The organism is Rhizobium sp. 862_C5_N1_2 (assembly GCF_051811205.1).
Taxonomy (GTDB): domain Bacteria; phylum Pseudomonadota; class Alphaproteobacteria; order Rhizobiales; family Rhizobiaceae; genus Rhizobium; species Rhizobium leguminosarum.
The window spans coordinates 3,585,001-3,642,671 of the sequence record NZ_JBPWPT010000001.1 but is presented as its reverse complement, the minus strand read 5'-3'; the positions used below and the strand labels follow the sequence as shown (position 1 = coordinate 3,642,671).

47 protein-coding genes, 1 tRNA gene and 1 pseudogene (2 of these 49 only partly in view) are annotated in these 57,671 nt (G+C 61.7%); 24 read left to right on the top strand and 25 right to left on the bottom strand.

What is annotated here, in order from left to right:
• The 11 genes from ACD590_RS18175 to serA all read left to right on the top strand — a co-directional run.
• Positions 1-297, top strand: partial view of a hypothetical protein gene (locus tag ACD590_RS18175; RefSeq protein ID WP_247265022.1) — the final stretch only. The gene continues 840 nt to the left of window position 1, outside the view; 297 of the gene's 1,137 nt are visible here — the last part of the coding sequence; the start codon falls outside the window, past its left edge; its stop codon occupies positions 295-297.
• Positions 298-318: 21 nt separating this feature from the next.
• Entirely contained in the window at positions 319-1,629 is a 1,311-nt protein-coding gene (gene tolB, locus ACD590_RS18170; RefSeq protein ID WP_026188517.1) for a Tol-Pal system beta propeller repeat protein TolB, read from the top strand.
• A gap of 153 nt (positions 1,630-1,782) precedes the next feature.
• The gene (gene pal, locus ACD590_RS18165; RefSeq protein WP_018243435.1) at positions 1,783-2,316 is read left to right on the top strand and encodes a peptidoglycan-associated lipoprotein Pal; all 534 of its coding nucleotides are present in this window, start codon (positions 1,783-1,785) and stop codon (positions 2,314-2,316) included.
• A gap of 162 nt (positions 2,317-2,478) precedes the next feature.
• Entirely contained in the window at positions 2,479-3,468 is a 990-nt protein-coding gene (ybgF, locus tag ACD590_RS18160) for a tol-pal system protein YbgF (RefSeq protein ID WP_130717742.1), read from the top strand.
• 11 nt (positions 3,469-3,479) lie between these two features.
• A complete protein-coding gene (gene tilS, locus ACD590_RS18155; RefSeq protein ID WP_439003130.1) occupies positions 3,480-4,883 on the top strand; it encodes a tRNA lysidine(34) synthetase TilS in 1,404 nt (467 codons plus the stop codon).
• A gap of 96 nt (positions 4,884-4,979) precedes the next feature.
• Positions 4,980-6,911: an ATP-dependent zinc metalloprotease FtsH gene (gene ftsH / locus ACD590_RS18150; protein WP_017989342.1), complete on the top strand. Its 1,932-nt coding sequence runs from the start codon at positions 4,980-4,982 to the stop codon at positions 6,909-6,911.
• A 241-nt stretch (positions 6,912-7,152) separates the two neighbouring features.
• Entirely contained in the window at positions 7,153-8,505 is a 1,353-nt protein-coding gene (glmM, locus tag ACD590_RS18145; protein ID WP_018068990.1) for a phosphoglucosamine mutase, read from the top strand.
• Between the two features lie 307 nt (positions 8,506-8,812).
• Positions 8,813-9,052 carry a hypothetical protein gene (locus ACD590_RS18140; protein WP_018243432.1) on the top strand — a complete coding sequence of 80 codons (240 nt, stop codon included), beginning with the start codon at positions 8,813-8,815 and terminating at the stop codon, positions 9,050-9,052.
• Between the two features lie 297 nt (positions 9,053-9,349).
• Positions 9,350-10,186 carry an outer membrane protein gene (locus ACD590_RS18135; RefSeq protein ID WP_032980655.1) on the top strand — a complete coding sequence of 279 codons (837 nt, stop codon included), beginning with the start codon at positions 9,350-9,352 and terminating at the stop codon, positions 10,184-10,186.
• Between the two features lie 190 nt (positions 10,187-10,376).
• Positions 10,377-11,555 (top strand): phosphoserine transaminase, encoded by a 1,179-nt coding sequence (locus ACD590_RS18130; RefSeq protein WP_047622671.1) that lies wholly within the window; start codon positions 10,377-10,379, stop codon positions 11,553-11,555.
• Between the two features lie 83 nt (positions 11,556-11,638).
• Positions 11,639-13,234: a phosphoglycerate dehydrogenase gene (gene serA / locus ACD590_RS18125; RefSeq protein WP_003542699.1), complete on the top strand. Its 1,596-nt coding sequence runs from the start codon at positions 11,639-11,641 to the stop codon at positions 13,232-13,234.
• Positions 13,235-13,391: 157 nt separating this feature from the next.
• On the opposite strand, the gene ACD590_RS18120 is transcribed toward serA, so the two are convergent.
• Entirely contained in the window at positions 13,392-13,655 is a 264-nt protein-coding gene (locus ACD590_RS18120; protein WP_130717738.1) for a hypothetical protein, read from the bottom strand.
• A gap of 163 nt (positions 13,656-13,818) precedes the next feature.
• Here ACD590_RS18120 and ACD590_RS18115 point away from each other — a divergent pair, with 163 nt between their 5' ends.
• The 3 genes from ACD590_RS18115 (at position 13,819) to ACD590_RS18105 (ending at position 17,832) form a co-directional block, all read left to right on the top strand.
• Entirely contained in the window at positions 13,819-15,972 is a 2,154-nt protein-coding gene (locus ACD590_RS18115) for a putative bifunctional diguanylate cyclase/phosphodiesterase (RefSeq protein ID WP_439003129.1), read from the top strand.
• Between the two features lie 448 nt (positions 15,973-16,420).
• On the top strand, positions 16,421-17,620 hold the full coding sequence (gene mnmA / locus ACD590_RS18110; protein ID WP_065278027.1) for a tRNA 2-thiouridine(34) synthase MnmA: 1,200 nt from the start codon (positions 16,421-16,423) through the stop codon (positions 17,618-17,620).
• A 135-nt stretch (positions 17,621-17,755) separates the two neighbouring features.
• Positions 17,756-17,832 (top strand) — tRNA-Met (locus ACD590_RS18105).
• A 445-nt stretch (positions 17,833-18,277) separates the two neighbouring features.
• Here ACD590_RS18105 and ACD590_RS18100 read toward each other — a convergent pair.
• The 7 genes from ACD590_RS18100 to pobA form a co-directional block, all read right to left on the bottom strand.
• Positions 18,278-19,111 carry a VCBS domain-containing protein gene (locus ACD590_RS18100; RefSeq protein ID WP_018243426.1) on the bottom strand — a complete coding sequence of 278 codons (834 nt, stop codon included), beginning with the start codon at positions 19,109-19,111 and terminating at the stop codon, positions 18,278-18,280.
• 405 nt (positions 19,112-19,516) lie between these two features.
• A complete protein-coding gene (locus tag ACD590_RS18095) occupies positions 19,517-20,233 on the bottom strand; it encodes an ABC transporter ATP-binding protein (RefSeq protein WP_439003128.1) in 717 nt (238 codons plus the stop codon).
• Positions 20,214-20,978, bottom strand: a complete 765-nt coding sequence (locus ACD590_RS18090) for an ABC transporter ATP-binding protein (RefSeq protein WP_113544440.1) — start codon at positions 20,976-20,978, stop codon at positions 20,214-20,216. Before ACD590_RS18090 ends, ACD590_RS18095 begins: the two co-directional genes overlap by 20 nt.
• Positions 20,975-21,979, bottom strand: a complete 1,005-nt coding sequence (locus ACD590_RS18085) for a branched-chain amino acid ABC transporter permease (protein ID WP_439003127.1) — start codon at positions 21,977-21,979, stop codon at positions 20,975-20,977. Before ACD590_RS18085 ends, ACD590_RS18090 begins: the two co-directional genes overlap by 4 nt.
• Before the next feature lies 1 nt (position 21,980).
• The gene (locus tag ACD590_RS18080) at positions 21,981-22,844 is read right to left on the bottom strand and encodes a branched-chain amino acid ABC transporter permease (protein WP_026230593.1); all 864 of its coding nucleotides are present in this window, start codon (positions 22,842-22,844) and stop codon (positions 21,981-21,983) included.
• A 111-nt stretch (positions 22,845-22,955) separates the two neighbouring features.
• On the bottom strand, positions 22,956-24,128 hold the full coding sequence (locus ACD590_RS18075) for an ABC transporter substrate-binding protein (protein WP_439003126.1): 1,173 nt from the start codon (positions 24,126-24,128) through the stop codon (positions 22,956-22,958).
• Positions 24,129-24,290: 162 nt separating this feature from the next.
• A complete protein-coding gene (gene pobA, locus ACD590_RS18070; RefSeq protein ID WP_439003125.1) occupies positions 24,291-25,463 on the bottom strand; it encodes a 4-hydroxybenzoate 3-monooxygenase in 1,173 nt (390 codons plus the stop codon).
• 117 nt (positions 25,464-25,580) lie between these two features.
• Here pobA and ACD590_RS18065 point away from each other — a divergent pair, with 117 nt between their 5' ends.
• Positions 25,581-26,471 (top strand): helix-turn-helix domain-containing protein, encoded by an 891-nt coding sequence (locus ACD590_RS18065; RefSeq protein ID WP_439003124.1) that lies wholly within the window; start codon positions 25,581-25,583, stop codon positions 26,469-26,471.
• A 56-nt stretch (positions 26,472-26,527) separates the two neighbouring features.
• Here the strand turns inward: ACD590_RS18065 and ACD590_RS18060 are convergent, their stop codons facing one another.
• The 5 genes and pseudogenes from ACD590_RS18060 to ACD590_RS18040 all read right to left on the bottom strand — a co-directional run bounded on the left by ACD590_RS18060 (position 26,528) and on the right by ACD590_RS18040 (position 31,347).
• Complete coding sequence (locus ACD590_RS18060) at positions 26,528-26,713, bottom strand: hypothetical protein (protein ID WP_182565090.1); 186 nt, start codon at positions 26,711-26,713, stop codon at positions 26,528-26,530.
• Positions 26,714-26,915: 202 nt separating this feature from the next.
• A pseudogene (locus ACD590_RS18055) lies at positions 26,916-27,239 on the bottom strand (phosphoketolase); the annotation flags it as partial.
• Positions 27,240-27,310: 71 nt separating this feature from the next.
• Positions 27,311-28,489: an acetate/propionate family kinase gene (locus ACD590_RS18050; protein ID WP_439003123.1), complete on the bottom strand. Its 1,179-nt coding sequence runs from the start codon at positions 28,487-28,489 to the stop codon at positions 27,311-27,313.
• Positions 28,490-28,773: 284 nt separating this feature from the next.
• The gene (locus ACD590_RS18045) at positions 28,774-30,345 is read right to left on the bottom strand and encodes a putative bifunctional diguanylate cyclase/phosphodiesterase (protein WP_018243414.1); all 1,572 of its coding nucleotides are present in this window, start codon (positions 30,343-30,345) and stop codon (positions 28,774-28,776) included.
• A gap of 447 nt (positions 30,346-30,792) precedes the next feature.
• On the bottom strand, positions 30,793-31,347 hold the full coding sequence (locus ACD590_RS18040; RefSeq protein ID WP_439003122.1) for a histidine phosphatase family protein: 555 nt from the start codon (positions 31,345-31,347) through the stop codon (positions 30,793-30,795).
• A 337-nt stretch (positions 31,348-31,684) separates the two neighbouring features.
• Here ACD590_RS18040 and ACD590_RS18035 point away from each other — a divergent pair, with 337 nt between their 5' ends.
• From ACD590_RS18035 to ACD590_RS18025, 3 genes are all read left to right on the top strand, one after another.
• Positions 31,685-31,894 (top strand): CbtB domain-containing protein, encoded by a 210-nt coding sequence (locus ACD590_RS18035; RefSeq protein ID WP_003542661.1) that lies wholly within the window; start codon positions 31,685-31,687, stop codon positions 31,892-31,894.
• Positions 31,895-32,011: 117 nt separating this feature from the next.
• Entirely contained in the window at positions 32,012-32,758 is a 747-nt protein-coding gene (locus ACD590_RS18030; protein ID WP_028733472.1) for a CbtA family protein, read from the top strand.
• A 69-nt stretch (positions 32,759-32,827) separates the two neighbouring features.
• The gene (locus ACD590_RS18025; protein WP_018243410.1) at positions 32,828-33,460 is read left to right on the top strand and encodes a hypothetical protein; all 633 of its coding nucleotides are present in this window, start codon (positions 32,828-32,830) and stop codon (positions 33,458-33,460) included.
• On the opposite strand, the gene ACD590_RS18020 is transcribed toward ACD590_RS18025, so the two are convergent.
• On the bottom strand, positions 33,445-34,107 hold the full coding sequence (locus ACD590_RS18020) for a sulfite oxidase-like oxidoreductase (RefSeq protein ID WP_112904890.1): 663 nt from the start codon (positions 34,105-34,107) through the stop codon (positions 33,445-33,447). The two genes, ACD590_RS18025 and ACD590_RS18020, sit on opposite strands and share 16 nt — an antisense overlap.
• 291 nt (positions 34,108-34,398) lie before the next feature.
• Here ACD590_RS18020 and ACD590_RS18015 point away from each other — a divergent pair, with 291 nt between their 5' ends.
• From ACD590_RS18015 to ACD590_RS17990, 6 genes are all read left to right on the top strand, one after another.
• A complete protein-coding gene (locus tag ACD590_RS18015) occupies positions 34,399-36,195 on the top strand; it encodes a sensor histidine kinase (RefSeq protein WP_439003557.1) in 1,797 nt (598 codons plus the stop codon).
• The gene (locus ACD590_RS18010; RefSeq protein ID WP_011653327.1) at positions 36,192-37,526 is read left to right on the top strand and encodes a sigma-54-dependent transcriptional regulator; all 1,335 of its coding nucleotides are present in this window, start codon (positions 36,192-36,194) and stop codon (positions 37,524-37,526) included. Before ACD590_RS18015 ends, ACD590_RS18010 begins: the two co-directional genes overlap by 4 nt.
• Before the next feature lie 328 nt (positions 37,527-37,854).
• Positions 37,855-38,838: a tripartite tricarboxylate transporter substrate-binding protein gene (locus ACD590_RS18005; protein ID WP_018243407.1), complete on the top strand. Its 984-nt coding sequence runs from the start codon at positions 37,855-37,857 to the stop codon at positions 38,836-38,838.
• Positions 38,839-38,980: 142 nt separating this feature from the next.
• Positions 38,981-39,442, top strand: coding sequence for a tripartite tricarboxylate transporter TctB family protein (locus ACD590_RS18000; protein WP_439003121.1), 462 nt, complete (start codon positions 38,981-38,983; stop codon positions 39,440-39,442).
• A gap of 9 nt (positions 39,443-39,451) precedes the next feature.
• A complete protein-coding gene (locus ACD590_RS17995) occupies positions 39,452-40,957 on the top strand; it encodes a tripartite tricarboxylate transporter permease (protein WP_018243405.1) in 1,506 nt (501 codons plus the stop codon).
• Between the two features lie 215 nt (positions 40,958-41,172).
• Positions 41,173-42,342: a M20 aminoacylase family protein gene (locus ACD590_RS17990; protein WP_018243404.1), complete on the top strand. Its 1,170-nt coding sequence runs from the start codon at positions 41,173-41,175 to the stop codon at positions 42,340-42,342.
• Positions 42,343-42,399: 57 nt separating this feature from the next.
• Here the strand turns inward: ACD590_RS17990 and ACD590_RS17985 are convergent, their stop codons facing one another.
• From ACD590_RS17985 to ACD590_RS17935, 11 genes are all read right to left on the bottom strand, one after another.
• Positions 42,400-44,187, bottom strand: a complete 1,788-nt coding sequence (locus ACD590_RS17985; RefSeq protein ID WP_439003120.1) for an adenine deaminase — start codon at positions 44,185-44,187, stop codon at positions 42,400-42,402.
• Positions 44,184-45,104 (bottom strand): nucleoside hydrolase, encoded by a 921-nt coding sequence (locus ACD590_RS17980; RefSeq protein WP_047622647.1) that lies wholly within the window; start codon positions 45,102-45,104, stop codon positions 44,184-44,186. Before ACD590_RS17980 ends, ACD590_RS17985 begins: the two co-directional genes overlap by 4 nt.
• Positions 45,105-45,211: 107 nt before the next feature.
• Positions 45,212-46,255 (bottom strand): LacI family DNA-binding transcriptional regulator, encoded by a 1,044-nt coding sequence (locus ACD590_RS17975; protein ID WP_439003119.1) that lies wholly within the window; start codon positions 46,253-46,255, stop codon positions 45,212-45,214.
• 175 nt (positions 46,256-46,430) lie between these two features.
• Positions 46,431-47,864, bottom strand: a complete 1,434-nt coding sequence (locus ACD590_RS17970; protein ID WP_130717694.1) for an efflux transporter outer membrane subunit — start codon at positions 47,862-47,864, stop codon at positions 46,431-46,433.
• A gap of 150 nt (positions 47,865-48,014) precedes the next feature.
• On the bottom strand, positions 48,015-51,125 hold the full coding sequence (locus ACD590_RS17965; protein WP_168278126.1) for an efflux RND transporter permease subunit: 3,111 nt from the start codon (positions 51,123-51,125) through the stop codon (positions 48,015-48,017).
• Positions 51,126-51,172: 47 nt separating this feature from the next.
• Positions 51,173-52,384 carry an efflux RND transporter periplasmic adaptor subunit gene (locus tag ACD590_RS17960; protein ID WP_130717690.1) on the bottom strand — a complete coding sequence of 404 codons (1,212 nt, stop codon included), beginning with the start codon at positions 52,382-52,384 and terminating at the stop codon, positions 51,173-51,175.
• 169 nt (positions 52,385-52,553) lie between these two features.
• Positions 52,554-53,156 (bottom strand): TetR family transcriptional regulator, encoded by a 603-nt coding sequence (locus tag ACD590_RS17955; RefSeq protein ID WP_130717688.1) that lies wholly within the window; start codon positions 53,154-53,156, stop codon positions 52,554-52,556.
• A 211-nt stretch (positions 53,157-53,367) separates the two neighbouring features.
• Positions 53,368-54,312: a phosphoribosylaminoimidazolesuccinocarboxamide synthase gene (locus ACD590_RS17950; protein ID WP_018445869.1), complete on the bottom strand. Its 945-nt coding sequence runs from the start codon at positions 54,310-54,312 to the stop codon at positions 53,368-53,370.
• 84 nt (positions 54,313-54,396) lie between these two features.
• Positions 54,397-56,136 carry an SLC13 family permease gene (locus ACD590_RS17945; protein ID WP_439003118.1) on the bottom strand — a complete coding sequence of 580 codons (1,740 nt, stop codon included), beginning with the start codon at positions 56,134-56,136 and terminating at the stop codon, positions 54,397-54,399.
• Positions 56,137-56,238: 102 nt separating this feature from the next.
• Positions 56,239-56,925 carry a phosphoribosyltransferase gene (locus tag ACD590_RS17940; protein WP_130718920.1) on the bottom strand — a complete coding sequence of 229 codons (687 nt, stop codon included), beginning with the start codon at positions 56,923-56,925 and terminating at the stop codon, positions 56,239-56,241.
• 14 nt (positions 56,926-56,939) lie between these two features.
• Positions 56,940-57,671 carry the 3' portion of a pseudouridine synthase gene (locus ACD590_RS17935; protein WP_018445866.1) on the bottom strand. 75 nt of this gene lie beyond the right edge of the window, so 732 of the gene's 807 nt are visible here — the last part of the coding sequence; its start codon lies off the right edge, out of view; its stop codon occupies positions 56,940-56,942.

The window sequence follows — 57,671 nt, the reverse complement described above, 5'->3', positions numbered from 1 at the left end:
GAGATGGATGCGCTGAAGAGTGCCATCGCCGGCAATTGGTCTGTCATTCCCGGCATGGAAGGCGTGGGCGATGTTCGCATCAAGGTGCATATGAATCTCGATCAGGACGGCAACATCGTCGGCGAACCGGAAGTCGAGGCGGTCGGTGGCGATAACGAATCCACGCGTCGGGCACTCGCCGGCGGCGCTTATCGCGCCATCATGAAATCGGCTCCTTTCTCGTCGCTTCCAAAAGACAAATACGATGCCTGGAGCGAAGTCGTCGTCAACTTCGATCCCAGCGATCTAGGAATCTAAATGCTGAAAGGCTTTTCCTCCATGAACAAGTGTTCCTTCTTCCGCGCCATCATGGTCGCTGCAGGCCTGATGACCGCTGCCGCGTTCGCGACGCCGGCGAACGCTCTCGTCGAGATCAATATCAATAAGGGCAACGTTCAGCCGTTGCCGATTGCGGTGACGGACTTCCTGCAGGGTGACATGGGGGCGCAGGTCTCGCAGGTCATCGCCGCCGACCTGCAGCGTTCCGGCCTGTTTGCTCCGATCAGCAAGACCGCCTTCATCGAGAAGATTGCGAATCCTGACGCTGCGCCACGTTTCGAGGACTGGAAGGTCATCAACGCTCAGGCGCTGGTCACCGGACGGGTTACCCAGGAAGCGGACGGCCGCCTTCGCGCCGAGTTCCGCCTCTGGGATACCTTTGCCGGACAGCAAATGACTGGTCAGCAGTTTTATACGCAGCCTGAGAACTGGCGGCGTGTCGCTCACATCATTGCCGATGCGATCTACAAGCAGATCACCGGCGAAGAAGGCTATTTCGACACTCGTGTCGTCTTTGTCTCCGAATCCGGCACCAAGCAGCAGCGCAAGCGCCAGCTTGCGATCATGGACCAGGACGGCTTCAACATCCGCATGCTGACCGATGGCAGCGATCTCGTTCTGACACCGCGCTTCTCGCCGAGCCGGCAGGAAGTCACCTACATGTCCTTTGCCAACCAGCAGCCGCGCGTCTACCTGCTGCAGCTTGAAACGGGGCAGCGCGAGGTCGTCGGCAACTTCCCCGGCATGACCTTCTCGCCGCGCTTTTCGCCGGACGGGCAGAAGGTGATCATGAGCCTGCAGCAGGAAGGCAATTCCAACATCTATACGATGGACCTGCGCTCGCGCACGACGACGCGGTTGACCTCGACGGCTGCGATCGACACCTCGCCCTCCTATTCGCCGGATGGTGCGCGCGTCAGCTTCGAAAGCGACCGCGGCGGAAAGCCGCAGATCTATGTGATGAATGCCGATGGCTCGGGCCAGACCCGTATTTCCTTCGGCGACGGCTCCTATTCGACGCCGGTCTGGTCGCCGCGCGGCGATCTCATCGCCTTCACCAAACAGGCCGGCGGCAAGTTCTCGATCGGCGTGATGAAGCCGGACGGGTCCGGCGAGCGCATCCTGACGACCGGCTTCCACAATGAGGGCCCAACCTGGGCGCCAAACGGCCGCGTCCTGATGTTCTTCCGCCAGGCGGCAGGGTCGGGCGGTCCGCAGCTCTATTCGATCGACCTCAGCGGTTACAACGAGCAGCTTGTGAAGACGCCGACCTACGGTTCCGACCCGGCCTGGTCACCGCTTCTGGAGTAGGCGATGCACTGCCGCCTTCATGTCGCCCCAAAGTCATGGAAACCGGGCGGCTACGGGACAAATCAGTAAATCGTTAACCATAATCTTTGAGGGGCGGTTAACCGAGTGCGGTTACTGTCCGGAAACCCTGATGAAATCGCAAGGAGACCGGCCATGAGCCGAATTCATACCCCGGCAATGAGCCGCATGCAGAATTTCGCCCGCAACCCCGTCATGATCGCGCTTATCGCCGGTCTCGCGCTCGCAAGCTGCGCCAAGAAGCCGCCGAACAGCGCCGGCGACCTCGGCCTCGGCACCGGTGCTGGTGGGGCTGCAACGCCGGGCTCTGCCCAGGACTTCACGGTCAATGTCGGCGACCGCATCTTCTTCGATACAGACTCCTCGTCGATCCGCGCCGATGCTTCGCAGACGCTCGACCGTCAGGCCCAGTGGCTCGCCCGCTACCCGAACTACCAGATCACCGTCGAAGGCCATGCCGACGAACGCGGCACGCGCGAATACAACCTCGCGCTCGGCGCCCGCCGTGCGGCTGCCGCCAAGGACTATCTCGCTTCGCGCGGCGTCCCGGCGCAGCGCCTGAAGACGATTTCCTACGGCAAGGAACGTCCGGTCGCCGTTTGCGACGATATTTCCTGCTGGTCGCAGAACCGCCGCGCGGTTACCGTGCTTGGCGGCGCCGGCATGTAATTGCCGAGCAACAATTCGCTTTTCGACGGGCGGTCCCATCAGGGGCCGCCTTTTCTTTTTGACCACACTTTGGCCAGACTCCGTTGCTTTTTGAAAGCAATTGGAAAAATCTCCTGTTCGTGCCATCGAGGTGCGAAGAATCACTGGGACAGGACGATACATATGAAGAAACTTGTCGTGGCAGGCATGCTGTGCCTCGCGGCTGTGACCGGAAGCGAACGAGCGGCCTATTCCGCCTCGTTCTTCGGGCTACATCTCGGCGGCCGATCCGCGGAAAACCAGGCGGCGCCGCCTGTTGTCAAGGTGCAGAGCGGCGACGCGGAGGTCCGCGTGCAGCAGCTCGAAGAGCAGCTGCGGCAGTTGAACGGCCGGATCGAAGAGATGAGCTTTCAGCTTCTGCAGATGCAGGAGACGATCCGCAAACAGCAGGAAGACAATGAATTCCGCTTCCAGCAGCTCGAAAAGACGGGCGGCGCCGGAGGTGCCACCAAGGCTCCTGTCAAGAAGAGCGAGACCGATGCCGCTCCGGCCGCCTCCGGCGGCGACGACATCGCCAAGGTGATTCAAGCACCGCAGGGAGCCGAAACGGCTCCCTCCACCAGCGTGCCTGAGAATAGCGGTCTCGGCCAGCCGCCGAAGGAACTCGGCTCGATCGATTTCGATCAGAGCGGTAATCCGATCGGCGGAAGCGTCGACGAAAATGCCACAATCGGTTCCGGGCCGATTCCCGAGGCCAACACCAAAACGCCGCAGCAGACCGCCTCGCTCGGCAGCGAAGCCGACCAGTACAAGGCCGCCTATGGCCACGTGCTGTCCGGCGATTACAGCACGGCCGAACAGGAATTCACGCAGTATATCACCCGCTACCCGAGCAGCGCGCGGTCGGCGGACGCCAATTTCTGGCTCGGCGAAGCGCTTTATTCGCAGGGTAAGTACAATGAGGCGGCCAAGACCTTCCTCAATGCGCACCAGAAATACGGTACATCGGAAAAGGCGCCGGAAATGCTGCTGAAGCTCGGCATGTCGCTTGCCGCCCTCGACAATACCGAGACGGCCTGTGCGACACTGCGCGAAGTGTCGAAGCGTTATCCGAAGGCGTCGCGTGCCGTCATAAGCAAGGTTGCGAGCGAACAGAAGCGCCTCGCCTGCTAAGGTCTTCCGGAATGTCTCCGGAAGCAACATCGCCTCAACTGGCGATCCTCCAGTTTCTCACGTCGCTTCAAAGCCCTGCGCGCATTCTCGTCGCGATATCAGGCGGCAGCGATTCCATCGGCCTGCTTCTTCTTCTCGATCAAGCCGTAAAGGCCGTGCCCCATCTCAAGATTTCGCTTTGCGCTGCAACCGTCGATCATGCGTTGCGCGCCGGCTCCGCAGACGAGGCGCATGAAGTCGCAGCCCTCTGCGCATCGCTCGGCATTCCCCACACCATCATGATCTGGCAGGGCGACAAGCCGAAAACCGGCATCATGGCTGCGGCCCGAGAGGCACGTTATGGCTTGCTTGCGACCGCCGCCACAGACCTCAAAGCCGATCTCATCGTCACGGGGCATACACTCGACGACCAGCGCGAAACACTACAGATGCGGGGGATGCGAACAGAGCAGGTTTCGACCGGTATTGCAGATGCAGTGCTCTTTGACCGGCGTTTCTGGATTTTACGTCCGCTTCTTTTTTCCACCCGGGCGGATATCCGCGCTTTCCTGAAAGAGCGGGGCGTGCCGTGGATCGACGATCCCAGCAACGAGGACACGAAGTACGAGCGTGTGCGGATGCGCCGGCAGCTTTCGGCCGATGCAGGCATGACGAAGGATATCAGCGCGGCCTGGGAGGAGCGGCTGGCACTGTCGTCCAGAGGAGCCGAATGGCTGGATCGTCATTTCCGGCTTCACGGCGGCCTGCTCGGGCAGGTGATGCCTGACGGGTTGCGGCTGGATGGCGCAGTCCTCGACTATGCACTCGCCCGTCTGGCAGCCGTTTTCGGTGGGCAGCCGTTTGCGCCGGGGAGGGGGCATATGGAGCGTATCCTTGCATTTGCCACCGGCAGCAAGCCGGGACGGATCACCGCTGGCAGGGTCGTGTTCGACCTGCGGCGTGACGGGCTTTATCTGGCGCGCGAGAGCCGGGGGATATCGCCTCTGGCATTGCGGCCGGGCGAGGCCGGGGTTTGGGATGGCAGGTTTTATGCGCGCAATGGCTCGGTCGCATCAATTGAAATCCAAGCCGCTGCTGCACACGCGCAAGACATTTCACGCTTTATTGAGCCAATCACCGCGCAGACGCGCGGTGCCTGGATTCCGGTGACGAGCACAGGAATGAGGGAGTATATGCAGCGCCTTCCCAAGAGCGCATGGAAGCGCGCTATCGCTTCGGCGCCGGTGTTATCCGCCGAAGAGAGCCTTTTATCTGAGGAATCCGCCCGCATGGTCGAACTAACACCCTATTTCGCACCCTTCGACCGCTTTTTGACACGATTTGACTTCATCTTTGCCAATAGGCTTTCGGCGGTTTTCGCGACGGCGCCCTATGCGAGGCTGCCTTTAAGAAGTATTGACGGAAAAACCATCTGACTTGGGGGATCGCCTTGGCAACGGCACGGCGCAACCCTATGTTAGAAACGAATAAGACGGTCGCCATGAGGCGGCTGTTCCATGCTGGGGAGTTCAATGAACCCTAACTTACGTAATTTCGCCTTGTGGGCGATCATAGCGCTTCTGCTGATCGCCCTTTTCAGTATGTTTCAGACGGCGCCGGCGCAGACGGGCTCCCGCGAAATCCCTTATTCGCAGTTTCTGCGTGAGGTCGATGCGGGCCGCGTGAAGGATGTCGTGGTGACGGGCAACCGTCTCTCCGGAAGCTATGTTGAAAATGGCACCACCTTCCAGACCTATTCACCTGTGATCGACGACAGTCTGCTCGATCGCCTGCAGTCGAAGAATGTCCTGGTTTCCGCCCGTCCTGAAACGGACGGCTCTTCGGGTTTCCTCAGCTATCTCGGCACGCTTTTGCCGATGCTTCTGATTCTCGGCGTCTGGCTGTTCTTCATGCGGCAGATGCAAGGCGGCTCACGCGGCGCGATGGGCTTCGGCAAGTCCAAGGCCAAGCTTTTGACCGAAGCGCATGGCCGCGTGACTTTCGAAGACGTCGCCGGTGTCGACGAGGCTAAGCAGGATCTCGAAGAAATCGTCGAATTCCTGCGTGATCCGCAGAAGTTCCAGCGTCTCGGCGGCAAGATCCCGCGCGGCGTGCTGCTCGTCGGCCCTCCGGGCACCGGCAAGACGCTGCTCGCCCGCTCGGTCGCCGGCGAAGCCAATGTGCCCTTCTTCACCATTTCGGGCTCCGACTTCGTCGAAATGTTCGTCGGCGTCGGCGCAAGCCGCGTGCGCGATATGTTCGAGCAGGCCAAGAAGAATGCGCCCTGCATCATCTTCATCGACGAAATCGATGCCGTCGGCCGCCATCGCGGCGCCGGTCTCGGCGGCGGCAATGACGAACGCGAGCAGACGCTGAACCAGCTGCTGGTCGAAATGGACGGCTTCGAGGCGAATGAAGGCGTGATCCTGATCGCCGCCACCAACCGTCCCGACGTGCTCGATCCGGCGCTGCTGCGTCCCGGCCGATTCGACCGTCAGGTCGTCGTGCCGAACCCCGACATCGTCGGCCGCGAGCGTATCCTCAAGGTGCATGCGCGCAACGTTCCGCTGGCGCCGAATGTCGATCTCAAGATTCTCGCCCGCGGCACGCCCGGTTTCTCCGGCGCCGACCTGATGAACCTTGTCAACGAAGCCGCCCTGATGGCCGCCCGCCGCAACAAGCGTGTCGTCACCATGCAGGAATTCGAGGACGCCAAGGACAAGATTATGATGGGCGCGGAGCGCCGTTCCTCGGCGATGACCGAGGCGGAAAAGAAGCTCACCGCTTACCATGAGGCCGGGCACGCCATCACCGCGCTCAATGTCGCCGTCGCCGATCCGCTGCACAAGGCGACGATCATTCCGCGCGGCCGTGCACTTGGCATGGTCATGCAGCTTCCCGAGGGCGATCGCTACTCGATGAGCTACAAGTGGATGGTCTCGCGTCTTTGCATCATGATGGGCGGCCGCGTTGCCGAGGAGCTCACCTTCGGCAAAGAGAACATCACGTCGGGTGCCTCTTCCGACATCGAACAGGCGACCAAGCTTGCCCGCGCGATGGTCACGCAGTGGGGCTTCTCCGATCAGCTCGGTCAGGTCGCCTATGGCGAGAACCAGCAGGAAGTCTTCCTCGGCCACTCGGTTTCGCAGTCGAAGAATGTTTCGGAAGCAACCGCGCAGAAGATCGACAATGAAGTGCGCCGCCTGATCGACGAGGCCTATACCCAGGCCCGCACGATCCTGACGGAAAAGCACGACGAATTCGTCGCTCTTGCCGAAGGTCTGCTCGAATACGAGACGCTGACCGGCGAAGAGATCAAGGCGCTGATCCGCGGTGAAAAGCCTTCTCGCGATCTCGGTGATGATTCGCCGCCGAGCCGCGGCTCGGCCGTTCCGAAGGCCGGCGCACGGCCAGCCACCAAGGGTGACGAGCCCGAAGGCGGCCTCGAACCGCAGCCGCATTGAACAGCGGCACCAATCCGAACAAGGCCGGATTTCCGAAGTGGGGGATCCGGCCTTTTCTATTGGTAACGGGATATAATCATTTTTCTTGCTAATTTACGTGCTGATCGCCGCATTTTGTGGCATTCCGCTGAATTGAGGCAAGCATGAATCACGCTCGTGGATTGACGACGTTCCACTGAAGCCGGATTCGCTTGGAACGGTGCGCTGCCTTGAATGGCGCGCGGAAAGCGCAGGAGTGCAGATGAAAAGACGCTATTTCGGTACGGACGGCATTCGTGGCCAATCCAACGTCTTCCCGATGACGCCGGATCTCGCCATGCGGGTCGGCATTGCCGCCGGCACGATCTTCCGCCGTGGCAACCATCGCCATCGCGTCGTCATTGGCAAGGATACGCGCCTTTCCGGCTATATGCTTGAGAACGCCATGGTCGCGGGCTTCACGGCTGCCGGCCTCGACGCCTTCATCCTCGGCCCGATCCCGACACCAGCTGTTGCCATGCTGACGCGCTCGCTGCGCGCCGATCTCGGCGTGATGATCTCGGCGTCGCACAATCCTTACGAGGATAACGGCATCAAGCTCTTCGGCCCTGACGGTTACAAGCTGTCCGACGACATCGAGGCCGAGATCGAGGATCTTCTCGAAAAGGATCTGAATGCGCAGCTTGCCAAATCCGATGATATCGGCCGCGCCAAGCGCGTCGACGGGGTGCATGACCGCTATATCGAACATGCCAAGCGCACGCTGCCGCGCGACGTGACGCTGCAGGGTCTGAGGATCGCGATCGATTGCGCCAATGGTGCTGCCTACAAGGTGGCACCCGCCGTGCTCTGGGAGCTCGGCGCCGAGGTCGTCACAATCGGCAACGAGCCGAACGGCACCAACATCAATCTCAATTGCGGCTCCACCAGCCCCGTCGCGCTGCAGAAGAAGGTCGACGAGGTGCGCGCCGATATCGGCATAGCGCTCGATGGCGATGCCGACCGCGTCATCATCGTCGATGAAAACGGCTCGATCGTCGACGGCGACCAGCTGATGGCCGTTATCGCCGAGAGCTGGGCCGAGAGCCAGCAACTGCGCGGCAACGGTATCGTCGCCACCGTCATGTCCAATCTCGGCCTCGAGCGCTTCCTCGACGAGCGCGGCATGGCGCTTGCCCGCACGCGGGTCGGTGACCGCTACGTGGTCGAGCATATGCGCCAGCACAATTACAATGTCGGCGGCGAGCAGTCCGGCCATATCGTGCTTTCGGATTACGGCACGACCGGCGACGGTCTCGTCGCGGCGCTGCAGATCCTGGCCGCGGTCAAGCGCACCGGCCGGACCGTCAGCGAGGTCTGCCGTCGCTTCGAGCCGGTGCCGCAGCTCCTGCGCAATGTCCGCATCAGTGGCGGCAAGCCGCTGGAGGATATCCAGGTGCAGAAGGCAATCGCCGATGCCGAAGCCGAACTGGCCAGGAACGGCCGCCTCGTCATCCGCCCTTCGGGCACCGAGCCGCTGATCCGCGTCATGGCCGAGGGCGACGATCGCGCCCAGATCGAGCGCATCGTCAACGAGCTGATCGGCACGATCTCGAACGTCCGGACCGCCGCCTGATTTTTTAGGGACGAAATTTCAAAAGCCGGTACGCAGGTGCCGGCTTTTTCGCTGTTGGCGCCTTCGGTTCGAAGATCCACTCCGGATGGACTTCCCGCCGAAACCGTTTCAGCCCTTCCGAAGACAACATGTCAATGAATTGCCAGCTTGGCTTCCGGTAGGGAGCAAGCGTCGGCAACTGCACCATGTCGGGCGCGGTGAGCACTGAGGCGGCGTCCGCGGAAATCTGCCGATATCTTTGGCGACAGCGCTGTCAACCGCCACACGCGGATGCTACACGGCGGCGTTTGCATTCAAAGGAAATATCATGAAAAAATTGGTGCGCCTGCTGCTGACGATCGCTCTCGCATTCGTCGTCTTTACTGGTTTCCGGTGGTATCGCTACATCAGCAACACCGACAGCCCTTACGATGAAATCGGCATCACGCTCAACAATGCCATGCCAGGCCCGATCAATGCCTGGGGCTGTGCCCAGCTGAAAACGACCTTTGGCACCTCCTTGCCACCGTACGGCTGCGCCGCCGAAAACGCGACGCAATGGAAGTAACAGCAGGATTCGCCGAGTGGAGCAGCCGATCCATCTGACGGCGAAGGTAACCGACTTAACCATTTGACAGCAGCGGACTTCATGGCGTTGCAGCTGGCGGTCTTCTGCAAGTGCGGCGGCTGCCAGCCTTCGGCCGACCTTCACCATGTCGAGGAACTTGCTGCCAATCTTTCTCTTAACGTTTCTTCCTATTTATAGTTAAGCAGCTTTTAACGTTTCCCATTCATTATCCATACGAAGCGTACCAGATTGGCAGCGACTGAGCCTGCCGACGCAACGGATTTTGGAGTGGGATCCATGAAAAGAAGCTTGTCCGGCATCTTCGCCGCATTGTTGATCGCGACAAACGCCTATTCCGCGGACCTCGCCCCTGCCGAGCCTATCCCGGAGCAGCCGCCTGAGGTGACGGTCACCGAAGCGACCGGCTGGTACCTGCGCGGCGATGTCGGCTATGCCTTCACCGATCTGCGCGGCGCCCGCTATTTCCAGGGCAGCAACGCAACGGAAGTCGATTTCGACGACGCCGATCTGGATGATGCATGGACCATCGGCGGCGGTGTCGGTTACCAGATCAACAGCTATCTGCGCACCGATCTGACCTTCGACTATCTCACCCAGGCGGATTTCAAGGGCTCGACAGTCGGGCAGTGCGGCTTCCCTCTGGTGGACTGCACCTCGAGCGACCGCTCCTCGCTGACAGCCTACACGCTGCTCGCCAACGCCTATGTCGATCTCGGCACCTACGGCTACGTCACGCCTTATGTCGGCGCCGGTATCGGTGGTTCCTATGTGAAATGGAAGAACCTGCGCAACGTCGCCTGCGCCGATGACGGCAGCTTCTGCGACGACCAGGTCACCCACGGCGGCAAGGGCAACTGGCGCTTCACCTACGCCCTCATGGCCGGCGCCTCGATCGACGTGACCTGCAACATCAAGGCCGATGTCGGCTACCGTTACCTGCATATCGATGGCGGCAACATGTTCGGCTATGCCGAAAATGGCGGCCCGGGCCGCGACAAGGGTCTCAGCGCCCACGAAGCTCGCGTCGGCGCCCGCTATCTCTTCGGCGGCTGCGCCCAGGCGAGCTATGAACCACCGCCGGAAATCCCGCTGCAGCAGCCTGTCTACAAGTAAATTTGATCGCCTGACACCAGAAGCCGCCCCCAACCGGGCGGCTTTTTGCATTGTGGCCGCCCTACCGCCCTGCGTCAAAATATGTTCCGCCCGCGACACTTCGATCTTGACTATGACGTGTCGGATCCATACACACGGCGGCGGGACACCCTTCCCCAACGAAGGGCTTTCTATCTGAGAGGATAGCATCATGGCGAAGACCGCAAAGCCGGACATCCGTCCGCACAATACCCATTTCTCTTCTGGCCCTTGCTCGAAGCGCCCCGGTTGGTCGCTCGAAGCCCTTTCCGACGCGGCCCTTGGCCGTTCGCACCGCGCGAAGGTCGGCAAGGCCAAGCTCAAGCAGGCCATCGACCTTACCCGTGAAATTCTTGAAGTGCCGGCGGATTACCGCATCGGCATCGTTCCGGCGTCCGACACCGGGGCCGTCGAAATGGCGCTCTGGTCGCTGCTCGGCGAACGCGGCGTCGACATGCTCGCCTGGGAAAGCTTCGGCGCCGGCTGGGTCACCGATGTCGTCAAGCAGCTGAAGCTCAAGGATGTGCGCAAGCTCGAAGCCGGTTACGGCGAGCTTCCCGATCTCTCCGCCGTCGATTTCGACCGCGACGTCGTCTTCACCTGGAACGGCACAACCTCGGGCGTGCGCGTTCCGAATGCCGATTTCATCCCGGCCGACCGCAAGGGCCTGACGATCTGCGACGCCACTTCGGCGGCTTTCGCACAGGAACTCGATTTCGCCAAGCTCGATGTCGTCACCTTCTCCTGGCAGAAGGTTCTGGGCGGCGAGGGTGCGCACGGCGTCATCATTCTTTCGCCGCGCGCCGTCGAGCGTCTGGTCACCTACACGCCGGCCTGGCCGCTGCCGAAAATCTTCCGCATGACCTCGGGCGGCAAGCTGACCGAAGGCATCTTCCAGGGCGAGACGATCAACACGCCGTCGATGCTCTGCGTCGAGGACTATATCGATGCGCTTGTCTGGGCCAAGCAACTCGGCGGCCTCAAGGGGCTGATCGCGCGTGCCGATGCCAATGCCAAGGTCATCCACGATTTCGTTGCGGCAAACGACTGGATCGCCAATCTCGCCGTCAAGGCGGAAACGGCCTCCAACACCTCGGTTTGCCTGAAGATCGTCGACAAGGACATCGCAGCCCTCGATGACGACGGCCAGGCGAATTTCGCCAAGGGTCTGGTCGGCCTCCTGGAAAAGGAAGGTGTCGCCTATGACGTCGGCCATTACCGCGACGCGCCGTCCGGCCTGCGCATCTGGGCCGGCGCCACGATCGAGGCATCCGACATGCAGAAGCTGATGCCCTGGCTTTCCTGGGCCTTCGAGACGCAGAAGGCGCAGCTTAATCAGGCTGCCGCCTGAGGTGATCGCATCCGGCTCCGCCATACGGCGGAGCCCAGCATTCCTGATTCATTCATCGCTGAACACTTTTGAAGGAGGCCCTCATGGCACCTCGCGTTCTCGTATCCGACGAATTGTCGGAAACCGCCGTCCAGATCTTCCGCGACCGCGGCGTCGAAGTCGATTTCGAACCGCAGCTCGGCAAGGACAAAGACCGTCTGCTCGAAGTCATCGGCAAGTATGATGGCCTGGCCATCCGCTCTGCCACCAAGGTGACGGAAAAGATCATCGAGGGGGCGACGAACCTCAAGGTCGTCGGCCGTGCCGGCATCGGCGTCGACAATGTCGATATCCCGGCCGCCTCGCGCCGCGGGATCATCGTCATGAACACGCCCTTCGGCAACTCGATCACGACAGCCGAACACGCGATCGCGCTGATGTTCGCCGTCGCCCGCCAGCTTCCGGCAGCCGATACCTCGACGCAGGCCGGCAAGTGGGAGAAGTCGAAGTTCATGGGCGTCGAGATCACCGGCAAGACGCTCGGCGTCATCGGCGCCGGCAATATCGGCTCGATCGTCTGTGCCCGCGCTATCGGCCTGAAGATGCACGTCGTCGCTTACGATCCGTTCCTGTCCAAGGAGCGCGCCGAGGAGATGGGCGTCACCAAAGTCGAACTTGAAGAGCTTTTCGCCCGGGCCGATTTCATCACGCTGCATGTGCCGATGACCGACAAGACGCGCGGCATCCTCAACAAGGAAGCGCTGGCAAAGACCAAGCCCGGCGTGCGCATCATCAACTGCGCCCGCGGTGGCCTGGTCGATGAGGCAGCGCTTGCCGAAGCAATCAAGTCGGGCCATGTCGCGGGTGCCGCCTTCGACGTGTTCGAGGTCGAGCCCGCCAAGGAAAGCCCGCTCTTCGGCCTGCCGAACGTCGTCTGCACGCCGCATCTCGGCGCCTCGACGACCGAGGCGCAGGAGAACGTCGCTTTGCAGGTGGCCGAACAGATGGCGGATTACCTCGTCAATGGTGCGGTCTCCAACGCTATCAACATGCCGTCGATCACGGCCGAGGAAGCGCCGATCCTGAAGCCCTTCATCCGCCTTGCCGATGTTCTCGGCGCCTTCGTCGGCCAGGTCACCGAAGAGCCGATCAAGGAAATCGAAATCCTCTATGACGGCATCACTGCCAACATGAACACGCGGGCGCTGACGAGTGCTGTGCTCGCCGGCCTCATCCGTCCGCAGGTCGCCGACGTCAACATGGTTTCGGCGCCGATCATGATCAAGGAAAAGGGCATCGTGCTTTCCGAGGTCAAGCGCGACAAAACCGGCGTCTTCGACGGCTACATCAAGTTGACGGTCACGACCGAAAGCATGACGCGCTCGGTCGCCGGCACGGTGTTTTCGGACGGCAAGCCGCGCTTCATCCAGATCAAGGGTATCAACCTCGATGCCGATGTCGGCTCGCACATGATTTACATCACCAATACCGACGTTCCCGGCATGATCGGCTTCATCGGCACGACGCTTGGTGCTGCCGGCGTCAACATCGCCAACTTCCAGCTCGGCCGGGACAAGCAGGGCGGCGACGCCATCGCGCTGCTCTATGTCGACGGCAAGGTTGATGACGCCGTGCTTGCTGAGTTGACCGCCCACCAGGCGGTTCGCCAGGCAAAGCCGCTGACCTTCAATATCGACTGAGTTTTTCCTCCCGAGGAAATGAAAAACCCGGCGCTGGAAACGGCGCCGGGTTTTTTCGTGTCAGGAACCGATGAATCTTAAAGCGCGTCGCGCTTTAAATCTTTTTTTGATGCATGTCGTGGTCCCAAAACCGATGCACACTTTTGGGCGGCATGCATTAGTGGTGCCGGCGTTTGCGGCGGAGGATTTTGCCGAAACGGGCGACATCGTCTTCAGCCTTCGTGCGGTGAAGGAAGGCGAGCCTGCTGTCGTCGAGGCCCTGAAAGAATTCGTCCCAGGAAATCTCTTCCGGTTCCGAGGAAAAATCGACGCGGACGGTTTCGCTGTCCGGTGCGTTCTTGATTCGGGCGGGATGGCCTCCGCGCGCCTCGATCCAATGTCTGATTCTGCTGTAATCCGTCGTCGTGCCGAACCTGCCCATGAAACCCTCCTCAGCAATTCGAATGCGACATCGATCACCCGCAACGCACGATCGACGGAATTGTTCCAGGACGCCAAAATTATTTTATCGAGAGCCGAGATCGTGACAGCAGGCCGCCGCTTTGCACATTCTGAAGGCGGAAGCCTAAAGTTTAACCCTAAGTATGATTCTGATTTTATTTAACTTTTCTCGGTATATCCCTGGCATCGGCATCAACCGCACGCGAATTTCCATGGCCCCCTTGCAGAAGACCGAGCAGACCGAAGCATTAAACGACGACTTCCGGTCATTGTTTGCAACGCATCCGTCGCCGATGTGGGTCTATGATCCGGCATCGCTGCGCTTTCTTATCGTCAACGAGGCGGCGGCAGCACTTTACGGCTACGGCGCGGACGAATACCGGCGCATGACGGTTCTGGATATCCGCCCTGAGCATGAGCGGGAACGGATGGTCGACGCCGTCAGCGGCCGTACCGACATGGAAAAGGCGGAGCGTTGGGTTCACCTCAAGGCAAGTGGTGAGACCTTCGAAGTGCTGACCTATGGCCGAGAAGTGCGTTTCGAGGGCCGAGCGGCAATCCTGGCGATCGTGCAGGACCGCACCGAGGTCAATGCCGCCAGACGCCAGATCAGCGATACGCGCTCGCTTCTCGACAGCATCGTCGACAACCTGCCGGTCGGCGTCTTCGTCAAGGACATGGAAGCGGACGGGCTTTACGTTCTCTTTAACGAGGCCTGCGGCGACATTGTGGGCATGAGGGCGGAGCACGTGGTCGGCCGAACCGACCGGGCGCTGTTTCCCCCCAGTCAGACAGACGCCTTCCGCGAGCAGGATCGCCGGGCCTTCGAAGCCAATACGGCGATCAGCTTCGAGGAGAGCATGCTGCGCGCCGATGGTGTGCCGCGCCTCCTGCGCACCGTCAAGCGCGCCCTGCCGACGCCGGAGGGCCAAGCGCCGCGTTATCTGCTCGGCATCTCGCAGGACGTGACGGAGGAGCGCTCCGTCGAGGCAAAGCTTGCCCATCTCGCCATGCATGATCCGCTCACCAGCCTGCCGAACCGGGCGTCATTTTCCAAACATATCAACCGGCGGGCGGTCGAGGCGACCGCCGACAGCCCGATCGCATTGCTTTATATCGACGTCGATCACTTCAAGCATATCAACGACAGCAAGGGACATGCCGCCGGCGACGCGCTGCTTTGCCAAGTATCGGAGCGGCTGCTGCAGCTGGCGGAGGAGGGCGATCTCGTCGCCCGCCTCGGCGGCGACGAATTCGCCGTCGTACTGGAGCTCGACGAGCCGGAGCGGGCCGGGCGTTTTGCGCAACGGCTGCTCAAGGCGCTCAGCCGTGCCTTCGATCTCGACGGCGCCCGGGAGCATGTCACCTGCAGCATCGGCATCGCCTTGGCGCCGGATCATGCCGGCGACGCGGACGTGCTGATGCGGCATGCGGATCTGGCGCTCTATGCCGCCAAGGAGAGCGGGCGGTCGACCTATCGCTTCTACGAGGCGGAGATGCGGCTTGCCGCCGAGCGCCGGCACGTGATGACCGCCGAACTGTGGGAGGCGCTGGAGAAGCGCCAGTTCGAACTGCACTACCAGCCGATCGTGCAGCTCGATAATGACGGCATCGGCGGCTTCGAGGCGCTGATCCGCTGGCGCCATCCCAAGCGCGGGCTGGTGGCGCCGATGGAATTCATTCCGCTCGCCGAGGAGACCGGCCTCATCGTGCCGATCGGCGAGTGGGTGATCCGGGAAGCCTGCCGCGCGGCCGCCGGCTGGCCCGCGCATCTGAGGATCGCCGTTAATCTCTCCGTCAGCCAGTTTCGGCATGCGAGCCTGCTTTCGACCGTGGTCGCGGCGCTCGACGAGACGGGCCTCAATGCTGACCGGCTTGAAATCGAAATCACCGAGTCCGTATTCCTGACCGATGCCGACCAAAGCTTGCCGCGGCTGCGCGCATTGAAGGAGCTCGGTGTTCGCATCGCCATCGACGATTTCGGCACCGGTTATTCGTCGCTGAGCTATCTCAGGTCCTTCCCCTTCGACAAGATCAAGCTCGACCGTAGCTTCGTTTCGGGCATTGAGACGGATGCCGGCAATCTCGCCATCGTGCGCGCCGTCGTCGGCATCGGTTCCGGCTTCAACGCGACGACGCTGGCCGAAGGGATCGAGACGGAAGAGCAGTTGCAGAAGCTGCGCGCCGAAGGTTTCAGTGAGGTGCAGGGCTATCTGCTCGGCCGGCCGATGCCGCAGCACGAGGCAGAGGCGCTGATCCACGGCCGCGCTCTGAAGGCGGCTTCGTCACGCAGATAGAGTCGTTTAAGCGACAGCTGGGAGTGGCGTCCGAGGAAATGCGTGCCGCCGGATCCCATCAAGCATTCGTCATTTTGAGAAAGGTGGGCGAAGCCGCATAATTGTCGTGGGCTGGAAAGGAGGATGTTTATGAAACGCTTTTCATTCTCGATGATCGGACTGGCGCTCGTAACCGCCATCATCGCCAATCCGGGCATTGCATTCGCCTGCAACAAGCTGATCGGCACCTGAGCCGCACCCCCCGCTTCCAAGGCGCGGCTTTGGCTGCGCCTTCTCTTCACGCGGGAATGCGAAATATCGGTGCCCGAAGGCTGCCCCTTGCGCCCAAGGACAATCCTTTCTATATCGGTGCCTCATCGAAAGACGGCGGCCGATCCCGCCGGAGATCAGCAATCCGCGCAATTGCAGCGCAAGGGCGGATCGTGACCGCGCAGAATTGGCACCATCGTTGAACACACTGGATTTTGACAAGAAGCCGGAAGAGACCCGTGTCGTCGTCGCCATGTCGGGCGGCGTCGATTCATCCGTTGTCGCTGGCCTTCTCAAACAGCAGGGTTACGACGTGCTCGGCATTACGCTGCAGCTTTACGATCATGGCGCCGCTGTTCACCGCGCCGGCTCCTGCTGCGCCGGCCAGGATATCGACGATGCGCGCCGCGTTTGCGAAACACTCGGCATCCCGCATTACGTGCTCGATTATGAAAAGCGATTTCGCGAGACCGTGATCAACCCTTTCGCCGAAAGCTATGTGGCGGGCGAAACGCCGATCCCTTGCGTTTCCTGCAACCAGACCGTCAAATTCGCCGATCTTCTGGCGACCGCCAAGGAGCTCGGTGCCGATGCACTGGCGACCGGCCACTATATCCGCTCGGGACCGAACCCTTCGCCCGAAAATCCCGGCCGCCGCGCGCTTTTCCGCCCGGCCGATGCCGACCGCGACCAGAGCTATTTCCTCTTCGCCACGACGCAGGAACAGATCGATTATCTCCGCTTTCCCCTGGGCGGCCTGCCGAAGGCCGAGACCCGCAGGCTTGCCGAAGAGATGGGCCTCGTCGTTGCCAAGAAGGCCGACAGCCAGGACATCTGCTTCGTGCCGCAGGGCAAATATTCCGACGTCATCACCAAGCTGAAGCCGAATGCGGCGCTCGCCGGCGAGATCGTCCATCTCGACGGCCGCGTGCTCGGCACCCATGAGGGCATTCTGCACTTCACGATCGGCCAGCGCCGCGGCATCGGCATCGCCACCGGCGAGCCGCTCTACGTCGTCTTTCTCGACGCCCGCTCGCGCCGCGTCATCGTCGGACCGAAGGAGGCGCTGGAAACGCACCGCGTCTACCTGCGCGACGTCAACTGGCTGGGCGACGAGACGCTTTCGGAAGCCGCCTCCGGCAAGGGCTTTGCCTGCTACGCCAAGGTCCGCTCGACACGGGCGCCGGCACCCGCCGTGCTGCATATCGATGCAACAGGCACCTATGTCGATCTGACGGTCGGCGAGGCGGGCATCGCGCCCGGCCAGGCCTGCGCGCTTTATTCCGCCCCCGGCGACAACGCCCGCGTCTTCGGCGGCGGTTTCATCGAACGTTCCGAGCGCGAACCTTCGGCGGAAGCCTGCCTGAAGGCCCTCTTGGCCAGCCCGGTCGCCGCCTGAAACCGATAGGTAACGACGGCCGGCAAAGCCCACCGTTTTTCTCGATCATGCGCTTGACACAAAGCCGAAGCGCACCTTATAAGCCGCTCATCCCACGAACCGGCATCGCTTCGCGAGCGGGTATCGTTGACCAGTGGCGGAGTAGCTCAGTAGGTCAGAGCAGAGGAATCATAATCCTTGTGTCGGGGGTTCAAATCCCTCCTCCGCTACCATCTCCTTATTGCAGAATTAGCGATTTTTTCGGCTCGATTTTCAGCCGGTTCCTAAGGCCGTGGTAGCACATTGATCGCAGCGTCAAACGTCGCGGCGAGGGGACAAAAGCAGTTCGACCTCCTGCAGCATTTCCGCCAACGCCGAGGACAGGCCTATCTGTAGAGCGTCAAAAGCAATACAGGCATCTTCGTCGCCCAAAGGTGGGATGCGACAGCGATAATAATAGCCCATACGGCAAGCGAGAACATGACCGCCGCTAACCTCATCCCGACTGGTTGCATCATTTCCTCCATCCCAGCATAACCGTGCCTCCTCGCACGATCCCATGCTAGCAAGACGCAACCCGGTCAGCTATCGCAAGATATTGGTATCAGATAGCCACAGCAGAGAGCGCTTGGCGAAGATGCAAAGATTTCGGCGATACGACGCCCCTTTCCCCCTCCGTCAAACGATGAAATGAAAGTTGTCGTATCGCGCGCCATAATAATCCGGGCCGCTCGTCTCTGTGATGACGGGCTCCGTGTCGAGCACGAGATAGTCGATGTCGCCGTAGGCGCTGAGATCGATCACTTGCGGGTCATGAATGCTGTCGGCGGTGACGTTGACCGTGACCAAGAATACGGTATCGCCGTTCAGCTTACCTTCGATCGTCAGAACGTTGTCATAGTCCGATGTGCCGTTTGCGACACTGAATTGCTCGATCTGAAAGTGACCGCCATCGGCGGCTTGGATGGGTGTCCAGAACACTCCGCCTGACAGATAATGGTTGCCGTCGGCTTCCTTCTGTACCGTTGCGTCGTCACCATCGTGCCAAGCACCCCAATCAAAGCCCTTGTAGCCCGTCGGGAAGTCATATTTGCCGACATCCTCGAAATTGACGAACACGTCGCCATGTTCCGGCAAGTCGACCGCGATGTTGAGCAAGCCGAAATCGGTGGCGCCTTTGCCATCCGAGATCTTGAAATTGAACTGGTCGACGAGTTGGTCTCCCGGGCCGAGCGCTGATACCACCGGGTTGGAGTGATCGAGTTCATACGTGTAGTTGCCGTTGGAATAGACGGTCAGCGTGCCGTATTTTCCCTCGACTGTGGTGGTCGTGGCGGGCCCGTTCGGATCGGCCGGTTGCGGAATGCGTTGTCCATTGACGAAGTTGAGACGCACCTGATCTCCGTCGGCATCCACCGAACTGGTATTGTCCAGGATGTTGCCGTCGATCGGGTTGTCGATGTTGAAAATAGGCTGGTATACATCACCTGCGACCGGCTTGTGGTTTGCCATTTCTACCTCCCGTGATTTTCTGCTCGACTATGCAACCCTATCGGGTATTTGGCAACCAAAATTGAGGGAGCGTCAGAGCAATTCCGCCCGTCAACGCCACACATTCCGGTCGATTGCAGCTCAACCGTACAAGTAAAGGGAGCGGCAAAAACGTCGATCCTGATTATGAACCAGGATTTACGTCTGATCTTACGTTGCTGCCGCTTCATCGATCATTGGTGTTTCTCGCCTTTCCAGGCGATCCATCAATTCGGCCAGCGGAAAACTTTCAGGCAGGATAATAATGACAGGTCAATCATGACGTCGTCATGACGATATACTGCATGAATTGCTCGGCGCGCCAAGAGCAATCTAGAAAGCGAAAGGGGAGCAATTAGCAGAGCCCAAGCGTCTGCTGACCATCAATCAATGCAGGCCGCCAACCCCGAGCAGGCTTTCGACAGCCTCGTGATCCCTGGTGAGGCTCTCCGGCGTTCCCGTCCAGGCCAGTCTGCCGCGTTCGAGAATGACGACTTGATCGGCGAAATCGAGCGCGCTCTGGATGCGTTGTTCGACCAGCACGATGGTCATGTCTCCTGTCTTGGCGAGGTCGGCGAAGGCAGCCATCAATTCCTCGCAGATAACGGGCGCAAGGCCTTCCAGCGGTTCGTCGAGCAACAGGACGGACGGGCGGCCGAGAATGGTGCGGGCCGTGGAGAGCATCTGCTGCTCGCCGCCGGAGAGCTGGCTGCCGAGATTGCGGCGGCGCTCCTTCAGGCGTGGGAACATCGCATAGGCTTCCTCCAGCGCCGTCTTCGGTCGCGCCTTCAAGCCAACGAAAAGGTTTTCTTCGACTGTCAGCGTCGGGAAGATGCAGCGTGCCTGCGGCACATATCCGAGGCCCTTATGCGCGCGCGTGGCGCTCGGTGCTGCGCTGACATCCGAACCGCCGAGGCGGATGCTGCCCTCGTATCGCCTGGTCTGGCCGGCAAGCGTTGCGAGCAGCGTGGTCTTGCCCATGCCGTTGCGGCCGAGCATGGCAAGGCGAGCGCCTGCCGGCACGGAGAAGGAAATGCCTTCGAGCACTCTTGTCGGCCCATATCCGGCCGACAGATTTTCAACCTCAAGCGATATGGCTGGCATTGGCATAGCTCCCGAGATAGGCCTCGCGCACGCGCGCATCCTTGGTGACATCTTGAGGCAGGCCGTCGAAGATGATCGCACCTGATGCAAGCACGATGACGCGTTTGGCAAAACGGAAGACGAGGTCCATGTCGTGTTCGATCATCAGCACGGCGAGATCGGCAGGCAGATCGGCCAACGCCTGCTCGATGCGGCCGGTATCGCTTTGCGGCACACCGGCTGCCGGCTCGTCGAGCAGCAGCACCTTTGGCTTCAGCGCCAGCGCTACGGCAATCTCTAGAAGCCGCTGCTGGCCATAGGCGATCTCGCTGACCTTGCGATGCATCAGCAAAGCCAGTCCGAGCTTTCCAAGGAGATCGTCGACCTCTGCCATGACATCGGGCATACGCAGGAAATTGCCGAACATGCGCCCGGTCTTCCCGTCGCGTTGAAGGACGGCAAGTCCCACATGTTCGGCCGGCGTCATGTCCTGGAAGAGCCGCGTCACCTGAAAGGAGCGCACAAGGCCGCGTCTGACCCTGCCGATCGCGTTGACCTTCGTCACCACCTCGCCGCCGAGGCGAACCTCGCCGGAATCGGGAGAGAGATTACCGGTCACGAGGTTGACGAAGGTGGTCTTGCCGGCGCCGTTCGGGCCGATCAACGCGATGCGATCGCCTGGGGACATCGTGAGCGAGACATCATTGGTGACGGCAAGGCCGCCGAAGGCTTTCTTGAGATTGGCGACTTCGAAGACCGGGCTCATGAGCGTTGCTCCCTGCGGCGGCTAACGAAGGCTGCTGATGTGCCATAGAGACCTTTCGGCGCAAAGAGCACGACGGCGATCAGCAGCGCGCCGACCATGGTCAGCCAATGGAAGGGATTGGCGGCGGAGACATAGTCCTCGAAGAGCATGAAGATGACAGTGCCGGAGAGCGCCCCGAAGAGAGAACCGGTTCCGCCGAGCACCAGCATAACAAGCGCTTCGGCCGACTGCGTGAAAGACAGGCTGTCGAGGCCGACGACCTGTGTCGAAATCGCATTCAAAGCGCCGCCGACACCGGCAACGGCGCCGGAGATCGCGTACATCCTGATCAGAGCGGCCTTCGGCGAAGCGCCCATGGCGCGGATGCGCAGCGGATCCTGCTTGATGGCGTGGCAAAGCATGCCGAAGGGCGAGCGGACCAGGAATCGTAGCAGCACAAAGACGATCAGCAGCAGCGCCATTCCGAAGAAGAAGGCGGTGTGACCGTAGAGATCGAATTCGAAGAGGCCGAAGACCGGGTCCGGCGCGATGCCGGAAAGTCCATCGCTGCCGCCTGTCCAAGACGAGGCCTTGTTGGCGAATTCATGGAAGAGGTTGATCAGCGCAATCGACAGCACCAGCTGCGGCAATCCATGTGCACGCAGGATGATGGCGCCGCAGAGCAGCCCGGCAAGCGCGCCGCCTGTGATGCCGGCCAGCATCATCAGCATCGGGTCATTGATGCCGTAATGCGCCGACAGGATCCCGGCGGCATAGGCGCCGGAGCCGAAAAGTGCGGCATGGCCGAGCGTTGCGACGCCGCAATAACCGGTCACCAGATCGAGCGACAGGACGAGCAGCGCGATCGTGATCATCCGAGTCAAAAGCGCGAGATTATCGGGGAAGGCGAAGTAGCCGATCGCGGCAATGGCTATGATGACCGCAATTCCGGCGAGATCGCGGCTGATGAATCCGCGCCGATGGTGGAGACGTTCGTTTTCGTCGTTCATGACAAGCGCCATCTTATTTTGCCCTTCCGGCAAGGCCGCGTGGGAAGACGCAGATGATTGCGATCACGGCGAGATAGAAGAAGAATTCGCCGAATTCCGGCATCAGATACCGCCCGGTCGTATCGATCGCGCCCAGCAGCAGACAGGCAATCAGCGCGCCCGGAATGGAACCCGCGCCGCCGACGGAGACGACGACCAGGAAGGTGACCATGTAGCGCAGCGCATAATAGGGTTCGACGGGCAGGAGTTCGGCGCCGACCACGCCACCGAAGGCGGCAAGCCCGACGGCAACGGCAAAGCTCACCGCATAGATGATCTCGGTGCGCACGCCGAGTGCCGCAGCCATCGCCGCATCATCGACGGAGGCGCGCAGCTTGACGCCGAAGCTGGTCCTGTCGATCGCGAACCAGAGGGCGAGCGCCACAGCCAGGCCGCAGAGGATGACGAAAAGCCGGTGAACGGGAATGGTGCGGAAGCCGAGATCGGCCGATCCCTGCAGCGCACCGGCAAGCGGGATGGTCTTCAGCGTCGGCCCCATCATATAATTGGCGATGCCGATGACGCAGAAGGTGATGCCGATCGTCATCAGCACCTGGGTCAGTTCCGGCGCACCGTAGATCCGGCGGAAGAGAAAACGCTCGATCGGAATGGCGACGATGATGGTGATGACAACGGCGGCGATGACTGCCGTGGCATAACCAAGGCCGAGGTCGCGGGCGACATAGGAGGCGATATAGCCGCCGATCATCGCGAAAGCGCCGTGAGCGAGGTTAACGACACGCATCAGCCCCATGGTCACCGAAAGGCCGATCGATATGACGAAGAGCACCATGCCATAGGCAAAGGCATCGACGGCTATGCTGAAGACTGTCTGCATGGGGATACCTTGCTTCGATGCGACGGGCTCGACGCCTTCGGGCAGCTCCGGAGAGATCGGAAGTCTGCCCGAAGCACTGCCCAAGCCCGTCGCATGCCGTGATGCTCGATGTTACTTGACGGCCGCCAGGCCCGGATCGCCCTGCTTCTCGAAGGTCTGGACTTCCTTGTTGATGTAGGTCCCGTCATCCGCCTTGGTGACTTCGCGCAGATAGATGTTCTGTGTGATGTGGCGGCTTTCGGGATCGATCGAAACCGGCCCGCGCGGGCTGGTCCAGGCAAGGCCCTTGACCGCATCGACGGCCTTTTCAGCATCCTGCTTGCCGCCCGTCGCCTCGATCATCTTGTAGATCACATACATGCCGTCATAGGAGCTGACCGCGGGGAAGGAGAGTTCGGCCTTGTTGCCGATCGCTTTGGTCGCCGCCTCGACGAAAGCCTTGTTCTCCGGAGAATCGTGCGACACGGCATAGTGGAAGGTCGTCTGGATGCCGAGTGCCGCATCGCCGAGCGCCGGCAGATCGGATTCCTGGGTCAGATCGCCCGGCGCGAAGAACTTGATGCCGGCCGTCTTCAGGCCATTGTCGTTGTAAGCCTTGACGAAGCCGAGCGTCGTCGGACCTGACGGCAGGAAGGCGAAGACGCCCTCAGCGCCGGAATCCTTGATGCGCTGCATGATCGGGCTGAAATCGTTGGTCGCAAGCGGCATGCGGATTGCCTCGACCACCTGACCTCCGGCCTTTTCGAAGCCGGCCTTGAAGGCATTCTCGGCGTCGATGCCGGGGCCGTAATCGCTGACGACCGAAATCACCTTCTTGACGCAGGCATCGAAGGCGACCTTGGCGATCGGCGTCGAGGTCTGCCAGGTGGTAAACGAGGTGCGGACGACAAGCGGGCTCTTGGTGACGATCGCCGAGGTGGCGGCGTTCATGATGACCATCGGCACGTTGCCCTGCTTCAGGATTGGCGTCACCGCCATCGCATCGGGGGTGAAATAGAAGCCGGCCAGATATTGGACCTTCTCCTTGACGATCAGTTCCTGCGCCAGCGCCTTGGATTGGGCGGGATCGGCCTGCGGCACGTCGCGATAGACGATCTCGACCGTGTCGCTGCCGACCTTGTTGCCGTTGACCGCCATATAGGCGTCGATGCCGGCCTTGAAGTTCTTGCCCTGCAGCGCGAACGGACCGGAGAACGGGCCGATGACGCCGACCTTGATGGTGTCTGCATAGGCCGTGCCGCTGAGCACGACGGCCGCAACGGCGGCCAGAAATAGCTTCTTCATTCTCTCTCTCCCTTTTTGGCGCACTCCCGCGCCGTATTCGCTAGCCGCCCAAAATTGAGCGTTAGCTTGTCATGCGAAATGGTGATGTAAAATGAAATAAATGCCGTAATCCATGACCTAGCGATTATGATTGTGCATCGAAGATGCGGAATTATCCTCGTCTCAGAATGGTAATCCCACATAATTCTCCGCGAGCGCCGTCGAGGCGGCGCGGGAATGGGTGAGATAGTCGAGCTCCGCCTCCTGGATTTTCTGGTCGAAATCACCGGTATCGGGAAAACGATGCATCATCGTCGTCATCCACCAGGAAAACCGCACGGCTTTCCACACACGGGCGAGCGCCTTCTGCGAGTAAGCGTCAATGCCACTATTCGAGCCTTCGCGGTAATGCTCGATCAGCCCGGAGAAAAGGTAATGGACGTCGCTGGCGGCAAGGTTCAATCCCTTGGCCCCGGTCGGCGGGACGATATGGGCAGCGTCGCCGACCAGGAAAAGCTGGCCGAAACGCATCGGTTCGGCAACGAAGGAGCGCAGCGGCGCAATCGATTTCTCGAAGGACGGCGCGGTCGCCAATGCCTCGGCATGATGCGTCGGCAGCCGCCGTCTCAACTCGTCCCAGAAGCGATCGTCGCTCCAGTCCTCGATCTTCTCGTCGAGCGTACATTGGATGTAGTAGCGGCTGCGGGTGGCCGAGCGCATCGAACAGAGCGCAAAGCCCCTTGGATGGTTGGCGTAGATCAGCTCATGGCTGACGGGCGCCACGTCGGCCAGGACCCCCAGCCAGCCGAAGGGATAGACCTTCTCGAAACTCCTGATCGCGCGTTCCGGGACGGCCTTGCGGCTGGCGCCGTGAAACCCGTCGCAGCCGGCGATGAAGTCACAATCGATGCGCTTGGCAACACCGTCTTTCACATAGGTGACGAAGGGAGAAGGGCCGTCGAAGTCGTGCGGCGCGACATCGACTGCATCGTAGATCGATAAGGAGCCGCTTACTTCGCGCCGCTCCATGAGATCGCGCGTCACTTCGGTCTGTCCGTAGACGGTGACGCGCCTGCCGCCGGTCAATTCGTGAAGGTCGATGCGATGGTCGCGTCCGTCGAAGGCCAGCGAGAAACCGTCATGCGGCAGCCCCTCGGCATGCAGCCTCGCGCCTGATTTGGCCTGATCCAGCAGCCCGACGGTGCCTTCCTCCAGAACGCCGGCACGAACCCGGCCGAGGATGTAATCCTTGTTCACACGATCGAGGATGACATTGTCGATGCCGGCTTCGGTCAGAAGCTGGCCGAGCAGCAGGCCGGATGGCCCCGAACCGATGATGGCGACCTGAGTTCGCAAATGCTGCCTCCCTGCATTTTTGCGTTTTGCCAGATTCTGCCGTGCCGCGCTTGCCGCAGCAATGGACATCCCAACCTAAAAATTGCACTAATCGAACATTGGTGCGGGAGGAGCCCCATGAGCAGACATATCCCTACCTACGAACTCTACGGCGAAAAGACCGGGCGAGAACCGGATTTTTGGGTGCATTGCGAAACAATTCGCTCCCGCAGCAGTTTGCATCACTGGGAGATCCGTCCGCACCGCCACGAGAGTTTCTTTCAGATATTGTACATCGAAGGCGGTTCGGGTGATGCGATCTTCGGCGAAATAAGCCACGCTATCCGTCCGCCCGCCATCATCACCGTGCCGCCCGGGCTTAATCACGGCTTTCGTTTTTCACGCGATATCGACGGCCTGGTGATCACCCTGTTGAGATCCCATCTCAGCCATCCGCCCGGCGACCGAAGCCAGCTCGGCGAATGGCTGGCGGCGCCGCATCTGACGCCGCTCGATCCCGATCATGCCGAGGCCGTCTATGTCATGCAGACGTTGAAGCGGCTGGGCGACGAATTCGAAAACCGCCGCAGCGGCCGCAATGAGGCGTTGGCCGCCTATGTCGCCCTGGCGCTACGGCTGACGGCAAGGATTTCCCATGAGGGGAATACGCATGAACTTCCGCTCAACGAGAACGAGCGGCGGATGGAAATGCTGAGCGAGCTCATTCAGCAGCATTTTCGATCGCACAAGCCCGCGTCTTTCTATGCCAGAGAGCTTGGGGTTTCGCCGACGCATCTCACCCGCATCGTCCGGTCGATGACCGGCAACACTCCCCACGAACTGATCGCCGGTAAGCTCGTCGAAGAGGCGAAACGCCAGCTCGTTTTTACGCTGGGCAGCGTTCAGGAGATCGGGTTTCGGCTCGGCTTTGCCGATCCCGCCTATTTCTCGCGCTTCTTTTTTAAGTATACGGGAGAAACGCCGCGGGTCTGGCGCATGAAGGAAAAAGTCCGGCTCGAACGTGCATAGGGTTTCGGCATTCCGGGTGCGACGCGTTCGCGGAGGGTCGCCCGGTGGGGATCGCCTTACCAAGCTTCGACGCCGTCTTCCGTGTTGCGGGGGCGTTCGTCGGCGCGGGTCTCGTATGCCTTGCGCTCCCCAGCTGGCTTGACGGTATCGGCTGAGCCATCCGGCCGGGCTTCGGGCGTCATGTAGAAAGCGAGCGCCTTTTCCAGCCGGGCGGCGGTGAGCGTGGCAGCGAAACCCTTCATGTCGTTTCCTCGGTCAGTGGCTTAGAGCTTTCCCAAGACACATAGCCTACGATATGGCCATTCTGGAACAGCGCCCTGATCGTTTTCACCAACTTTAGACCGTCGCTTGACGATTGCTCCCGCCGGATAATCTTCTCCGACCAGGTCCGCGCGACTCTGTTTGGTTTTGGCTTCACGCCGTCGGCCATGTCCAGTTCCGCACAATCTCGCTGTAGATGCCTTCGAGATAGGTGTTGGCGACCATGCCCGGCCCGCCATGGCCGGGGCCGCACATGTAGATGATATCGAGGTCGCGGGCGCGGATCAGGCGGTTCAGGTGCGCATAGATGAAGTTGAGGCCGGGTGTCGTGCCCCAATGGCCGAGCAGGCGGGGCTTGATGTGCTCTGGTTTCAGCGGCTCGCGCAGCAGCGGATTGGACAGCAGATAGATCTGGCCGATGGAGAGATAATTGGCGGCGCGCCAATAGCGGTCGATCAGAGTGAGTTCGGCATCGGTAAGAGCGGCGGTCGAGACATGCTTTTCCATGGGTTTCTCCCGTTCGAAAATGTCTTCAACGTCAATTCTACCGGCGGATGCCGGCAAGCTGTTGATCTGGATCACCCGCCGCGAAGAAGAGACAGTGCCTCGTCAGCGATGACCTGTTCCTCATCGGTGGCGATGACATGGGTGGCGATGCGGCTTTCCCTGGTGCTGATCGTAAAATCATTGGCGGCATTGGCCTTTTCGTCGATTGCAAGGCCAAGCCAAGACAGCCGCTTGGCCACGCCGGCGCGGATCTCCGGTTGATGTTCGCCGATGCCGGCGGTGAAGACGATGGCGTCAAGCCCCTTCAGCGTTGCCGCCATGCGGCCGATTTCGCCGGCAATGCGCAGCGTGAAGAGGTCGATCGCCTGGCGCGCCTGCGGCCGGCCGTCCTTCAACAGCTCGCGTGTATCGGCACTGATGCCGGAGACGCCAAGCAGGCCGGATCGGTGATAGAGCAGGTCTTCGATCTCCTCGAAGGACTGTTTCCTCTGACCGGCCAGATGCAAGATGACGCCGGGATCGAGCCAGCCGGGGCGCGTCGCCATCGGGATGCCATCGAGCGTCGAAAAGCCCATGCTGCAATCGCGGCTGATGCCGCCATCCAATGCACAGAGGCTCGCGCCGCTGCCGAGATGGGCGACGACCACCTTTGCCGCGCGCGGCGCCTTGCGGCGAAGCTCTCCGGCGATGAATTTATAGGAAAGGCCGTGGAAGCCGTAACGCTTGATGCCCTCGTCATGCAGCGCGCGGGGAATGGCGAAGCGGCGAACGAGATCGTCCTGCGTGGAGTGGAAGGCGGTGTCGAAGGAGGCGGTCTGGGCAAGATGCGGTTTCAGATGCTTGAGCGCGCGGATGAAACGCAGCGCCTGCGGTTGGTGCAAGGGCGCAAGCGGGGTCAGCGCATCGATGGCATCGATTGCGGTGGCGTCGAGGGCGATCGCCCTGGTGAAGCGGTCGCCGCCATGGACGACGCGGTGGCCGGCAGCGTGCGCGGCGGTCATGTCGAAATGATCGGCGAGAAGCGCGAAAGTCTTATCGATGACGCCGTGCAGATCTTCTGTCACCTCGGCCTTCATCGGAATCTCGAAGGTCTGCGGCCCTTTCGTCAGGCCGAGCGACAGCGGTTCGGCGCGGAAATCGATCACGCCCTTGCCGATGCGCCGTGCCTTGCCGCCGTCTATCGCGAAGATGCCGATCTTAACGGTCGAGGAGCCGGTGTTGAAGGTCAGCAGCAGGCCGGTCGATGACATGTCTTCTAAGACTCCGCGCGGGTGTGAGATGACCGAACTTAGCGTCGGATGTCCAGGCGGGAAGGATTTATTCGCTCGGGGCGCGCTTTGTTGCTGCATAGACAACCATCGTCCGCCGCTTGGGATCATAACGCGGCATCTTTTATGGAGGCGAGGGTACCAGGCGCATCACCGTCAATATCGTCGGACATCAGTGCTTACGGGCGGTTCTGACGCTGCCGGCCTCGATCGCGATCGCCTTCGTGCTCTTCGTGATCATGCGTCAGGTTTTTTAGGGCGTCCCGTCAGGCCGTGGAGGCCAGGCTGGCATTGCGATCGCTGATGAAGATGCCCGCCTCGGCGGCGGGCATCGCCTTGCCGAAGAGATAGCCCTGGCCGATGTCGCAGCCGAGCTGCAGCAGGAAGGCGAGCTGGCCGTGCTCCTCGATGCCTTCCGCAGTCGTCTTGATGTTGAGGCTCCTGCCGAGGCCGAGCATGGCGCGGACGATCTTTTCCTGGCGTTCTTCGTCGCGATAGGTGGCGATGAAGCTTTTGTCGATCTTGATCTTGTCGAAACGATAGCGGGCGAGCTGGGCGAGGCTCGAATAGCCCGTGCCGAAATCGTCGAGTGCGATCTGGATGCCGGCGGCATGCAGTTCGTCGAGAATGAGGGCGGCGACGGCGGGATCCTGGATCAGCGCGTTTTCGGTGATCTCCACTTCCAGGCGCTGCGGTGGCAGCCGGCTTGCCGAAAGCACCTTCAGAATGCGCGACGTCAGCAATCTGTCTTCCATCTGCACCGGCGAGACGTTGAAGGACAACGTCACATGCTCCGGCCAGGTGAGGGCATCGCTGCAGGCCTGGGCGAGAAGATCCTCGAACAATGCGGTGATCATGCCGGTTTCCTCGGCGATATCGATGAAGACCGGCGGCGGGATGTTGACGCCGTCGTCGCCGATCCAGCGCGCCAGCGCCTCGAAGCCGCAGAGCTGGCCGGTCTTCAGGTCGATCAGCGGCTGATAGAAGGGCTTGATCGCCTTGTTGGAGATTGCGGCGCGCAGCCTGGTTTCCAACGCGGCGCGTTCCGTAACTTTGTCCTGCATCGAAGGTTCGAAGACGAAATAATGGTTGGGCCCGCGTGATTTCGCCTCGTACATGGCGAGGTCGGCACGGTGGGCGGCATCTTCCAGCGGTTCGGCTTCCTCGACCCAGCGGTCATAGCCGACGCTAGCGCCGACTTCGACGGCAAAACCATCGATATGGATCGGCCGGGTGACGGCCTGGATCAGCAGCCTGGCAAAACGCTCCTCGCGCTGCGCCGTCAGGGCGAAGGCGACGATGATGAATTCGTCGCCGCCGAAGCGGTAGACGCAATCGGCATTGCCGAGCGCGCAGATGCGTCTGGCAACCTCGATCAACAGGATGTCGCCGCCCTTGTGGCCGACGAGGTCATTGACCTTCTTGAAGCCGTCGAGGTCGACGGAGAAGATGGTGACGTTGCGGTCCCACTCCTCGATCTCCGCCTCGTCGTCCTTGATCGGCCGTGAGAGGATCTTGCGCTCGAAGGCGTAGCGGTTCGGCAGCTTGGTCAGATGGTCGTGGGTTGCGGTCCAATCGGCCTTCGACTGGGCGGTGGCGCGCAGTTCCATTTCCTTCCGCAGATCGGCGATGCGCAGGACCGAATAGATGAAGCTCATGGCGCCGGCGATGCCGAGCGCCAGAACGAGCTTGTCGGCGCCGTACTCGCCGAAGCCGATCATGAAGGAGACCAGGCTGTCGTCGAGCTGCAACAGCGTGCCGAGGAGCCAGAGGGTTACCCCAAATCCGACGATCGACACGCATTGCCTTCCGGCCCTGCTTTGGAAAAACACCGGCATTATGCCTTCTCCATCTCCCACCATTCGCGGAGATATCACGAAAGTCTGAATGTTTGTTGAAACCAGAAGGCGAATTATCGGAGGCAGCAGCCTGTTGCTGTGCCGCTGAGAGACCGACGGGCTTGGGGGAATCTGGGCGTCGTCGTGGGCGATCCCGGTTCAGGAGACCAGTCGACGCGGGAAAGAACGAAGGCGAGCGTGCTAATGCATCGCTCGCCCTTTCTCGTGCTTCAGGCGGTGGCGATCAGCAGCGGAACGCTGACGATGAGACCAACCAGAACCGTGACTGTGGCGAGACGCATGAAACGCAGCCGTCGCGTGCGCTCGCCACTCCAATCATATGTCATTCTTCCATCTCCTTGGGACAAGGAAGTAGTCCCCGCGAAACCGGGTTCAACAGAGATGACGCGATTTGCTTGTGCAAGGCTGGATAAGAATCAGCAGTTTCTAATGCTGGAAGCGCAGCGACCAGCGCAGTCCGTTGCTGGTCATGCGAACGATGGCGAGCGGCTCGACGTCGCTCAGCCAGAAAGAGGAGAGCGGCGCCTGAAGCACATGGGCGACAGCCGCCCGGATGACGGCCGCGTGGCTGACGGCGATCACATGGCCGCCGAGGGCGGATTCACTGTCCATCCAGCCGGCGACGCGGGTGCGCAGATCAACAAAGCTCTCGCCGCCATGCGGGGCCGCTTCCGGATCGCTCATCCAGGCCATGAGGTTCTCCGGCTCTTCGGCCTCTATCGCCGCGATCGACCTGCCGGCCCACCGGCCATGGTCGCAGTCACGAAGTGCGAGGTCTATCCTGGCTTCGAGGTGGAGCGCTTCCGCTGTCTGGCGGGCACGCAAAGCGGGGCTCATGGCAATGCGGTCGGCGCGCGACGGGGCGGCCATTTCGCCGGCTTCTTCCGCCGCCTTGCCTTCCAGCGGTTCGTCGAGCGGGAACAGCGCCTTGCGGTTCGCCGTCGTCGCGCCGTGGCAGATCCAGGTGAGGCGCGTGTTCACGGTCGTTCTGATCTCCCGGAATGCGGCTCCGGCGCCGCGCGTCTTTTCGAGAGGCGCAAGGGACGCTGTAGCAGTTTGAATGGCTCCATAATCTATCCCTGAATCAATTCCGATTTAAGGAATTATGCAGCAGGACGCCTCTCTGCCGGCTTGTGAAGTTTCGTTGACAGTCTCTTCGGCGTGCAGATATAACCGTGCTGTTGCGGGTTTGGAAGCCGGTGTAAGTCCGGCGCGGTCGCGCCACTGTGACCAGCGTGTCGAAAGTTCTTCGCGCTGGAAGTCAGACCCTACTGCACAAGCACTCTTTCGACTGAACGCGTCATTCCCGGAGGAATATATGTCTGACACCACTTTCGCGCCCGTTGCGGTACCGGCGCCGATCCCTGTAGGCGAGATCCTGCCCTGGGCGATCTTTGGCGGCCTGCTGATGCTGATCGTCCTCTATTTCGTCGGCACCGAGGAAGGCGCGATGGCGCTGTTCAACGGCATGTATGTGCACGAATTCGTGCATGACGGCCGTCATCTCCTCGGCTTTCCCTGCCACTAAAGCGCGTCGCGATCTTTCAGATTCGCTCGTCTCGCTTTAGGTTTTCGTTTTTACGCATGTCGTTATCGAAAAACCGCTGCACACTTTTGCGCGACGTGCTTTAAGGGAGTTCCTGACATGGTTGGAAACCTTCTGCTTCGCGGCATGCTCGCGGGCCTGATTGCTGGCATCCTCGTTTTCGCTTTCGCCCATACTTTCGGTGAGCCGCTGGTCGATGCGGCGATCGCCTTCGAGGAGGCAAGCGCCCAGGCGGCCGGCGAAGCTGCCGAACCTGAAATCGTCAGTCGCGCCACGCAGGCCGGTCTCGGCCTTTTCACCGGCGTCATGGCCTACAGCGTCGCTGTCGGCGGGCTCTTCGCACTTGCCTTCGCTTTCGTACACGGCCGTTTCAGCAGCCTTTCGGCGCGTGGCACCTCAGCCGTCATCGCCATTGCCGCCTTCGTGGCGATCGTCATCGTTCCCAGTATCAAGTATCCGGCCAACCCGCCGGCGGTCGGCAATCCCGACACGATCGGCGTCAGGACCGAGTTGTTCTTCCTGATGATCGTCGTCTCGCTCGCAGCCCTGATTGCCGCGGTGGCGCTGTCTCGCCGCCTTTCCGAGCGCTTCGGTCTCTGGAACGGCGCGATCATCGCCGGCATTGTCTATCTCGTCTTCATCGGCGTCGTGCTCTATCTGCTGCCGCCGATCAACGAGGTGCCGGAGAACTTCTCGGCGATGGTGCTCTGGCGGTTCCGCACGACCTCGCTTGGCATGCATGTGATCCTCTGGGCAGCCTTGGGGCTGGCTTTCGGAGCGCTTGCCGAAAAGCGGCTTGCAGTTAAGGGCGGGCAACGAGGTCGGCCGGCAACGGCATTTCACTGAAAGCATCGAAGGGCGCCGCTTTGCCGGCGCCCTGAACTTTGGGAGCTAGCCCGACTTTTTCGAGCGAGTATGAAAAGCAGCAGAACCACACCAATCCTGTCGGCGGCGTTAATCACGGCCGCCTTTTTGTGTGTGGTTGCCGGAAGCGCTTCTGCTCATAGCCGTAGCGATGGCGGCAGCCATGCGGGCCTCAATATCCCCGAGATTTCCCATGGCGAGATGGCTGTCATGTCTGACTATCGCAGTGGGATTATCGACCTTGCATCCCGCGCAGTCGATACGAACGAGCCGTTCCGGCGCGTTCTGAACTATGCCGAAATCCAGTATTCCTACTGCCTATGGGGCCGGATGCCGGGCAGTGTGACCGATGAGCAAAGCCCGTTCAACGAATGCGCCCATGCCTATCTCGCGGCGGCCAAGGCGGTCTTGCTTTCGATGCGTGAGATGCCGCGGGAGAGAGCTGCGGCGGATGAAATTATTTCCGCGGTCGATGCCGATATGGTGCGGCGCGGTCTTGCGCTCATCACCTGTCGATTCAGCGGCGAGGCCTTCAACACCGCTGACATCATCAAGCCACGCTGGAGCGGGATACCATTCCATGCCGCCAGCATGGCGTCGATGACGGGGCTTGCCTCCTTGTTCGGCCTTGGCGTGTTTGCGCTTCGCCGTTTCTCGCGGCCGAAAGCTCAATCGTCGGAATAGCGCTGCTCGCGCCAGGGATCGCCATAGATGTGATAACCGTTCTTTTCCCAGAAGCCGGCCTGGTCGGCGGGCATCAGCTCGATGCGGCGCAGCCATTTGGCGCTTTTCCAGAAATAGAGATGCGGCACGACGAGGCGCATCGGGCCGCCGTGATCCGGTGTCAGCGGCAGGCCTTCCCAAGCGGTGGCAAGGATCGCATCCTCGGCGGCGAAATCGGCCAGCGGCAGGTTGGTGGTATAGCCGTCATAACTTGTCAGCATGACGTAAGCCGCTTCGGGCTTGGGCATGGCGAGATCAAGCAGATCGCGCGTCGAAACGCCCTTCCATTTGTTGTCGTAGCGCGACCACGTGGTGACGCAGTGGATGTCGCTGACCTTGGTGCTCTGCTCGATCGCCTGAAAGGCGGCCCAGGTGAGGGTGAGCGGCGTTTCGATAAGGCCGCGCACGTCAAGCCGCCAGGAATCTGTGGAGACAACAGGCTGCTGGCCGAGATCGAGCACCGGCCAGTTCTTGACAAGGTGCTGGCCGGGCGGCAGGCGCTCGGCTTCGGGACGGCTGATGCGGCCGGTCAGGAACTTGCCCTCGGCCGCCCAACGGCGCTTGGATGTGGTGAGCTTGCTGTCGGCGGGCGTCTGGTCGTCGCTCATGGGCGGGGCCTCCTTGCGGTGCAGCAATAGGACATCCGCCCCTGCCGGGTGTCAAGTTTCGGCAGGCCCTTGGAAATCCCTGTCCACCCCATAGAGCGCCGCGCGTCCGGCAGGGAGCGCTAAGGACGCTCTATCACTTTGAATTGGCGCATAATCCTTTCCGAAAATCGATTCCGATTTTCGGGGTTATGCGTTAACTTGAGCCGTCGGGTATGCCTCGCTGGGGAGTGGAGGCAGAAAGGGGAGGAGCCGGATCTGTCTTCGAGATATCGTGCGATAGCGGCTTTGCTGGTGGTGCCGCTGATCATCTTCGCCTTCTTCACTTATGGGAGCGCGATTGCGACGCGCGCCTATATGGAGGAGGCTTCGGCACAGGCAGGAACGGCGCTGCGGCTTGCCGTTTCGGCACTCAGCGGCCATCTCAACCGCTACGAGGCGCTGCCGGCGCTGATCGCCGATCACGACGACATCAAGGAATTGGTGAGCGCGCCCGAGGATGCGGCGCTGCGCGATGCGGCTAATCTCTATCTCAAGGAGATCAACGGGCTGCTGAAATCCTCTGACATCTATGTGGTCAAGCCGGATGGAGAGACGATCGCTGCCAGCAATTACGATAGGCCCGGAAGCTTCGTTGGACAGAATTTCAGCTACAGGCCCTATTTCCAGGATGCGATCGAAGGCCGGCAGGCGCGCTTCTACGCGCTCGGCACCACCTCGTTGAAACGCGGCTATTATTTCGCTGCGCCGATCCGGACCGGTGCGGATATTCGCGGCGTCATCGTCTTCAAGGTCGATATTGATATGATCGAATCCTCCTGGGGCGGCGGCGAATACAAGATCTTCGTCTCCGATCCCGAGGGCATCATCTTCATGTCCGGCAGCCCGGAATGGCTTTACGGCGCGATCCTGCCGCTGACGGCGGACCGCATCGCACGCACGGAGGCCTCGCGGCGCTATGCCAATGCCAGGCTGGCGGCGCTGCCAGTGACGCGACATCACTTCGAGCAGCATGAGCTGATGACGCTGGCCGGCGAGCGCGACTCGAGCGAATATCTGGTGCTCTCGCATTATATGCCGGCCGAGGACTGGACGGTGAACGTGCTGATGGAGACGAGTTCCATCCGCGCCCAGGCGCGCACGGCGCTTGCCGCCGTGTTTCTTATTCTCTGCATTGCAGGGCTTACGGTGGCCGTCCTTCGCCAGCGGCGGGCGCGGCTTGCCGAGCGCATGCAGTTGCAAGCGGAGGCCCGCAACGAACTGGAACAGCGCGTCGAGGAGCGCACGGCCGATCTTGCGCGCGTCAACAGCCGCATCGAGGAGGAGATCGCCGAACGGCGGCTGACCGAACAGCAGCTCCGCCAGACACAAGCCGACCTCATCCAGGCGGGCAAGCTTGCCGGCCTCGGGCAGATGTCGGCTGCCCTTTCGCACGAGTTCAACCAGCCGCTCGCCGCCGCCAAGACCTATACGGACAGTGCCTCCGTCCTCATCGACCGTGGGCGGACGGAGGAGGCGCGGGATAATATCCGGCGGATCGGTGGGCTGATCGACCGCATGGCTGCGATCAGCCGGCACCTGCGCAACTTCGCCCGCAAGCCGAACGAGAAGCTCGGGTCGGTGTCTCTCGACGAGGCGATGCATGATACGCTCGAGATCATTGCCTGGCGGCTGAAGGCGGCGGACGCCGAACTCCTGCTGGATCTCGGGCCGCGTCCGCCGGTTGTGCGCGCCGGTTCGGTGCGTCTGCAGCAGGTGCTGGTGAATGTGATTTCCAACGCGGCCGATGCGGTGGAAGGGCTGGATGACAGACGCATCGAGGTTTCGGCCTTCGAGGAGGCCGGCAAGGTGGTGCTGACAGTGCGGGACCATGGGCCCGGCGTGCCGGCGGCGATCGCCGAGCGTATCTTCGATCCCTTCTTCACGACAAAGGGTGTCGGCAAGGGGCTCGGCCTCGGGCTTTCGATCTCCTACAACATCATCAAGGATTTCGGCGGCAGCCTTGCTGCTGCCAATCATCCCGAAGGGGGGGCGGTGTTCCGCATCGAGCTGCAATCGGCGGCAGGGCTGATGCCGGAGGCGGCGGAATGAACGATGCGAAGATCCTGCTGGTCGACGACGAGGAGGAACTGCGCCGCTCGACGGCGCAGGCGCTGGAGCTCTCCGGCTTCAGCGTCGAGACCTATTCGAACGGCGATCATGTGCTGGAGCTGATCGGCTACAGCTTCCCCGGCGTGGTCGTCAGTGACATCCGCATGCCGGGCATCGACGGCATGACGCTGATGCAGAAGATCCGCGAGCTCGACCCGGAGGTGCCGGTCATTCTCGTCACCGGGCACGGCGATGTGCAGCTTGCGGTGAAGGCGATGCGCGAAGGCGCCTATGATTTCATCGAGAAGCCGTTCACGCCCGAGATGCTCGCCGGCGTCATCCGCCGGGCGATGGAGCGGCGCGGCCTCGTGCTCGAAAACCGGCTGTTGAAAGCGGTCGCCGGCAAGCGCGACGATATCGAGGCGCGGCTGCCGGGTCGCACGCAGGTGATGGTGGATTTGCGCTACCGCATCCGGGCGATCGGGGCGAGCGATGCCGATACGCTTATCGTCGGAGAAACGGGTGCCGGCAAGGAGGTTGTGGCGCGTGCGCTCCACGACATCAGCGCTCGGGCGAGCCGGCCGTTTATCGCGATCAATTGCGCCGCACTGCCGGCAAACCTGATCGAGAGCGAGCTTTTCGGCCATGAGGTGGGGGCCTTTCCGGGTGCGGTGAGGCCGCGTTACGGAAAATTCGAACATGGGCGCGGCGGCACGATCCTGCTCGATGAGATCGGCTCAATGCCCTTCGACCTGCAGGCGAAGTTTCTGCGGGTGCTGCAGGAACGGGTAATCTCACGGCTCGGATCGAACGAAGTGGTGGCGCTCGACGTGCGCTTCATCGCGACGAGCAAGGTCGATCTGGAGGCGGAGGTGGCGGCGGGGCGTTTTCGCGCCGACCTCTTCTATCGGCTGAATGTCGCGACGCTGCACGTGCCGTCGCTGTCGCAGCGGCGGGCGGATGTTCCGCTGCTTTTCCTGCAGCTGGTGCGGGAAGCGGCGGCCCGCTATGGCCGCGACGAGATGGCCGTGCCGCCGGACGTGATCTCCGATATCGCTCAGCGCGACTGGCCCGGCAATGTGCGTGAATTGAGGAACGCCGCAGACCGTCTGGTCCTCGGTCTCGACAATGGCGGGCGCCAAGCCGAGGAGGCGACCGGGCTTGCTGAGCGTGTCGCCGAATTCGAACGAGGGGTCATTGCCAGCGCGCTGGTGGCCCATGGAGGCAGCCTCAGGCCGGTCTATGAGTCGCTCGGCATTTCCCGGAAGACGCTCTACGAAAAGATGCAGAAATATGGTCTCGACAAGCGGATGCTGACCACCGAAAGTTAGCCATTTTCGGAAGGAGCATGCTTTTCGAAGTGACGATTCCGGCGGCTGGCTGCGCATTCTCTCCAACCTCAAGGCGCTGATCGAGACCGGCGAAGTGGTACTGCCTCAGAAAAGTAAGGGTGTGGCTACAGTGTGATGGGTGGATTTCCACCCATCACACTGCCTGTTTGTTTCCGAATCGACCCATGCTGCATCGCACTGTCGCAAAAACGTCTTTCGAAAGCGGCTGTAATGATTGCGGGTCGATTTTTCCCGGCGGCAAATAGGTGATCCGAACCGGCGCGGAGGATGTGTCGGCGGGCTTGCTTATTTCATCAGGGAGGAAACGATGAAAATTCTGAAGGCCATGCTCGGCCTGACCGCGGCTGCCGCGGTCTCTGTTCTCGCCAGCGTCGCTTCGGCGCAGACCTATCCCGAGCGCACCATCACCATGGTCGTGCCCTTTGCGGCCGGCGGCCCGACCGATACCGTCGCGCGCCTGGTCGCCGAATCCATGTCGAAGGATCTCGGCCAGCAGATCGTCGTCGAAAATGTCGGTGGCGCGGGCGGCACGCTCGGCGCCGGCCGCGTGGCGAATGCCGATCCCGACGGTTATACCATCCTGCTGCACCATATCGGCATGGCGACCAGCGCCACGCTCTACCGCAAGCTTGCCTATGACACGCTCGGCGCCTTCGACTATGTCGGCCTCGTCACCGAGGTGCCGATGACGATCGTTGCCCGCAAGGACATGGAGCCGGCCGACCTCAAGGGGCTGATCGATTACATCAAGGCCAATAAGGACAAGGTAACGGTCGCCAATGCCGGAATCGGTGCGGCCTCGCATCTCTGCGGCATGATGTTCATGAGCGCCATCCAGACGCCGCTGACGACCGTTCCCTACAAGGGCACCGGCCCTGCCATGACCGATCTGCTCGGCGGCCAGGTCGACGTCATGTGCGACCAGACGACCAACACGACGAAGCAGATCCAGGGCGGCACGATCAAGGCCTATGCCGTGACCTCGCCCAAACGCCTCGACGTAATGAAGGACATTCCGACTGCCGTCGAAGCCGGCCTGCCGGGTTTCGAAGTCGGTATCTGGCACGGCATCTATACGCCGAAGGGCACGCCGGCTGAGATCAACGAACGTCTGTCGAAGTCGCTGCAGGTGGCGCTGAAGGATCCGAATGTCGGCGCCCGCTTCGCCGAGCTCGGCACGACGCCATCCTCCGACGCTGATGCGACGCCGGCTGCGCTGAAAGCCAAGCTCGAGAGCGAGATCGCCCGCTGGAAAACCGTGATCGAGGCTGCCGGCGAATATGCCGACTGAGGATTATCCTCGTCCAGGACATGCCGGATGAGCCCTTCACTCTAACCCTCTCCCCGCATGCGGGGAGAGGGTGCCGGCAGGCGGATGAGGGGCAATCGCATCAGCAGCGCATCACGAACCATCTCCAACCCCAGGAGACACCATGAAATCCATCAGTTTCGATACCACCAATGCGATCTGCGGCGCGCTTTTCGTCGCGACCGGTGCTTTCTTCGCCATCCAGTCGCTGGGGCTCGACCTCGGCACGACAGTGCGCATGGGGCCTGGTTATTTTCCCCTGGTGCTGGCCGGCGTGCTCGTGCTTCTCGGCGCGATCATCTTCATTCAGGCTCTCCGCGTAAAGGGCGAGCCGATCGACCCGTTTGCCTGGCGCGGCATGCTCTTCATTCTGCCGGCACCGGTGTTCTTCGGCTTGACGGTGCGGGGGCTAGGTTTTGCGCCGTCACTGTTCTTCACCGCCTTCATCGCCTGCTTCGCATCGCAAAAGATGAACCTGTTCTTCGCGATCATCCTCTCGCTGCTGCTGACGATCTTTTCGGTGGCGGTCTTCAGCTATGGGCTCGGCTTGCCGTTCGAGCGCTTCGGCCCCTGGGTCCGGTTCTAGGAGACGATGATGGATCTTTTCAGCAATCTCGCGCTCGGCTTTGCGACGGCCGGAACTCCGGAAAACCTGTTCTTCTGCCTGATCGGCGTGCTGCTCGGCACGCTGATAGGCGTGCTGCCCGGCATCGGCGCCACGGCGACGATCGCCATGCTCTTGCCGATCACCTTCCAGCTCGAGCCGGTCTCCTCGCTCATCATGCTCGCCGGCATCTATTACGGCGCGCAGTATGGTGGTTCCACGACGGCGATCCTGATCAACATGCCGGGCGAATCCTCTTCGGCCGTCACCGCGATCGACGGTTACCAGATGGCCCGCAAGGGCAGGGCGGGGGCAGCGCTTGCGATCGCGGCGCTCGGCTCGTTCTTCGCCGGCACCGTGTCGACCTTTCTCGTCGCGATCTTCGCGCCGCCTCTCACCGCAATCGCGCTGCAATTCGGTTCGGCGGAATATTTCTCGCTGATGATCGTCGGCCTTGTTTCCTCGATCGCTCTCGCGCACGGCTCTGTCGTCAAGGCGCTGGCGATGGTGGCGCTCGGGCTGCTGCTCGGTCTCGTCGGTACCGACATCTATACCGGCACGCCGCGCTTCACGCTCGGTATCCGCGAATATGCCGATGGGCTGAACTTCGTGGCGCTCGCCGTCGGCGTCTTCGGGGTTGCGGAAATCCTGCGCAACCTCGAGGGCGAGTCGACACGCACGGTGCTGATGGCCAAGGTGTCCGGCCTTTTGCCGTCTCGCCAGGAATTCAAGGAGATGATCGCACCCGTCATTCGAGGCACGGCGATCGGTTCGGCGCTCGGCATCCTGCCGGGCGGTGGCGCCATCCTTGCCTCCTTCGCCTCCTATACGGTGGAAAAGCGGATGTCGAAGACGCCGGAGGAGTTCGGCAAGGGTGCGGTTGCGGGCGTCGCAGGGCCGGAATCGGCAAACAATGCCGGTGCGCAAACCTCGTTCATTCCGCTCCTGACGCTCGGCATTCCGGCCAATCCCGTCATGGCGCTGATGATCGGCGCGATGATCATCCAGGGCATCGTGCCCGGTCCGAACGTCGCCACCGAGCAGCCGGCGCTGTTCTGGGGCATCATCGCCTCGATGTGGATCGGCAACCTGATGCTGGTCATCCTCAACCTGCCGCTGATCGGGCTCTGGGTGAAGCTCTTGACCGTGCCTTACTACGTGCTCTTCCCCGTCATCATGGCTTTCTGCTCGATCGGGGTCTACAGCGTCAACGCCAACGTCTACGATCTCTATGCCGTCGCCTTCTTCGGGCTCATCGGCTATGTGCTGGCAAAGCTTCGTTGCGAACCGGCGCCGCTCTTGCTCGGCTTCGTGCTTGGGCCGCTACTCGAAGAGAACCTCCGGCGCGCCATGATCCTGTCGCGTGGTGATCCGACGACCTTCGTCACGCGGCCGATCAGTGCCATTCTTCTGGCCATTGCGGTTGCCGTGCTGATCGTCGTCTTCCTGCCGAGCGTCAAGAAGAAGCGCGAGGAGGTGTTCGTCGAGGAGGCGTAGAGCATGATGCCGAAAAGTGTGAGCGGTTTTCGGACGACATCATGCTCTAACTCGTTAATTGAGAACGGGATTCAGATTTTTGGCCCGGCCTAAAATCATCCTGTTCTGGGGTTGAACTTGTGGGCCGTTTGATAAACAAGGAATGATCTGATGCGGGCGCCGGTTGGGCGCCCGTTTCGCATGACAGGATATCCAGGCCCCAGGACCATTGCCCGATGAGCATTCCCGCCCGGATCAAGGACGATCTGCCGTTTCTGACCTCCCTGCGCCGCGACCTGCACGCGCATCCCGAACTCGGTTTCGAGGAGGAGCGTACCGCCGGCATCGTCGCGAGGCTTCTCGAAGAAGCTGGTATCACGGTGCATCCCGGCCTCGGCGGCACCGGCGTGGTCGGCACGCTACAGCTCGGCAACGGCTCGCGCAGGATCGGGCTGCGTGCCGATATGGATGCGCTTGCCATGCCTGAAATGGCAGAGCGGCCTTATAAATCGACCGCGCCCGGCAAGATGCATGCCTGCGGCCATGACGGCCATACGGCGATGCTCCTCGGCGCTGCGCGGCATCTTGCTGCGACGCGGAATTTTTCCGGCACGGTGCATTTCATCTTCCAGCCGGCCGAAGAAGGGCGAGGCGGAGCAAGGCGCATGGTCGAGGAGGGGCTGTTTAAGCTTTTTCCCTGCGATGCCGTCTACGGGCTGCATAACATGCCTGGGCTTGCGGTCGATGAGATCGCCGTGGTCGAGGGACCGCAGCTTGCCTCCTCCGACAGCTGGCGCATGACCTTCCGCGGGACCGGCACGCATGGCGCCAAGCCACATCTCGGCCGCGATCCGATCACGGCTGCCGGCACATTCCTGTCATCGCTGCAGACGATCGTCGGACGGGTGGTCGATCCGCTGCAGCCGGCCGTCGTCAGCGCCTGTTTCCTGCGGGCGGGCGACCCGAAGGCGCTGAACGTCATTCCTGATATCGTCGAGATCGGCGGGACGGCGCGGGCCTATTCGTCTGATGTGCGTAATCAGCTGGAGACCGAGATCGGACGACTGGCGCAGGGTAGTGCAGCTATGTACGACATCACCGTGGACTATGCATTCGAACGGCGGATTCCGCCTGTCATCAATGACGCGGATGCGACCATGCGGGCGCTCGCGGCCGCCGGCTCGGTGTTTGGCGGGAAGGTGCAGACAAGTTTTCCGCCGTCGACGGCGGGCGACGATTTCGCCTTTTTCGCCCAGAATGCGCCGGGCTGTTACGTCTGGCTCGGCAACGGCCCGGCGGTGGACGGCGCGCTGCATCACAACACGGCTTATGATTTCAACGATGAAGCGCTTGGTTATGGGGCGGCTTACTGGGTTGCGTTGGTCGAGCGGGAATTGAAGGTCTAGCTGGAGTTTGAGGTGGCGGGACGCACGCCCCTTTGTATACAGTCTGTGCGTCTCGGCTTACATAACCTCCAGCACCGGACTCTCAAGCACTTTCCCCGTCACCACATCGGCAATTCCCCGATCCGTCTGGTGCGGGCCGGCATTGCAGGCGAGCGTTGCGCCGAAGCAGGCCTTGAAGACCCGATAGGGTGGTTTCCAGTCGACAATCTTTTCCATGGCCTTGCGGATGCCGACGAAGGCCAAGGCGGTCTCCTTCAGCGATGCATCCGTCACCAGGCCGGAGAGCGGCAGCCGCAGGATCGCCTCGATTCGGCCGTCCGTGGCGACCGCCATGCCGCCGCCGGCTGATATGACGGCGTTGGCGGCGAGCGCCATGTCGCGCGCGTTGCCGCCAAAGACGGTGAGGTTGTGGCTGTCATGCGAAACAGTGGTACAGAAGGCGCCGCGCCATTCACCCCAGCCGGTGAGGATGCCGATACGCGGGGTACCATCGGCTTTGCCGTGGCGATGGGCGACGGCGATCATGGCGCTGCCCGCCGGCGGAACGACGAAACCGTCCCTGACCTCGGTTTCGGCCTCGCCCCATTGCGTGAAGCGCGGGCGGTCGATGGTGGCGACGCGGACGCGCTCGCCCTTCGCCGGAATGCGGAAATCATTCTCAGTCAGCGGCGGCAGCTTCACCGAATTGACAAGCGGCGCCGTATCAATCTGCTGGACGGCAGCCTGCATGCTGCCGTTGCGGGCAGCGATGCGGCCACCTGATATGACCAGCCGTGCCCGGAATTCCATGAGGTCGTCGAAGAGCACAATGTCGGCGCGGCGGCCGGCGGCGACGAGGCCGAGATCGGTGCGCTTCAGACGTTGTGCGGCATTGAAAGTCGCGGCACGGATGGCCCATTCCGGCTTCATGCCGTAGCGCACCAAGCGCCTGATGACGTCGTCGAGGCCACCATCTTCCTGGAGTTCGTCGGGAAAGACGTCGTCAGTGCAGAGCGTGACGGTCGGAGGCAGGTGACCGAGACCGTTCAGCACATCGACGAACTCCTTCAGCAGATGGTCGTGCGAGCCGCGCAGCTCGATCGTCAGGCCGGCGGTAAGCTTGGCGAGGAGATCGGCACCGGAGGTAAGTTCGTGGTCGGAGGTGATGCCCGATGCCATGAAGGCGTTGAGATCGGCGCCTTCGAGGCCGCGGGCATGGCCGCAGACGAGCTTGCCGGCGGCGAGGCCGGCATTGACGATGGCCGCCATGCGCGGATCGCCGTCGATGACGCCGCGCATGTTCATCACTTCGGCGATGCCGTCGACGGCGGAGGAGCGCAGCATCTCGGCGACGACGCAGGCATCGAAATCGGCGCCGGCAAGTTCCAGGCCCGGTGCGGAGGGCACGCAGGAGGGCGCGAGCAGGATCATGCGCAGCGGCAGGCAGCGCGCCGCCTCGATCGCCCAGCGCACGCCGTCGAGCCCGTGGACGTTGCCGAATTCATGCGGATCCCAGACGATCGTGGTGACGCCGCGCGGCAGGACGGCGCTTGCATATTCGGCCGGTGTCACCATCGAACTTTCGACATGCATGTGCGTGTCGATCAGGCCGGGCGTCATGATGCTGCCCGAGGCATTGATGATCTCGACGGCATCCGTGCGGCTTGCCGGGGCATGGACGCTTGATATCAGCGCGCCGACGAGGCCGACATCGGCTTCCCGGATTAGGCCTGTCACCGCATCGAGCAACCGGCCACCGGTGATCAGCATGTCGAAAGGGGCGTCGCCGCGCGCAGCAGCGACGGCGCGGGCGCGCAAGGCGGGATCATTGAGATCGGCGGGTTCTTGACGAGGGATGGCGGTCATTTGCGGGCCTCGTTGACCAAAGCGGCGAGAATGATGACACGCGCCATGTCGGCATCGATGTCGGCGGCGAATTGGGCATTGAAGGTCGCATGCGTGGCGCGGGTCTCGACGACGGTGCGGCCACGGGTGAGGGCACCCTGCAGCTCGACGTCGATACGCGCGGGGCGGAAGCTGACGATATCTGGAGTGACGAAGGCGACCGCGGCGGAAGGGTCGTAGATCGCCATGGCAGAGCGGCCGCGGCTGGTGCCGATGCGGATATAACCCGAAAACATATCGGCGATGAGTTCGGCATTGACACCGCCGGCATGGCGCACCGGCTCGGCATCCTCGGGTCTTGCCAGCACCTTGCGGCAGAGGTCGAGATCGACCATGCGCAGCGGCAAGCCGTGGGCGATGACGATCGACAGGGCCTCGGGATCGGCGAGCGCATTGAATTCGGCGGAGGTCGTATGGTTGCCTGATGTGACGCCGCCGCCCATCCAGACGAGTTCGGTGATGCGGGCGGCAAGATCGGGTCGGGCAAGCGCCACGGCGGCGATGTTGGTGAGCGGGCCGAGCGCCAGGATGCGGTGCTGGCCTTTGCGCTCCAGCCAGTGGCAGAGTGCTGCGAAGGCATCGCTTTCGGCAAGGGCAGCCGCCTGCGGCAGGCTCTTGCCTGATGTCGGGATGCCGGTTTCGCCAAGGATCGCCTGGGCGGTTTCGAGCTTGCCGAGTACAGGCATGGCGCGACCCGTGTGGATGGGGAATTTCCAGCCGAAGGCACTGGCTGCACCTGCGGCATTCATTCTCACCTGCGGCAACGGCGTATTGCCGAAGACCAGTGATACGCCGTCGATCTCGAATTCAGACTGCACGACCACCAGAATGGCGGCGATATCGTCGAAGCCCATGTCTGTGTCGATCCAGACGCCCATGATTTCACCCGAACCGTTTGAGGGTTGCCGCGCCGGCAACCGGCAGATCGAAGGCGAGCGTGGTATCGAGGAGGAGTGCTGCCGAAGCAATGAAAGCTTTTTTCATCTTACATGTTCTCCATCTCTGAAGTCTTTTGTGCCGGTTTCGCAGGCCCGGATGATTGGCGGACGATCAGCTGCATGGCGACACGTTCAATCTTCGCGGTAACGAGCACGCCCTCCCGGATGCCGCTTGTTTTTATGGTATCCACCAGCGCCGACACGGCAATTTCGGCAATCCTATCCATGTCCATCCGGACCGTCGTCAGCGACGGCGTAACAACAGGCGACCAGATGAGATCATCGAAGCCGGTGACACTGACATCGGCGGGAATGTTGATGCCAGCCTGCTGCAACTCCGTCAGTGCCCGCAACGCCTGCAGGTCGGAGAGGGCTGCGAAGGCGGTGAAACCCTGCCTGACTTTTTCGGCGAGGCCGAGCGGGCAGCCAATGCCGTTCTCCTGCTCCAGCCGGTCGATCCACAGGGTTTCCGAATGCATGCCCAGGCGCAGGCCGGAGCGGATGCCGCCGGTACGATCATTCTGGACGTTGGATTCCTGATTGTTGCCGATGATGAGGACACGGCGATGGCCGAGGCCCGCGAGATGGCCGGCGATTTCGAGCCCGCCCTGCCAGTGGTCGGCAGCAACCGTGTTTCCAGGCGTCGAGGGAGTGTCAATGATGGCGACCGGACAGGCGACGGCTGAAATGCGGGTGGCGCGACGGGGAATGATGACCATGCCGTCGACGCCGCGCTCGACCAGCCGGTTGATCGCCTCGGTCTGGGCGGCGACATCGCCGCGGGAATCGGCGATCAGCACGCCGTAACCGGCGGCGGAGGCTGCGAATTCGATCGCCTGGGCGATCTTCGGGAACAGCGGATTGGCAATGTCGGGCAGCACCAGGCCGAGAACGCCGCTGCGGCCGGTCCGCAGCGCCCGGCCGGCCTGGCTCGGGACGTAACCGAGCTCGGCCGCATGCTCGCGTATTCTTTCGACCAATTGGCCGGAGACCCGGCCTTTGCCGGAAAGCGCATTGGAGACCGTGGCGACGGAGACGCCAAGCGACGTCGCTATCCTGCTGAGGTTCGGTCCCTGACGCGATGCAGTCATGATCGGCGACCACTCTGATTAATCGTTTAACCAGATTAATAGCTCGGCTTTTTCCGCCTGTCGAATCCGAATTCAACTTATGCGCAATTATTCGATTGCGGCATGCTGCAGGCAAGAAAAAGCCCCGCGAGACGATCGCGAGGCTTTGTATTCCTCAGGTCGATTGAAGCAGCTGTTAGCCCTTGACAGCCACAACCTTCGCCGCCGGTGCGGTCGTCTTGCCGCCGGGGGCGAAACCGCCGCCGATCGCGATGTTCAGCGAGACATAGTCTTTGGCCATCTGCTGGACGGATGCGGCAAGGCTTGCCTGGGCGAGCGAAACCTGGCGCTGCGCGTCAAGAACGTCGAGCAGCGAGGAGGCGCCGTCCTTGTAGGATGCTGTGGAAAGTTCGAGCGTTTCCTGCGTGGTCTTCACCTGGGCCTGAAGTGCCGCGACCGTTTGAGCGTCACGCCGGACGGCCGAAAGTGCGTTTTCGACCTGCTCGACCGCGGTCAACACCGTCGACTTCCAGTTGAGATAGGCGGTCGCGGCATCGGACTGTGCCGACTTGACGTTGGCGCGAAGGCGGCCACCATCGAAGATCGGCAGGTTGAGCGTCGGGCCGAAGGACCAGGGCGTCAGGCCGCCATGGATGCCACGCTGATTGATGTAGGACGGCGAGATCGAGCCGCTAAGCGAGATGCTCGGATAAAGCTGCGCCTGGGCAACGCCGATATTGGCCGTTGCGGCGGCAAGATCACGTTCCGCGACGCGGATGTCCGGACGATTGCGGATCAGGTCGGCCGGGATGCCGGAGGTGATGCCGCCGCGGAATACCGGCTGACCGGAGCCCTTCAGCAATTCATCGACAAGAGCCGAAGCCGGCAGGCCGAGCAGCGTGGCGATGTGATGGGCTGATATGCGGATATTGGTTTCGAGGCCGGGAATTTCGGCGAGCGTCGACTGGACGAGACCTTCGGCCTGAACGACGTCAAGACGCGAGGCGGCGCCAGCTTCAAGCTGGAACTTGGTAAGTTCGTAGGTTTCCTGGCGAGACTTCAGGTTGGCCTTCGAAAGCGCCAGGCGCTGCTGAAAGAAGCGAACGTCGATATAGCTCGAGACAAGGTCCTGAATGAGGGTCAGCCTGGCAACGTCAGCCGATGCGTAAGCGGAATCGAGCGAGGCAAGCGCGCTCTCCGTATTGCGCTTGTAAAGCCCGAAGAGATCGAGCAGCCAGCTCAGCTGGACGTCGCCGGCACTGGTGTTGCGCGTGTCGAGCTGCGTGCGCAGCTCGCCCTTCTGGCCGCTGACCGTCTGCGAGGCGCCGACCGTCAGGCTCGGCAGGCCGCCGGCGCCGGCGGTGGTGACGTTTGCGGAAGCTGCATTGATTCTTTCGATCGCCTGCTGAACTGTCAGGTTCTGATCGAGGCCGGCCTTGACGTAGCCGTTCAGTCTTGAATCCTTGAAGGCGGTCCACCATGCTGCAGTAGCAACATCGCCATCACTCTTGGTCCCACCCTCTCCGAATTTGGCGGGCAGCGGCATCTCAGGAGGAACATGATCCGGGCCCACAACGCAGCCCGACAACAATAACAATAATGCCGGTGTGGCAAAACGAAGAGATACCATTCATTTCATCCTGTACTCGAGCAAGTCAATTCTTGTCCAAAACTTCATGCTTCACCATCGGCCGCCGCGCCTCGTTCTACCAAAAACACCATTCCGAAGCAGTCGGGCGCAATGTAGCAACGGCAACTGCATTATCACAGTGCATTTATATCACAGTCCTGCCGCATTTTTGCCGCGTGTGGCAAAGATGCGTCGAATGACGACGAAAAACGACGGCACGAAGAAAATTCCGAGCATCGTCGCCGCCAGCATGCCGCCGAGAACGCCAATGCCTATGGCGTTTTGCGCCGCCGAGCCCGCGCCTGTCGCGATCGCCAGCGGCACGACGCCGAGAATGAAGGCAAGCGAAGTCATGATGATCGGCCGCAGGCGTAATCTCGCGGCTTCCAATGTCGCCTCGTAGAGCCCCATGCCGCTTTCCATACGATCCTTGGCGAATTCGACGATCAGGATCGCATTCTTCGCCGCCAGCCCGATAGTGGTGAGCAGGCCGACCTTGAAATAGACGTCGTTCGCCTGGCCGAAGAGGGTTGCCGCCGTCAGTGCCCCGAGAATACCGACGGGTACCGCCATGATCACCGAGAAAGGGATCGACCAGCTTTCGTAAAGCGCAGCCAGGCAGAGGAAGACGACGAGAACCGAGATCGCATAGAGCATCGGTGCCTGCGAACCGGAAAGGCGCTCCTGATAGGATATGCCCTGCCAGGCGACCGTATAACCGCCGCCGAGCTCATTGGTCAGGGCTTCCATTTCGTTCATCGCATCGCCGGAGGAAACTCCGGGAGCGGACGCGCCGTCGAGCGGAATGGCGCTGACGGCATTAAAGCGGGCAAGCGACGGCGCGCCCTTCACCCACTCCGTGCGGGTAAAGGCGGAGAAGGGCACCATTTCGCCGTCATTGTTGCGGGCGTACCAGTGGTTGAGGTCGCTCGGCTGCATGCGGAAGGGCGCATCGCCCTCCACGTAGACCGGCTTGATCTCGCCATTCAGCGTGAAGTCGTTGACGTCGCGGCCGGTGAAGATGATTGACAGCATCGAATTGACCGAGGCGATGTCGACGCCCATGGCGCCGATCTTCTCCTGATCGAGCACGATGCGCATCTGCGGCTCGACTTCCTTGTTGCTGCTGCGCAGCGCCACGATCTTGCCCGACGTGTTGCCCATCTGGATCAGCCGCTTGGAGGCTGCCGTCAGAGCGTCGTTGCCGTGGCCGCCGGTATCGACGAGATACATCGAGAAGCCGCTCGACACGCCAAGCCCCTGGATCGCCGGCGGCAGCAGCGCGAAGACCTGCGCCTCGCGGATCGCAAAGAAGCTGCGCAGCGCACGGTTGACGACCGATTGGGCGCTCAGCGTCGGATCGGTGCGCTGTGCGAAATCCTTCAGTTTGGTGAAGACGATGGCGCTGTTCTGGCCGGAACCGCTGAAGCCGAAGCCGAGCGCGCCGAAGACGGAATCGACGGCGTCCTTCTCGTTTTCGCGATAATATTTCTCGACCTTCTCGACGACCGCCTGAGTCTGCTGCGTGGTCGAACCCGGCGGCGTGGTGACGATGGTCAGCAGCACGCCCTGGTCTTCCTGCGGCAAGAAGGAGCTCGGCAGGCGGGTGAACAGATAAGCGCAGCCGGCGCCGACCAGAAGGAAGACCAGCATGACACGGATCGGCCGCTTCAGCAGATAGCCGATGGCGCTGATATAGCCGTTGGTCGAGCGCGTGAAGTTGCGGTTGAACCAGTCGCCGACACGGTGCTTCCTGTGTTCGCCGACCGGCTTCAGCATCGTGGCACAAAGTGCGGGCGTCAGCACGAGGGCGACGAGGGCCGACAGCAGCATGGCCGAGACGATGGTGATCGAGAACTGGCGATAGATGATGCCGGTCGAACCACCGAAGAAGGCCATCGGAATGAAGACGGCAGTCAGGACGAGCGCAATGCCGACAATGGCGCCGGTGATCTCGCCCATCGATTTTTCCGTTGCCTCGAGCGGCGAGAGCTTTTCTTCGGACATGATGCGTTCGACGTTTTCGACGACGACGATGGCGTCGTCGACGAGAAGACCGATCGCCAGCACCATGGCGAACATCGTCAAGGTATTGATCGAGTAACCGGTGACCGCCAGCACCCCGAAAGTGCCGAGCAGCACCACGGGAACGGCAATCGTCGGGATCAGCGTCGCACGGAGATTCTGCAGGAAGACGAGCAGCACCACGAAGACGAGCACGATCGCCTCGATCAGCGTGTGCACCACCTTCTCGATCGACAGTTCCACGAAGGGCGTGGTGTCGTAGGGATAGGTGATCTCCACACCTGCCGGCAGGCCGCGGCCGATGACCTCGAGGGCGGAGCGCACGCGAGCGGCGGTATCGATGGCGTTGGCGCCGATCGCAAGGTTGATGGCAAAACCGGTCGATGGCTGGCCGTTGTACCGCGAACTGCCGCCGTAGCTTTCCTGACCGATCTCGATGCGCGAGACGTCGCTCAGGCGCACCGTCGCGCCGTCCTTTTCGACCTTCAGGATGATGTGCTCGAAATCGGCGACGGTGGTCAGCTGGCTTTGAGCGGTGATGGTGACGTTGATCTGCTGGCCGGGGATCGTCGGCTGGGCACCGAGCGAGCCAACGGAGACCTGGGTGTTCTGCGCCTGGATGGCTGACGTCACGTCGCTCGGCGTCAACTGGTATTTCAAGAGCTTGAACGGATCGAGCCAGACGCGCATGGCGTATCCCGAACCGAAGACATTGATGCTGCCGACGCCTTCCAGGCGCTGGATCTGATCCTCGATCGAGGTCGACATGATATTGCCGAGGTCGACGGAGTTGCGTTTGCCGTCGGTCGAAACAAGCGAGCCGACGAGAAGGATGCTCGAGGTCGAGCGGGTGACGCTGATGCCGGCATCGATGACGTCGCTTGGGAGCTGCGACTGAACCAGCTGCAGCTTGTTCTGCACCTGCACCTGGGCGATATCGGGGTCGGCGCTCGTCCCGAAGGTGAGCTGGATGCTGGCCGAACCCGTCGATGAGGTCGAGGTCATATAAGTGAGATCGTCGAGGCCGGTCATGCCATCCTCGATGATCGTCGTCACCGATTTCTCGACAGTCTCGGCGCTGGCGCCGCGATAGGTGGCGTTGATGCGAACCGTCGTCGGGGCGATGTCGGGATATTGCGAGATCGACAGCGTGAAGATCGCCAGCAGGCCGGCGAGCATGATGGTGATCGCAATGACCCAGGCGAAAATCGGACGTCGGATGAAAAACTTGGCCATCGGTTGTTCCTGTGCGACGAGACGGTGACGATGCGGGGCTTCAGCGATTACTTCGCTGCAGGCTTCTGCGCGTCACCGGCCGCGGGCTGCTCGGCAGGCACGACCACGCCGTTGTCATTGATCTTCATCGGGACCGGCTTCACCGGCATGCCGGAGGTGATCGATTGCAGGCCGCTGACGATCAACTGATCGCCGTCCTTGATGCCTTCGGTCACGAGCCAGGAATTGTTGGAGGGCGAGCTGTTCTCGAAGGCGCGGGTTTCGACCTTGCCGTCGGCGGAAACGAACTGTGCCGTCAGCCGGCCGTTGGCGTCACGGCTTGTCGCCAGCTGCGGGAGCGCATAACCGGCCTCGGCGCCAAGTTCGACGGTTGCGCGGACATACATGCCGGGCAGGACAATACGGTCGGGATTGGGAAAGAGCACGCGGATGATGAAGGTACCGGTGGTCTCGCTGACCACCTGCTTCGACATGTCCAGCTTGCCCTGCTGGTTGTATTCCTTGCCGTTTTCCAGGATCAGGTGGAAGACGAGATTGGCTTCGCCCTTGATGTCGCCGGCGGCCATCGCATCACGCAGCTTCAAGAGGTTGGTGCTCGATTCCGTCAGCGAGATGTAGATCGGATCGAGCTGGCGGATCGTCGTCAGCGCCGTCGTCTGATTGGCAGAGACGACGTTGCCGACATTAACGGCCGTCTGGTCGATGATGCCATCGAAAGGGGCGACGATCCTGGTGTGGTCGAGGTCGATCTGTGCCGCGGAAAGCGCGGCCTTCGCCGACTCGACTTCGGCCTTGGCCTGGAGCAGCGTCGTCTTGGCTGTTTCGAATTCGATCTGGGTGGCGCCGCTGCCGACGAGGCGCTGATAACGGTCGAGATTGCTTTCAGCGCTCGGCACGCTGGCTTGCGCCTTGGAGATAGCCGCCTTGGCCTGCTCGACGATGGCGATATAGGGTGCATCCTCGATCTGGTAGAGAAGGTCGCCCTTCTTGATTTCGCCGCCTTCCTTGAAGGCGATCTCACGGATGAGGCCGCTGACCTGCGGCCGGATATCGGCTGTCTGAAATGTCTCGGCGCGGCCGGGCAGGATCGTGGTGATTGGGAACGTGCCCTTCGTCAGCGCAATCACGCCGACGGGGGCAGCCTGCTGTGCCGCGCCTGCGCCCGCATTGCCGGCCGGCTTGGAGCCATTGTCGCTGCAGGCGGCGAGAAGGGCTGCGAATGCCAGGGCCGAGGAGATGAGGAGGGCACGCCGTATCATGCTGAATTCCTGTGCGGTGGCAATCGCCGTTCAATCTACGAGCTCGGGCCTGCGGGCTCGGCTTGACCGAGCGCAGGCTTATATAAGCGTCAGGATTGAGTTCGCTCCAAATGCCGTTATCCGAATTTAAGAAAAGCTTTACGAAGTGACGTAATTCAGCAATCATCACTTAGCAAGCGCTATTTTGCAGTGCGGCATCGACGAAACACACGATTTTTTCGGCGCGGCGCACGAGCGTCTCCTTGTCGTCGCGGGCGATCAGGACAGGGTGCAGCACGCAGGCCAGGACGTCTGCGACGGTATGTGCCGCACTCCCGGCATCGCGGCAATGATAACGTCCCTCCGCTATGCCTTCGTGGATGATCTCGCCGAGCTTCGCTTCGATGCGGGCGCGATAGCGATTGCCGGCCTCGAGTTTGGCTTCGATCGTCGAGAGTACCATTTCGAAGATATAAGGGTTCTTCTGGATGTCCTGCAGGTGGCTCTCCAGCAGGCGCAGGATGAAGCGGAGCAGTTGTTCCCTCGGCGGCAGGTTCCCATCAAAGGCGGCGAAGCGCTCGGCAGCATCGTCGAGATGGCGTCCGGCGATCGCATCGACGAGCGCGACCTTGGAACGGAAATGCTTGAAGACATTGGCGGGCGACATGTGGAGCGCGCCGGCGATATCGGCGATCGACACAGCAACGAAGCCGCGCTCGCGAAACAGCATCTCCGCCATGGAGAGAATGTCCTCTCGCGTTTCCTCGGCCTTGCGTCTTGGCCTTCTTGTCATCTGTTCCCCGCCGGGCCGAGCCCGATACCCCTTTTTGCCAATGCTAGCGCATAAGCCCGAAAATCGGAATCGATTTTCGGAAAGGATTATGCGCCGATTCAAAGTGATAGAGCGTCCTTAGCGCGTCCTTTCGGGCGCGCGGCGCTCTAGCGCTATTGGACGAAATGCTGCAAGCCGATGATCGGCCCGGCGGCTTTCGTGTGCCGCGATTTCAAGGGAAATAGCGGGCGAGGTTGGTTCGGACACGGGCAAGCGGCGTCTCGCCGCTGTTGTCGGGAACGAAGCGCTCACCGGTGATCGCCTCGTAGGCTTTGATGTAGACGGCCGAGGTCTGCTCGATCAGTTCGGCGGGGATTTCCGGGATCTCGTCCTTATAGGGATCGCAACGCTCCGCCACCCAGGCGCGGACGAAATCCTTGTCGAAACTTTCCGGGCGTTTTCCAGCGGCAAAGCTTGCCGGATAGCTTTCGGCAAGCCAGTAGCGACTGCTGTCCGGCGTATGGATCTCGTCGGCGAGGATAATGTTGCCGTCACCGTCGGTGCCGAACTCGTATTTGGTATCGACCAGGATCAGCCCGTTTTTCGCCGCCATCTCCTGGCCGCGAGCAAAGAGGGCGAGCGCATATGTCGACAGCGTCTGCCATTGCTCTTTCGTCAGAAGGCCACGCGTGACGATTTCGGCCGGCGTCAGCGGTTCATCGTGGCCGCCGTCGAATTCCTTGCTGGTCGGCGTGATGACAGGTTCGGGCAGGATCTGGTTGTCGCGCATGCCATCGGGCAGACGCATGCCGTACATCTCGCGCTCGCCCTTTTTATAAAGCGTCAGGATCGAGGTGCCGGTAGTGCCGGCGAGATAACCGCGCACGACGATCTCGACCGGCAGGATGTCGAGCCGCTTGCCGATGACGACATTCGGATCGGGATAGTCGAGAACGTGGTTCGGGCAGATGTCCTTCGTCGCCTCGAACCAGTAGCGCGCCGTCTGCGTCAGGACCTCGCCTTTATAGGGGATGCAGGTGAGAATGCGGTCGAAAGCGCTCAGCCGGTCGGTGCTGATAATGATGCGGCGTCCGTCCGGAAGATCGTAATTCTCGCGCACCTTGCCGCGATAATAGTTCGGCAATTCCGGGAAATGGGCTTCGGAGAGAATTCGCACGGCGCTCGACTGTCCTTAATTATTGGGTGAAGACTTCTTGCTCTAGTTTCATTGCTGGGGAAGTCAAGCCGATCGGGTAATGCATCACAGCCAGAACAGAGCGGTAAGAAGCAGGGCGAGGCCGTAACTTGTGACGGCAAGCGGCCAGCCGGCGTGCAGGAAATCGCCGAAGCGGTAGCCGCCGATGCCCATTGCCAGTGTGTTGTTGTGATGGCCGAAGGGCGTCAGGAAATCGAGGGAGGCGCCGGCGGCGACCGCGATCAGATAGGCGTCCGGCGCATGCCGGCCGGCTCTTGCGAATTCCAGAGCGATCGGGGTCAGGACGATTGCGACCGTCGCGTTGTTGACGAAAGGCGTCAATGCCATGGCGAGGAAGAGGATTAGGGCGATGCCGATGAGCGGATGGGTGATCGGCACGACGAGGCTCAGCCAGCTGGCGATGGTTTCGGCCGCTCCGGTGCTCGCCACCGCCTGGCCGATCGGGATCATCGCCGCCAGCATGATGATGATCGGCCAATTGAGATCGGCCATCGCCCGACGGATGTTCAGATGATTGAGCAGAGCGAGCACGAGTACGACGCCGGCAAAAGCGACGTCGGGACGCAGGCCGGCCGCGGAGGCGGCGACGCCACAGGCAAAGAGCGCGAAGGGCCGCCAGGAAAGGAGCGCCGGTTCGGCCGGTGCTGTCGAGGCGAGCGGCAGGCACTCGCTTTCCTCCAACGCTTCTGAAATCGCCGGGCGCGGCCCCTCCAGTGTCAATATATCGCCGATCGACAATTGCAGGTCGAGGAAGCGGCCCTCGATGCGTGGCGCGCGCATGGAAAGGGCGGTGACCGCGATGCCGCGACGGTGGAAGATTTCGAGCGAGCGGACGCGCGAACCGACCAACGTGCTTTCCGGCATGACGACGGCTTCGACATGGGTGAAATCCGGCTGCAGGCCATGCGGATGGGCATCGGCCATCAGCGCCTGCGTGGCGGCAAGGTCGGCAAAGACCGCATCGGCGCCCTCGGCAAGCAGCACGTCGCCCGGTTCGATCACCGACTGGTCGAGCGGACCGAAGACGAAATTATCGCCGCGGATCAGCGCGTGCGGCTTGATGCCGAAACGCACCGGGCAATCGGAAAGCCGCACGCCGATCAGTGGCGAGATATCAGGGATGTAACGCTCGACGACGACGCGGCGCGCGGTCGGGGAGGTCGTCACCGGTGTTTCGTCGGGTTCCGGAAACAGGCGCTGCACGCGAAAGGCGATGAGCAGAATTCCGGCGATGGCGACCGGCAGGCCGTCATAGGCGAAATCGAAGAAGCGAAAGCCGGTTCCGGTCGCCTTGGCGAGCCCATCGCTGACGAGCAGGTTGGCCGGGGTGCCGATCAGCGAAACGAGACCGCCGAGCAGGGCTGCGAACGAGACCGGCATGGCGAGCTGGCGGCGGGGGATTTTCAGGGCCGCGCCGAGGCGTAGCGCCACCGGCAAGGTGATCGCAAAGGCGCCGATATTGTTCATGAAGATGGACATGAAGCCGGCGAGTGCAGAAGTGCCGGCGATGACGGTGAAGTCGGAGGGTCTTGTGGCCGCGAAACGGGCGGCGAGACTGTCGAAGAGCCTGGCGCGCGCGAGCACCTGGACGATCAGCAGGATCTCGACGACGGTGATGACGACGGGACTGGCGAAGCCCGTGAAGATCTGGTCGGCGGGATAAAGGCCGAGCGCATAGCCGGCAAGCAGGCCGGCGATCGAGACCACCTCGTTGCGGATGCGATCGAGCGAGAAGAGAGTGAGCATCGCCAGCAGAAGGATCAGCAGGGATGCTTGCTCGAACATGGGCGGGTCCGTTGTTTCATCGATCAGGCGGACTGTAATCGTTCCTCATGCGCTGTACAGAGGCGCCTTCAGGTCAGGATTGAACAATCCTCACATCTCGCGTCAGGCTGGTGGTGCCTGCCACCGGCCGGCGGCATTCCGCTCCAGAATGGGCGTTGCGAAGACGCTGACGGTACGCGCGATCCATTGTGGCCCGACGGCTGCGAGGCTGTCGCGCCACCGCTCCGATTGCAGCATGGCCGCACCGATGGCGACGGGTTCGATACCACAGGCCATCAGCAGATGCAGGCCGGCAACGATCGAGGCACCGCTGGAAATGACGTCATCGATGAGTGCGACGCGCCGTCCCTGAAGTAGCGGCAGCATGCGTGGATCGATATAGAGGCGTTTCTGCTGTGTCGGCGTGGTGATCGAAGACAGGGCAACGGAGAGTTCGTCGCGATACCAGAATTTGCGTGAGGTGCCGAGCGGAACATAGCGGTCATGGCCGAGCTTCTGCGCCACGGCGGCGGCCAGCGTCAGGCCGAGCGTCGGCAGGCCGGCGACGACATCGATGCGCATGGGCCTGATCTTTTCGGCGAGGCTTTCGGCGAGCGCATCGAGGACGGTGAAGCTCGCCTGGTTGACGATCAGCGAGGCGAGGGCGTGATTGCCATCCGCCAGCCCACGGATCGGCAGGCGAAGCTGACGGCCATCTTCGAGCGCGGCGACATAGAAAGAGGTGAATTCGCCATCGCCGGCAAAGGTGCCGGGCGGGTGGATCTTCTGCCAGAAATCGTGCGGCGTCATCTCCGTCACAGTAGTCAATTGCGTCTCGTCCTTTCCAAGCCGGTTCTCCGGCGTAGTGCCTGCAATTCCGGTTCGGTCAGCGCACGCACGGCGCCTTTCGGCAGTTCGCCGAGTTCGAGCCCGCCGATTGCGACACGCACGAGGCGCAGGCATTCGGTTCCCAGCGCCTCCAGCATGCGGCGGATCTGGCGGTTGCGGCCTTCGTCGAGCTCGACCTCGATCCATGAATTCCTGTCGCCCTGGCGCAGGCGCCGCGCGGCGGTCGCCGTCAGCAACTCGCCGTCGTGGCGGATGCCCGATGTCATGGCGGCAATGTCCTCGTCGTCCATGATGCGGTCGATCTGGACATGATAGGTCTTCGTCACATGCGTGACCGGATCGAGCAGTATCTGGGCGAATTCGGTGTCGTTGGTGAAAAGCAGCAGGCCCTCGCTCGCTTTGTCGAGCCGGCCGACGGGAGAGAGATGCGGGATGTCGAAATCCCTGAGGCAATCATAGACCGTCGGCCTGCCTTCTGGATCGTGGCGGGTGGTGACGAGACCGCGGGGCTTGTTGAGCATCAGATAGATTTTCGCTTCGGCGGCGATGGCGAGGCCATCGATACTGATCCTTGCCGTGGCAAGATCGACCCATGCGGACGTATCGCTGACGGTGCGGCCGTCGACCGCAACGCGATTTTCGGCAATCAGACGTTCTGCCTGCGTGCGGGAGCAATAACCGAGCTTGGAAAGGGCGCGGGGAAGGGT

Coding starts and splice junctions, on each gene's coding strand:
- ACD590_RS18120 (WP_130717738.1), bottom strand. CDS start 13,655: ATGGGCAGGTTCGGCACGACGACGGATTACAGCAGAATCAGACATTGG.
- ACD590_RS18030 (WP_028733472.1), top strand. CDS start 32,012: ATGGTTGGAAACCTTCTGCTTCGCGGCATGCTCGCGGGCCTGATTGCT.
- ACD590_RS18085 (WP_439003127.1), bottom strand. CDS start 21,979: ATGGCGCTTGTCATGAACGACGAAAACGAACGTCTCCACCATCGGCGC.
- tolB (WP_026188517.1), top strand. CDS start 319: ATGAACAAGTGTTCCTTCTTCCGCGCCATCATGGTCGCTGCAGGCCTG.
- ACD590_RS17955 (WP_130717688.1), bottom strand. CDS start 53,156: ATGACAAGAAGGCCAAGACGCAAGGCCGAGGAAACGCGAGAGGACATT.
- ACD590_RS18000 (WP_439003121.1), top strand. CDS start 38,981: ATGAAATCCATCAGTTTCGATACCACCAATGCGATCTGCGGCGCGCTT.
- ACD590_RS17970 (WP_130717694.1), bottom strand. CDS start 47,864: ATGGTATCTCTTCGTTTTGCCACACCGGCATTATTGTTATTGTTGTCG.
- ACD590_RS17985 (WP_439003120.1), bottom strand. CDS start 44,187: ATGACCGCCATCCCTCGTCAAGAACCCGCCGATCTCAATGATCCCGCC.
- ACD590_RS18060 (WP_182565090.1), bottom strand. CDS start 26,713: ATGAAGGGTTTCGCTGCCACGCTCACCGCCGCCCGGCTGGAAAAGGCG.
- ACD590_RS18075 (WP_439003126.1), bottom strand. CDS start 24,128: ATGAAGAAGCTATTTCTGGCCGCCGTTGCGGCCGTCGTGCTCAGCGGC.
- serA (WP_003542699.1), top strand. CDS start 11,639: ATGGCACCTCGCGTTCTCGTATCCGACGAATTGTCGGAAACCGCCGTC.
- ACD590_RS18025 (WP_018243410.1), top strand. CDS start 32,828: ATGAAAAGCAGCAGAACCACACCAATCCTGTCGGCGGCGTTAATCACG.
- glmM (WP_018068990.1), top strand. CDS start 7,153: ATGAAAAGACGCTATTTCGGTACGGACGGCATTCGTGGCCAATCCAAC.
- tilS (WP_439003130.1), top strand. CDS start 3,480: ATGTCTCCGGAAGCAACATCGCCTCAACTGGCGATCCTCCAGTTTCTC.
- ACD590_RS17980 (WP_047622647.1), bottom strand. CDS start 45,104: ATGGGCGTCTGGATCGACACAGACATGGGCTTCGACGATATCGCCGCC.
- ACD590_RS17965 (WP_168278126.1), bottom strand. CDS start 51,125: ATGGCCAAGTTTTTCATCCGACGTCCGATTTTCGCCTGGGTCATTGCG.
- ACD590_RS18135 (WP_032980655.1), top strand. CDS start 9,350: ATGAAAAGAAGCTTGTCCGGCATCTTCGCCGCATTGTTGATCGCGACA.
- ftsH (WP_017989342.1), top strand. CDS start 4,980: ATGAACCCTAACTTACGTAATTTCGCCTTGTGGGCGATCATAGCGCTT.
- ACD590_RS18050 (WP_439003123.1), bottom strand. CDS start 28,489: ATGTCATCGACCGGCCTGCTGCTGACCTTCAACACCGGCTCCTCGACC.
- ACD590_RS18115 (WP_439003129.1), top strand. CDS start 13,819: ATGATTCTGATTTTATTTAACTTTTCTCGGTATATCCCTGGCATCGGC.
- ACD590_RS17990 (WP_018243404.1), top strand. CDS start 41,173: ATGAGCATTCCCGCCCGGATCAAGGACGATCTGCCGTTTCTGACCTCC.
- ACD590_RS18020 (WP_112904890.1), bottom strand. CDS start 34,107: ATGAGCGACGACCAGACGCCCGCCGACAGCAAGCTCACCACATCCAAG.
- ACD590_RS18045 (WP_018243414.1), bottom strand. CDS start 30,345: ATGCCGGTGTTTTTCCAAAGCAGGGCCGGAAGGCAATGCGTGTCGATC.
- ACD590_RS18010 (WP_011653327.1), top strand. CDS start 36,192: ATGAACGATGCGAAGATCCTGCTGGTCGACGACGAGGAGGAACTGCGC.
- ACD590_RS17960 (WP_130717690.1), bottom strand. CDS start 52,384: ATGATACGGCGTGCCCTCCTCATCTCCTCGGCCCTGGCATTCGCAGCC.
- ACD590_RS18130 (WP_047622671.1), top strand. CDS start 10,377: ATGGCGAAGACCGCAAAGCCGGACATCCGTCCGCACAATACCCATTTC.
- ACD590_RS17945 (WP_439003118.1), bottom strand. CDS start 56,136: ATGTTCGAGCAAGCATCCCTGCTGATCCTTCTGCTGGCGATGCTCACT.
- ACD590_RS18090 (WP_113544440.1), bottom strand. CDS start 20,978: ATGAGCCCGGTCTTCGAAGTCGCCAATCTCAAGAAAGCCTTCGGCGGC.
- pal (WP_018243435.1), top strand. CDS start 1,783: ATGAGCCGAATTCATACCCCGGCAATGAGCCGCATGCAGAATTTCGCC.
- ACD590_RS18065 (WP_439003124.1), top strand. CDS start 25,581: ATGAGCAGACATATCCCTACCTACGAACTCTACGGCGAAAAGACCGGG.
- ACD590_RS18080 (WP_026230593.1), bottom strand. CDS start 22,844: ATGCAGACAGTCTTCAGCATAGCCGTCGATGCCTTTGCCTATGGCATG.
- ACD590_RS18095 (WP_439003128.1), bottom strand. CDS start 20,233: ATGCCAGCCATATCGCTTGAGGTTGAAAATCTGTCGGCCGGATATGGG.
- ybgF (WP_130717742.1), top strand. CDS start 2,479: ATGAAGAAACTTGTCGTGGCAGGCATGCTGTGCCTCGCGGCTGTGACC.
- ACD590_RS17940 (WP_130718920.1), bottom strand. CDS start 56,925: ATGACGCCGCACGATTTCTGGCAGAAGATCCACCCGCCCGGCACCTTT.
- ACD590_RS17995 (WP_018243405.1), top strand. CDS start 39,452: ATGGATCTTTTCAGCAATCTCGCGCTCGGCTTTGCGACGGCCGGAACT.
- ACD590_RS18140 (WP_018243432.1), top strand. CDS start 8,813: ATGAAAAAATTGGTGCGCCTGCTGCTGACGATCGCTCTCGCATTCGTC.
- ACD590_RS18035 (WP_003542661.1), top strand. CDS start 31,685: ATGTCTGACACCACTTTCGCGCCCGTTGCGGTACCGGCGCCGATCCCT.
- ACD590_RS18100 (WP_018243426.1), bottom strand. CDS start 19,111: ATGGCAAACCACAAGCCGGTCGCAGGTGATGTATACCAGCCTATTTTC.
- ACD590_RS18005 (WP_018243407.1), top strand. CDS start 37,855: ATGAAAATTCTGAAGGCCATGCTCGGCCTGACCGCGGCTGCCGCGGTC.
- ACD590_RS17975 (WP_439003119.1), bottom strand. CDS start 46,255: ATGACTGCATCGCGTCAGGGACCGAACCTCAGCAGGATAGCGACGTCG.